The 52732-nt window shown below is 60.4% G+C and carries 42 protein-coding genes and 6 pseudogenes; 23 read left to right on the forward strand and 25 right to left on the reverse strand.

Annotated features, from left to right (window positions below; all coding sequences use genetic code 11):
- From ATB1_RS16625 to ATB1_RS16655, 7 genes and pseudogenes are all read left to right on the forward strand, one after another.
- Positions 1–837 (forward strand): Tm-1-like ATP-binding domain-containing protein (locus ATB1_RS16625; RefSeq protein ID WP_042665770.1); only part of this gene is annotated, 837 nt, incomplete at its 5' end.
- A 177-nt stretch (positions 838–1014) separates the two neighbouring features.
- Positions 1015–2437 (forward strand): annotated as a pseudogene (locus ATB1_RS24445) (substrate-binding protein).
- 280 nt (positions 2438–2717) lie between these two features.
- Positions 2718–3659 carry a branched-chain amino acid ABC transporter permease gene (locus ATB1_RS16635; protein ID WP_042664448.1) on the forward strand — a complete coding sequence of 314 codons (942 nt, stop codon included), beginning with the start codon at positions 2718–2720 and terminating at the stop codon, positions 3657–3659.
- Positions 3656–4798: a branched-chain amino acid ABC transporter permease gene (locus ATB1_RS16640; RefSeq protein ID WP_042665772.1), complete on the forward strand. Its 1143-nt coding sequence runs from the start codon at positions 3656–3658 to the stop codon at positions 4796–4798. Before ATB1_RS16635 ends, ATB1_RS16640 begins: the two co-directional genes overlap by 4 nt.
- Positions 4798–5556 carry an ABC transporter ATP-binding protein gene (locus ATB1_RS16645; protein ID WP_042665773.1) on the forward strand — a complete coding sequence of 253 codons (759 nt, stop codon included), beginning with the start codon at positions 4798–4800 and terminating at the stop codon, positions 5554–5556. Before ATB1_RS16640 ends, ATB1_RS16645 begins: the two co-directional genes overlap by 1 nt.
- Positions 5553–6296, forward strand: coding sequence for an ABC transporter ATP-binding protein (locus ATB1_RS16650; RefSeq protein WP_042665774.1), 744 nt, complete (start codon positions 5553–5555; stop codon positions 6294–6296). The genes ATB1_RS16645 and ATB1_RS16650 overlap by 4 nt, the downstream gene beginning before the upstream one ends.
- 236 nt (positions 6297–6532) lie before the next feature.
- Positions 6533–7792, forward strand: coding sequence for a PQQ-binding-like beta-propeller repeat protein (locus tag ATB1_RS16655; protein ID WP_042665775.1), 1260 nt, complete (start codon positions 6533–6535; stop codon positions 7790–7792).
- Positions 7793–7853: 61 nt separating this feature from the next.
- On the opposite strand, the gene ATB1_RS16660 is transcribed toward ATB1_RS16655, so the two are convergent.
- From ATB1_RS16660 to ATB1_RS16675, 5 genes and pseudogenes are all read right to left on the reverse strand, one after another.
- Entirely contained in the window at positions 7854–8687 is an 834-nt protein-coding gene (locus ATB1_RS16660) for a phosphoenolpyruvate hydrolase family protein (protein WP_042665776.1), read from the reverse strand.
- Positions 8688–8806: 119 nt separating this feature from the next.
- Positions 8807–9217: a cupin domain-containing protein gene (locus ATB1_RS16665; protein ID WP_042665777.1), complete on the reverse strand. Its 411-nt coding sequence runs from the start codon at positions 9215–9217 to the stop codon at positions 8807–8809.
- 918 nt (positions 9218–10135) lie between these two features.
- Entirely contained in the window at positions 10136–11089 is a 954-nt protein-coding gene (locus ATB1_RS16670; RefSeq protein ID WP_042665778.1) for an AEC family transporter, read from the reverse strand.
- Between the two features lie 618 nt (positions 11090–11707).
- A pseudogene (locus ATB1_RS21785) lies at positions 11708–11785 on the reverse strand (IS6 family transposase); the annotation flags it as partial.
- Positions 11786–11905: 120 nt separating this feature from the next.
- Complete coding sequence (locus ATB1_RS16675; RefSeq protein ID WP_042665779.1) at positions 11906–12844, reverse strand: NAD-dependent epimerase/dehydratase family protein; 939 nt, start codon at positions 12842–12844, stop codon at positions 11906–11908.
- A gap of 830 nt (positions 12845–13674) precedes the next feature.
- Between ATB1_RS16675 and ATB1_RS16680 the strand changes: the two genes are divergently transcribed.
- Together ATB1_RS16680 and ATB1_RS16685 are read left to right on the forward strand one after the other, a co-directional pair.
- The gene (locus ATB1_RS16680; RefSeq protein ID WP_157837760.1) at positions 13675–15729 is read left to right on the forward strand and encodes a DUF2206 domain-containing protein; all 2055 of its coding nucleotides are present in this window, start codon (positions 13675–13677) and stop codon (positions 15727–15729) included.
- Between the two features lie 79 nt (positions 15730–15808).
- Entirely contained in the window at positions 15809–16813 is a 1005-nt protein-coding gene (locus ATB1_RS16685; RefSeq protein WP_042665780.1) for a glycosyltransferase family 2 protein, read from the forward strand.
- Between the two features lie 12 nt (positions 16814–16825).
- Here the strand turns inward: ATB1_RS16685 and ATB1_RS22545 are convergent, their stop codons facing one another.
- The 3 genes from ATB1_RS22545 to ATB1_RS16695 form a co-directional block, all read right to left on the reverse strand.
- The gene (locus ATB1_RS22545; protein WP_198526133.1) at positions 16826–17638 is read right to left on the reverse strand and encodes a polysaccharide biosynthesis C-terminal domain-containing protein; all 813 of its coding nucleotides are present in this window, start codon (positions 17636–17638) and stop codon (positions 16826–16828) included.
- 139 nt (positions 17639–17777) lie between these two features.
- Positions 17778–18293: a lipopolysaccharide biosynthesis protein gene (locus ATB1_RS22550; RefSeq protein ID WP_198526134.1), complete on the reverse strand. Its 516-nt coding sequence runs from the start codon at positions 18291–18293 to the stop codon at positions 17778–17780.
- Between the two features lie 115 nt (positions 18294–18408).
- Positions 18409–19590 (reverse strand): ATP-grasp domain-containing protein, encoded by a 1182-nt coding sequence (locus tag ATB1_RS16695; RefSeq protein WP_042665781.1) that lies wholly within the window; start codon positions 19588–19590, stop codon positions 18409–18411.
- 194 nt (positions 19591–19784) lie between these two features.
- On the opposite strand from ATB1_RS16695, the gene ATB1_RS19975 reads away from it, so the two are divergent.
- Positions 19785–20585, forward strand: coding sequence for an FkbM family methyltransferase (locus tag ATB1_RS19975; RefSeq protein ID WP_052368075.1), 801 nt, complete (start codon positions 19785–19787; stop codon positions 20583–20585).
- Between the two features lie 298 nt (positions 20586–20883).
- Positions 20884–22311, forward strand: coding sequence for a glycosyltransferase family 2 protein (locus tag ATB1_RS16705; protein WP_082256466.1), 1428 nt, complete (start codon positions 20884–20886; stop codon positions 22309–22311).
- A gap of 88 nt (positions 22312–22399) precedes the next feature.
- Here the strand turns inward: ATB1_RS16705 and ATB1_RS16710 are convergent, their stop codons facing one another.
- Positions 22400–23665 carry a sulfatase-like hydrolase/transferase gene (locus tag ATB1_RS16710; RefSeq protein ID WP_082256467.1) on the reverse strand — a complete coding sequence of 422 codons (1266 nt, stop codon included), beginning with the start codon at positions 23663–23665 and terminating at the stop codon, positions 22400–22402.
- Positions 23666–23932: 267 nt separating this feature from the next.
- Between ATB1_RS16710 and ATB1_RS16715 the strand changes: the two genes are divergently transcribed.
- From ATB1_RS16715 to ATB1_RS16725, 3 genes are read left to right on the forward strand one after another with little or no spacing between them, the layout of a single operon-like run.
- Positions 23933–24874, forward strand: a complete 942-nt coding sequence (locus ATB1_RS16715) for a polysaccharide deacetylase family protein (protein WP_052368079.1) — start codon at positions 23933–23935, stop codon at positions 24872–24874.
- Between the two features lie 2 nt (positions 24875–24876).
- Positions 24877–25947 (forward strand): GNAT family N-acetyltransferase, encoded by a 1071-nt coding sequence (locus tag ATB1_RS16720; protein ID WP_052368081.1) that lies wholly within the window; start codon positions 24877–24879, stop codon positions 25945–25947.
- Positions 25948–25949: 2 nt separating this feature from the next.
- Positions 25950–27146 carry a glycosyltransferase family 4 protein gene (locus tag ATB1_RS16725; protein ID WP_052368083.1) on the forward strand — a complete coding sequence of 399 codons (1197 nt, stop codon included), beginning with the start codon at positions 25950–25952 and terminating at the stop codon, positions 27144–27146.
- A 10-nt stretch (positions 27147–27156) separates the two neighbouring features.
- Here ATB1_RS16725 and ATB1_RS16730 read toward each other — a convergent pair whose 3' ends face one another.
- The 9 genes from ATB1_RS16730 to ATB1_RS16770 all read right to left on the reverse strand — a co-directional run bounded on the left by ATB1_RS16730 (position 27157) and on the right by ATB1_RS16770 (position 37748).
- Complete coding sequence (locus tag ATB1_RS16730) at positions 27157–27912, reverse strand: hypothetical protein (protein ID WP_128081495.1); 756 nt, start codon at positions 27910–27912, stop codon at positions 27157–27159.
- A 290-nt stretch (positions 27913–28202) separates the two neighbouring features.
- Complete coding sequence (locus tag ATB1_RS16735) at positions 28203–29063, reverse strand: family 16 glycosylhydrolase (RefSeq protein ID WP_042665783.1); 861 nt, start codon at positions 29061–29063, stop codon at positions 28203–28205.
- 15 nt (positions 29064–29078) lie between these two features.
- Positions 29079–29249: a hypothetical protein gene (locus tag ATB1_RS22110; protein WP_157837761.1), complete on the reverse strand. Its 171-nt coding sequence runs from the start codon at positions 29247–29249 to the stop codon at positions 29079–29081.
- 100 nt (positions 29250–29349) lie between these two features.
- A complete protein-coding gene (locus tag ATB1_RS16740; RefSeq protein WP_042665784.1) occupies positions 29350–31116 on the reverse strand; it encodes a family 16 glycosylhydrolase in 1767 nt (588 codons plus the stop codon).
- A gap of 478 nt (positions 31117–31594) precedes the next feature.
- Positions 31595–32107 carry a metal-dependent hydrolase gene (locus tag ATB1_RS16745; protein ID WP_052368087.1) on the reverse strand — a complete coding sequence of 171 codons (513 nt, stop codon included), beginning with the start codon at positions 32105–32107 and terminating at the stop codon, positions 31595–31597.
- A 101-nt stretch (positions 32108–32208) separates the two neighbouring features.
- Positions 32209–33495, reverse strand: coding sequence for a PQQ-binding-like beta-propeller repeat protein (locus ATB1_RS16750; RefSeq protein WP_042665785.1), 1287 nt, complete (start codon positions 33493–33495; stop codon positions 32209–32211).
- Positions 33496–33621: 126 nt separating this feature from the next.
- Positions 33622–34995, reverse strand: coding sequence for an ATP-binding protein (locus ATB1_RS16755; protein WP_042665786.1), 1374 nt, complete (start codon positions 34993–34995; stop codon positions 33622–33624).
- Positions 34996–35260: 265 nt separating this feature from the next.
- The gene (locus ATB1_RS16760) at positions 35261–35911 is read right to left on the reverse strand and encodes a hypothetical protein (RefSeq protein ID WP_052368089.1); all 651 of its coding nucleotides are present in this window, start codon (positions 35909–35911) and stop codon (positions 35261–35263) included.
- 664 nt (positions 35912–36575) lie between these two features.
- Complete coding sequence (locus ATB1_RS16770; RefSeq protein WP_241768317.1) at positions 36576–37748, reverse strand: PQQ-binding-like beta-propeller repeat protein; 1173 nt, start codon at positions 37746–37748, stop codon at positions 36576–36578.
- Between the two features lie 894 nt (positions 37749–38642).
- On the opposite strand from ATB1_RS16770, the gene ATB1_RS22115 reads away from it, so the two are divergent.
- The 7 genes from ATB1_RS22115 (at position 38643) to ATB1_RS16800 (ending at position 45388) form a co-directional block, all read left to right on the forward strand.
- The gene (locus ATB1_RS22115) at positions 38643–38810 is read left to right on the forward strand and encodes a hypothetical protein (protein ID WP_157837762.1); all 168 of its coding nucleotides are present in this window, start codon (positions 38643–38645) and stop codon (positions 38808–38810) included.
- A 590-nt stretch (positions 38811–39400) separates the two neighbouring features.
- The gene (locus tag ATB1_RS16775; protein WP_042665789.1) at positions 39401–40174 is read left to right on the forward strand and encodes an IclR family transcriptional regulator; all 774 of its coding nucleotides are present in this window, start codon (positions 39401–39403) and stop codon (positions 40172–40174) included.
- Between the two features lie 198 nt (positions 40175–40372).
- A complete protein-coding gene (locus ATB1_RS16780; RefSeq protein WP_241768318.1) occupies positions 40373–41326 on the forward strand; it encodes a mannonate dehydratase in 954 nt (317 codons plus the stop codon).
- A gap of 173 nt (positions 41327–41499) precedes the next feature.
- The gene (locus tag ATB1_RS16785; RefSeq protein ID WP_226908779.1) at positions 41500–42570 is read left to right on the forward strand and encodes a TRAP transporter substrate-binding protein; all 1071 of its coding nucleotides are present in this window, start codon (positions 41500–41502) and stop codon (positions 42568–42570) included.
- 25 nt (positions 42571–42595) lie between these two features.
- Entirely contained in the window at positions 42596–43147 is a 552-nt protein-coding gene (locus tag ATB1_RS16790; RefSeq protein ID WP_042665791.1) for a TRAP transporter small permease, read from the forward strand.
- Between the two features lie 48 nt (positions 43148–43195).
- Entirely contained in the window at positions 43196–44494 is a 1299-nt protein-coding gene (locus ATB1_RS16795) for a TRAP transporter large permease (RefSeq protein WP_042665792.1), read from the forward strand.
- A gap of 126 nt (positions 44495–44620) precedes the next feature.
- Positions 44621–45388 (forward strand): SDR family NAD(P)-dependent oxidoreductase, encoded by a 768-nt coding sequence (locus tag ATB1_RS16800; RefSeq protein ID WP_042665793.1) that lies wholly within the window; start codon positions 44621–44623, stop codon positions 45386–45388.
- Here the strand turns inward: ATB1_RS16800 and ATB1_RS16805 are convergent.
- Positions 45383–46423, reverse strand: coding sequence for an NAD(P)-dependent alcohol dehydrogenase (locus tag ATB1_RS16805; RefSeq protein ID WP_042665794.1), 1041 nt, complete (start codon positions 46421–46423; stop codon positions 45383–45385). The genes ATB1_RS16800 and ATB1_RS16805 overlap by 6 nt on opposite strands.
- A 220-nt stretch (positions 46424–46643) precedes the next feature.
- On the opposite strand from ATB1_RS16805, the pseudogene ATB1_RS16810 reads away from it, so the two are divergent.
- Positions 46644–47332 (forward strand): annotated as a pseudogene (locus ATB1_RS16810) (IS6 family transposase).
- Between the two features lie 50 nt (positions 47333–47382).
- Here ATB1_RS16810 and ATB1_RS21790 read toward each other — a convergent pair.
- Positions 47383–48033: a hypothetical protein gene (locus ATB1_RS21790; RefSeq protein WP_128081496.1), complete on the reverse strand. Its 651-nt coding sequence runs from the start codon at positions 48031–48033 to the stop codon at positions 47383–47385.
- A 2-nt stretch (positions 48034–48035) separates the two neighbouring features.
- Here ATB1_RS21790 and ATB1_RS21795 point away from each other — a divergent pair.
- Positions 48036–48119 (forward strand): annotated as a pseudogene (locus ATB1_RS21795) (integrase core domain-containing protein); the annotation flags it as partial.
- Between the two features lie 504 nt (positions 48120–48623).
- On the opposite strand, the pseudogene ATB1_RS23540 reads toward ATB1_RS21795, so the two are convergent.
- The 5 genes and pseudogenes from ATB1_RS23540 to ATB1_RS16830 all read right to left on the reverse strand — a co-directional run.
- Positions 48624–49139 (reverse strand): annotated as a pseudogene (locus ATB1_RS23540) (glycoside hydrolase); the annotation flags it as partial.
- Positions 49140–49381: 242 nt separating this feature from the next.
- Positions 49382–50176, reverse strand: a pseudogene (locus ATB1_RS23545) (glycoside hydrolase 43 family protein); the annotation flags it as partial.
- Between the two features lie 303 nt (positions 50177–50479).
- Positions 50480–51115: a molybdenum cofactor guanylyltransferase gene (locus ATB1_RS16820; protein WP_042665795.1), complete on the reverse strand. Its 636-nt coding sequence runs from the start codon at positions 51113–51115 to the stop codon at positions 50480–50482.
- Between the two features lie 10 nt (positions 51116–51125).
- Complete coding sequence (locus tag ATB1_RS16825) at positions 51126–52424, reverse strand: P-loop NTPase (protein WP_042665796.1); 1299 nt, start codon at positions 52422–52424, stop codon at positions 51126–51128.
- 2 nt (positions 52425–52426) lie between these two features.
- A partial coding sequence (locus ATB1_RS16830) for a HEAT repeat domain-containing protein (RefSeq protein WP_042665797.1) occupies positions 52427–52732 on the reverse strand: 306 nt, incomplete at its 5' end.

Raw genomic sequence — 52732 nt, forward strand, 5'->3', positions numbered from 1 at the left:
ACGATGGCCTCGGGCGACACGGAGCCGTACATCGGCTACCACGACATCGCGATGATGTACTCCGTCGCCGACATCGAGGGACTCAATCAGCTCTCTCGGACCGTCATCTCCAACGCGGCGCTCGCGATGGTCGGCATGGTGTCGAACGAACCGGACGTCGAGACCGAGGACAAACCGACCATCGGAATCACGATGTTCGGCGTCACCACGCCGTGCGTCCAGACGGCCCGCGACTGGCTCGAAGCGCGCGGCTACGAGACCATCGTCTTCCATGCGACCGGGACCGGGGGTCGGGCGATGGAGTCGCTTATCGAGGAAGGCGTCATCGACGGCGTGCTCGACGTCACGACGACCGAGTGGGCCGACGAACTGGTCGGCGGCGTCTTGGCGGCGGGCCCCGACCGACTCGACGCCGCGGCCGAGCGCGGCATCCCGCAGGTGGTCTCGACCGGCGCGCTCGACATGGTCAACTTCGGGCCGAGAGACTCCGTCTCCGACGAGTTCGACGGCCGGCAGTTCCACGTCCACAACCCGCAGGTGACGCTGATGCGGACGACGCCCGAGGAGAACGCCGAACTCGGCCGCATCATCGCGGAGAAGCTCAACGCCGCGACCGGCCCCACCGCGCTCGCGCTCCCGCTCGGCGGCGTCTCGATGCTCGACGCGGAGGGCGAGGAGTTCTACGACCCCGAGGCCGACGACGCGCTGTTCGGCGCGCTTCGCGAACATCTCGACGACCACGTGGAGGTCATCGAATCGCCGGCGAACATCAACGACGACGAGTTCGCGCGAACGCTCGCGAAGGCCATCGACAGCCGGATGCGAGCCTCGGCGTAAGACGCCCGACGCCGACTCCGGCGACGAGCGAGCGCTTCGCTCCGCGCACCGACGCCCGGAGCGCCAGCGCACGGGATTTCGCGCACGACATCGCCCGTACGACCTGTTTTCTACCCGGATAATCACAAAGTTTAACTATACCATGACACCATGTGACTACCAGCGTTCCGAAGAAACATGACTGATCAACCAGCGCTAACTGACGAATCCAGGCGACGCTATCTGAAAGCAATCGGGACGGCCGGACTCACGGCCGGACTCGCGGGCTGTTCCGGTGGGGGTGGTTCCGAAGGCGAGAACAACAGCGGCGGCGGGGGCGGCGACGACTCCTCTGGCGGGGACACGTCCGGTGGCGACGACAGCGGCGAAGACTACGAAGCCATCGGGAACTTCCCGCCCGAGGGGAACTCCGTGAGCATCGGATTCAACGGGCCGACCTCCGGCGCGTTGGGTCCCGACGGTCAAGACCAGGAGAAGGGCTTCGACCTCGCGGTCAAGCACCTGAACGAGGGCGGCGGCCTCGTCGACTACTGGGACCGACTGAGCGGCGACGGCATCATGGGCTACCAGGTCGAGCCGACGAAGGCCGACACCGCCGGGAGCGCCGACACGGCACAGGACAACATCGACCGGATGATTCAGCGGGACAACATCCAGTTCTGGACGGGCGGCATGTCCAGTACGGTGACGATGGCGATGCAGAACGTCGCCCAGCGGGAGAAGGTCCCGTTCATGGGCGGCAACTCCACGTCCGCCGGCATCTCCGGCGAGAACTGCTCGCGGTACTACTTCCACCCGACGTTCCACGCGGAGATTATCGGGATGGCGATGGGCGAGGCCGCGCCCTCGGTCCTCGGCGAGGACCGCTCGCTGTTCCACATCTACATGGACTACTCCTACGGGCAGTCGAACCGCGACGCCGCCCGCAAGTACCTCACCGAGCAGGGTCCGTGGGAGGACGCCGGCGGTGCCGCCATCGCGGAAGGCGAGACCGACCACAGCTCCCAGATTCAGGCGCTCGAAGACTCCGGGGCCGACACGCTGTACTTCTCCAGCTTCGGTAACTTCGCGGCCAGCGGCCTCGCGCAGCTTGCGAGACGCCGGCCTGACCGACGACATCGAGGTCATCATCCCGCACGTCAGCGCGTTCACCCTCGACCCGCTCGGCGCGGACGCCGAAGGCGTCCTCGGCATGGAGCCGTGGAACCCGAACGCCGACAACGAACCGAGTCAGGTGTTCGTCGAGTCCTACCAGGAGGAGTACGGCGAGACGCCCAACCAGAGTTCGCTGCACACCTACGAGTCGATGATGGTGTACGCGGCCGCCGTCGAGGACGCGGGGACCTTCCACCCGCCGACCGTGGTCCGAACGCTCGAAGAGTTCGAGTGGAGCCTCGCGTGGGGCGACTCCGCGTTCCGGACGTGCGACCACCAGGTCGAACGGCCGTGGTACATGGTGCAGGGCGTCGGCGACGACCGCGCCGAGGAACTCGGCATCCGGACGGAGATCGTCGAGACGACCGACCCGCTCGTCTACGAGTGCAGCGAGTTCCCGGCGTCCAACTGCGCCATGGGCGACAACGAGTACGGAGACGAGTGACGACCTGACCGCGCCTCGATACGACGTACCAACTCCCTTTTCGGCAGTCGGGACTCCCTACGCGGTCACCCCACCCGCGTTCGACTGCTCGAACGCCGCTTTTTCTCGGTCGCACGGGCCTCGCGTCGACGCCCGGAGACGACCGCCGCCGCCGCATCCGGAGAGCGGGACCGCTGGCGCGTCAGAAGTCAGCGAAGCACAAGATTAACATACTGAAGAATGCATGAATAATCGTGCACACCATGAAGTGGTTACTCACATCTGTACCGAGGTGGAAGCGATGAACATCGACGGGGTCGTCGGATTCCTCTTCATCGCACTGAGCGTCGCGTCGCTGTATCTGCTCGTCGCGGTCGGGCTTTCCATCGTGTTCGGGTCGCTCAAATACGTGAATATGGCCCACGGCGTCCTCTACTTGAGCGGCGCGTACATCGGGCTCCTCATCGCGTCGAGCGAACAGTACGGTGGGCTCTTAGGCGACTTCGGGCAGGTCGGACTCGATTGGGGGTTCGTCCCCGCGCTCGTGTTGACGCCGGTGGTCATCTTCGTCCTCGGCGTCGCCATGGAGCGTTGGATCGCGAAACCGTTCTACGAGCGAGAACTGCTCGACCAGCTGTTGGTGACATTCGGAATCCTCATCGCCGCTCAAGAGCTGGTCGCCATCCTCTTCGGCCGGACGGGGACCATCTACCCCCGACCTGAGTGGCTCACGGGCGCGATTTCGCTTCCCGTCATCGGTACGCCGCCGGGGATGAGCGCGGCCTCGACGATACGCGTCCTCGTCGTCGCGCTCACGCTGTTGCTCGTCGCCGGCATCTTCGCGTTCTTCAAATACACCGACTACGGGCTGGCCGTGCGGGCGGGCACCGAAGACTCCGAGATGACGCAGATGCTCGGTATCCGCGTCGGGCGGCCGTTCCTCCTGATATTCGCCGTCGGTGCCGCGTACGCCGGGCTCGCCGGCGTCCTCGGGGGGTCGCTGTTCAACGTGACCTCCGAAATCGGCATGGAGATAATCATCCCGTCGCTGGTCATCGTCATCATGGGCGGCGTCGGCAGTTTGCGCGGGACCGTCGTCGGCGCGCTGCTCGCCGGACTCACCTTCGCGGTGGCGACGGAACTCGAACCGAGCATGACGCAGGCCAGCATCTACCTGCTGGCCATCGTGGTGCTGACGATTAGGCCGAGCGGCATCTTCCCCTCGGCGGAGGTCGGACAATGAGCACGGACAATATCCACAAGACCGTAGACGAAGAATCGTCGTTGATTAGCTGGGACACCTGGGACGGAATCAAGCACACCGAGTCGTTCGTCTTCCTGGCGTCGGTGCTGTTCGTCCTGACGTTCTCGTACGCGTTCGGCCGCGCACCGGTCGTCTCGGACATCTTCCAGGGGTATCACGGGCTCGCGGTTACCATCCTCATCTGGTCGATATTCGCGCTCGGGTTCAACCTCCTGTTGGGCCAGACCGGCCTCCTCTCGTTCGGGCACGCCATGTTCTTCGGGACCGCGAGCTACGCCTCGGCGCTGTTCGCGATTCACGTGTACAACGACCCGCTTGCGGTCATCGTCGTCGGGACGTTGGCGGCGGTCGCCCTCGGGGCAATCGCGGCGCTGATTCTCCTGCGCCTCCACACGGTGTACTTCTCCATCGTGGCGCTGGCTATCGGCCAGTTCCTCTACTTCCTCGCCCGAGAACCGCTCGTGGAAATCACGAAGGGGATAAACGGCCTCGAAGTGCCGCGGTCGCCCGTCCTCGGGTTCTTCGAACTGGAACACCAGTACGGCGGGTTCCTCGGCGAACTCATCGTGAACAACCTCTACCTCTTCGTCGGCGTCTTCTTCGTCGCCGTCGTCGTCTCCATCACGCGCATCCGCAAGTCGCCCTACGGGCTCATCTTCAAGGCGATTCGCGAGAACGAGACGCGGACGGCGTTCGTCGGTCTCGACGTCTGGCGCTACAAGTTCGCGGCGTTCCTCCTGTCCGCGTCCATCGTCGGCCTCGCCGGCGGCCTGATGGCCGTCAACACCCAGTTCGCGGGCGTCGAGCGACTCTACTGGTCCGTCAGCGGCGACGTCGTCGTCATGACCGTCCTCGGCGGACTCGGCACGCTCGCCGGGCCGGTCATCGGGACGTTCGTGTTCTTCTACTTCAAGGGCATCGTCAACGGCTTCCCGACGCTCGGCAACTACTGGCTGCTCCTGCTCTCACTTTCGTTTACCACGGTCGTGTGGGTCTACCGCGACGGCATCTGGGGGATGACGACCGCCCTCACCGGCGCGCTCCGCGAGCCCAGAGAACTGCTGGACTCTATCACGGGTGGCGACTCGACCGGCGACTCCTCGGGAGGTGAGAACTGATGGCGCTGCTCGAAACCCACGGACTCACCAAGGAGTTCGGCGGGCTCACGGCGCTCGACGGCGTCGACATCGAAGTCGAAGAGGGCGAACTCGTCTCGCTCATCGGCCCCAACGGCGCCGGCAAGTCCACGCTCATCAACACGATAACCGGTCGGCTGCGTCCGACCGAGGGCGAGGTGTTCTACGCCGGGAACGAACTCGTCGGCATGAAGCCGTTCGAAATCGCACAGCTCGGCGTCGGTCGGTCGTTCCAGACCGCGTCGATTCTCCCCGAACTCACGGTGCGGGAGAACGTGCAGGTCGCGTCGTTCGCGGCCGAACACGGCTCGTTCCGGGTCAATTTCTTCCGCCGACGGGACTCGTTCGACGAGGTCCAAGCGCGGACGAACGACATCCTTGAGACCATCGGCCTCGACTCGAAGGCCCGGATGGAAGCCGGCTCGCTCCCATACGGCGACAAGCGGCGCTTAGAGGTCGCCATCGGACTCGCGACCGACCCGGACCTGCTGTTCATGGACGAGCCGACCGCCGGCATGTCGCCGACGGAGACCGAGATAACGGTCGACCTCATCCACGACCTGCTGGCCGACTGGGGGATGACCATCTTCCTCGTCGAACACGACATGGACATCGTCTTCGACGTCTCCGACCGCATCTTCACGCTCCATCAGGGTCGGCTCATCGCGCGGGGGACCCCCGAGGAGATTCGGGAGAATCCGGCCGTCCGCGAGGCCTACCTCGGAGGTGGGGAACAATGAGCCTGCTCGAACTCGACGACGTACACGCCTACTACGGCCCGAGCCACATCCTCCGCGGCGTCTCCCTCGACATCGACGAGGGCGAGGTCGTCACGCTCCTCGGCCGCAACGGCGCGGGGAAGACGACGACGGTCCGCAGTATCGCCGGGACCGAACCGCCCGCCGTCCGGTCGGGGTCGATTCGGTTCGACGGCGACGACATCACGGACTGGCCGGCCGACAACATCGCCATGGGCGGCATCGGCGTCGTCCCCGAGGGGCGGCGGCTGTTCACCGAACTGACGGTCGAAGAGAACCTCGAAATGTCGAAAATCACCCGCGGTTGGTGGAACACCATCCGCCGGGGCGGCCTCGGCGGCGGCGAGAGCACGATGTCGATAGACGAGCTGTACGACCTGTTCCCGCGGCTCGACGAGCGGCGGGCCCAGCAGGCCGGGACGCTCTCGGGCGGCGAACAGCAGATGCTCTCCATCGCGCGGACCCTCAGGCTCCCGAACCTCAAACTGCTGTTGCTGGACGAACCGACCGAGGGACTGGCCCCGCAAATCGTCAAGGCGGTGGGCGACTCCGTCGCGGAAATCGCCGACCAGGGGCTGACGGTACTCCTCATCGAGCAGAACGTCCGCGAGGCGCTCCGCATCGCGGACCGCGGCTACGTGCTCGACCAGGGTGACATCGTCTACAGAGGCACCGTGGACGAACTCGAATCCGAAGACCTCGACGAATACCTCGTCGTCTGACCGCACCGACCTCGCACCCCGCGGCGCGACCGATTGCGCTCCATTCAACCCCTCCTCGCTTCCGGTTCGGTTCGTTCTCGTTTCGACTCTCTCCTCGGCTCTCGTTCGACTCTCGTTCGACTCTCGTTCCGGTTCCTGTCCCGGCGCTCAGTCTCGCATTTCGAGGTGGATTCTTCGTCCCCGGTCGCCGTCAGTCAGTCGACAATATTATTTCGTGACACTCGAACACACGGGACATGAAACGGACCAACCGACGACGGTTTCTCGCCGCGTTCTCCTCGTCCGCGCTCACGTTCGCCGCGGGGTGTCAGCGACCGGTCGCGTCAGCGTCACAGAACCACCCCGTGTCCGAGCCGGTCACCTCGTGGCCGACGTTCCGCGGGGGACGGTACAACACCGGCTACATCGGCGACGTGTCCCCGCTCGACTCGGAGCCAACCGTCGAGTGGACGTTCGAGGCGGGCGACGCGTTCTGGGGGAGCCCAATCGTCGCCGACGGCGTCGTCTACATCGGCAGCGCGGATAGCTCGCTGTACGCGCTCGACGCCGAGACCGGCGAGAAACGCTGGTCCTTCGAGGCGGGACACCGAATCGAGGGGACGCCGGCGTACGCAGACGGCGTCGTCTACATCGGGTCGTACGACAAACACCTGTACGCCATCGACGCCGAGACCGGCGAGGAACGCTGGTCCCGGGCGTTCGGCGGGTTGATTCGAGGGAGCCCGACCGTCTACGAGGGGACGGTCTACACCGGCGTCGGCTGTCACAACCTCGCGTGCGCGTGGTACGCCGAGGAAGCCAACGTCTCGGAGACCGGCTGGGTGTACGCCCTCGACGCCGAGACCGGCGAGACGGAGTGGCAGTACGAGGTCGGCGACGAGGTCGTCAGCAGTCCGGCGGTCACGGACGACCGCGTGTACGTCGGCTCCTCCGACGAGGCGCTGTACGCGCTGTCGCGGTCGACCGGCGAAGTCGAGTGGCGGTACGAGACGCGCGACATGATATGGTCGAGTCCGGCGGTCGCCTACGGCTCCGTCTACTTCACCGACTGGAACGGGAACGTTCACGCCGCCGACGCGGCGACGGGCGAACGGGAGTGGCTGGCCGACACAGCGGGCCGGTACATCTCGGGGTCAGTCGCCGTCGGCGAGGAGGCCGTCTACGTCGGCCACACGCCGTACAACACCCTCGACGACCCGACGACGAACCACGCGAAGGTGTTCCGCTTCGACCGCGAGAGCGGCGCTGAGAACTGGAGTTTCGAGACGCCGGCGCTGGAGGTCGGGAGCAGCCCCGTTCTGACGGAGGACGTGCTCTACGTCGGAACGCACCGGCAGTCGGACGGCGACGGCGTCGGCGTCCACGCCATCACGACGGACGGACAGGAAGAGTGGTTCATGGAAATCGACGGGCGGGGCGTCGGGTCGAGTCCGGCGCTCGTCGACGGGCGACTGTACTTCGGCGGAACCGACGCGAAGGTGTACGCGGTCGAGTAATTCGACTGTGCGCGAGGCGGCTTTCGCGACGGTCCGCGTTCGGTAGCTCCTTTCGGCGCTCTCAGAAGTCGATGTCCTTGAACTTGCGCGCTTGGTCCTCGATGGCCTCCTCGGTGGCGAGGCGCTCGATGCTCGACGCGCCGAAGAAGCCGACGACGCCCTCGGTGTTGTTGAGGACGTACTCCGCGTCGTCGGGCCACGCGATGGGACCGCCGTGGCAGATGACGTGCACGTCGTCGCGGACTTCCTTTGCGGCGTCGTGGTGCGCCTGCACGCGCTCGGCCGCGTCGTCGAGGTCGAGCGCCGTCTCCGCGCCGATGTCGCCGGAGGTCGTCAGGCCCATGTGGGAGACGATGACGTCGGCACCGGCTTCGGTCATCGCTTTGGCCTGCTCTTCGGTGAAGACGTACGGGCACGTCAGCATACCCTGCTCGCTCGCCTCGCGAATCATCTCGACTTCCTTGTCGTAGCCCATGCCGGTCTCTTCGAGGTTCTTCCGGTAGCTGCTGTCCTCGTCGATGAGTCCGACCGTCGGGAAGTTCTGGACGCCCGAGAAGCCGCGACGGCGCAAGTCTTCGATGAACACGCTCATCTCGCGGAAGGGGTCGGTCCCGTTGACGCCGGCGAGTACCGGCGTGTCCTCGACGACCGGAATGACCTCGTGGCCCATCTCGACGACGATTTCGTTGGCGTCGCCGTACGGCAGGAGACCGGCGAGGGAGCCACGACCGTTCATCCGGTAGCGCCCCGAGTTGTAGATGATGAGCAGGTCGACGCCGCCGCGTTCGGCGAACTTCGCGGAGATGCCGGTTCCGGCACCGGCACCGATGACCGGGTCACCGGATTCGATCGTGGATTCGATACGGTCGAGTGATTCGGCACGAGTATACTTCATCCGAGTTGACAGGCCATCGCATACGACTTTAATATTTCGGAAGAAACGACCGGCGACCGGGCGCCGGGAGAGCGACGCGGTCGGGACGGCGTCGGGGAGAAACCGCTCGCCCGCGCGGGTCAGTTACCCGGGAACTCGCCGGGCGGGAAAATCGTCGCGTCGTCGTCGTCGCGAATCTCGGCTTCCGGGCCGGGCGGGCAGTAGACCGCGAGGAACCGAAGCGGCTCCCACGACGTGTTGATGGTGCTGTGTTCGACGCCGCTGGGGATGTGAACCATGTCGCCCGCGCCGACCGTGCGCGTCTCGTCCTCGATGGTCTGTTCGCCCTCGCCGCCGAGGAAGTACAGTATCTCCTCGCTGTCGGGGTGGGTGTGTCGCTCGTGGCCCTTTCCGGGTTCGAGCAACACGACGCCGGCGCTGAACCCCTCAGAGCCGGTGACTTCGGGGGTGTTCATCCACTTGAGCGTGCCCCAGTCCAATCCAATCGTCTCTACGTCGTCCGCCTGGACGAACCGCTTTTCGGATACCATGACGTATTGAGTCAAACAGTATCAATTATTAAATATTTTGGTGGCCGGAATGCGGTCAGAAGTTCGTCGAGCGCTCGCGAGCGACTCGAACGATTTTCGAGAGGAAAACGACGGTGCAGAGTTGAGGTCGACGGCCAACGCGACTGGACTAGCAGTAGGAGGCCTCACACGGTGATTCGACGCTATGCGAGTCGGCGACGGTCACGCGGACGCCCCGGCCCGTTCGCGTGTTGTAAATTATTAATAGACAACTATGATTGCGAGCGAACCGTGACGGAATCTGTCGGCGACTGAACGACGTACTCCGCGGGGGCGAGCGGAATCGGAGCCACGTACGGGAGATTGTCCGCTCGTCGAACCCGGGCGACCGTCCTACTCACGCGAGCTGTGCGGGGTTCGACCGGCAACGACGGCCGCCGTTCGCGCGTCGAACGAGTGTGGCGTGGTGACGAGTCGGACGGCTCTCGAACATCCGTTTTCATATCGAAAATACGGCGTGGAGTCGCGAGGGCGGAAGGTATCTGCGCCGGTACTCGACCCGTATTTTCGACCGCCATTACAGACGTACATGCGTAATATATCTATTACAAGCGTACGTCTGTAATATATTCTGTCAGCACTCGCAGTTTACGAGACGAGGAGGAACGGCCGTGGGGCCAACAGACAGATTCTGTCCGATACCTCCCGCGTAGACGGTGCGAATCTTCGCGGCGCTTGCACCCCAAACTCCGCGTGAGAAGCGGCCGTCGCGAGGACGCAAAGCGTTTGCGAGACCGCAATCGAACGGCTCCGCAACTGGCGGGGGAACCGTCTACCGGGCGCTCAGACGAGGCGCGAGTTGCGCGACCGAAACGATATTTCGAAATGTGAATCGGGAGGCATCACCGGTGAACGCCTCGAATACCGCCGTCGTCGCGCTCAGTACAGAGCGCCCGCCTGTAAGACAGCCACGAGAACGGTCAGGACGGCGACGCTGGCAACGGTGGTCGTGAAGATGGTCGTGCTGAGATACTCGGGCGCGGTGATGCCGTCGACCGTCGTGTCGTCGGCGTACTCGATGGTGAGCGCCAGCGGGATGACCGCGGCGGGGGTCGCACATTCGAGGACGAACACTTTCGCGACGGTCGGGTCGCCGAACCCCAACGCGAGCGCGAGGCCGAACCCGACGAGCGGCGCGACGACGAGCTTCAGCGCCGACGGCGCGAGCGACCGCGATATCACGGACACGTTGGTCTCGGCCAACTGGATGCCGAGGATGAGCAGCATGACCGGAATCGACGCGTCGCCGACGAGTCCGACGGTCTCCATGAGCGCCGAGTCGGTCGGCGGGACGAGCCCGAGCGCACGGGCGAGAACGCCGGCAACGATGGCGTACAGGAGGGGGAGCCGAAATATCTCGGTGGCGGCGTCCAGCACCCCGCTATCGGAGCCGTTCGACGCGATGTAGACGCCGAGGGTGTACACGACGAGGTTCTGGATAGTGAGGTAGATGACGGCGGTCGTCCGTCCGACTTCGCCGAAGGCGAACCCGGACAGCGGGATTCCGACGAATCCCGAATTCGGGAACGCCGCCGCCAACATGAGCGCGCCGAGGAGCGGTCCCGATTCACCGGCGAGTCGGCCGACGCCCCACGCGATGGCAATCATGAGAAGCGCGTAGCCGACGACGCCGACGCCGAGTTTGAGGACTTCCCCGCCCCCGAGGGTCGTCGTGGCGATGCTGTGGAACGCCAACGCCGGGATGAGTACGTACAGTCCGAGCGTGTTTATCGGCCCGACGTCGATGTCCGTCGTTCGCGCGAGGAGATACCCGACGACGGCGACGCCGAGAATCGGGAGAATCGCGTTCGTGAACGCCCCCGTCAACGACATGGCTCGTACCTCGAAGTAGGTCGATTCGGCGGTCGGGCGCGCTCAACTAACACTCTGCGCTGTCGCTGTCGGCTCATGTCAGTCCCATTGCGCTTCCCGTATAAATAGTATCGGTGATCGCCGCGTGAGGGTCGGCGCTACTCACCGCCGGAGGTCGTGTGAGCGAGCAGATGTGCGAGCAAGTAGTTCCGGAGAAAGCGTTTAACATAACACAGAATCGGGTCGGTAGAATGGACATGGGAATGCAAGTATCGTGAACTACTCACGGACGCTCGAACGAGGGCTGTCCCACGGATAATAAATGCGGTCGATTCGAACGTTGAGAATCTAAAAGATATATTTCATTAAATTTCGCTCAGAATGGCCAAGCCGACCACTCAACTCTAATCAACAGAGTAGGGCAGACATTCGAGTCACTTAACGAGGAACACGGTCTCTCAGGGATTGCGTATTATCCGAGAAGTGATAGAGAACGCAGTCGCCGGACCGATACCAGACCGGCTCAATGATTCGACGTCAAGGGCGGGCTTTGCACAGTTTATATTGTAAAAATAGAACAATATACCGGCATTAATCCCGATAGCGATCGGCAGGACTAATGTCGGCGAGACGACGTGTTGTCTCTCCAAGTGAACACCCGGTCGCGTGGAGTTGTACAGCGACGCCGATCAGGGCGTTCGCTGTTCGCTCACGCTCCCGTGTTCTCTCGAAACCCGTCGGCTGAGCGGTCTACGAGACCCATCCCACGGCACGTCGATTTTTCGACTTACCAAGCCCTTCGCAATGTACTGTCGACTCTCTCAGTGTGCAGTGGGTTCACACTGTGGATGGGCTTGCTCCATAGGAGGTGAGTAACCGCTTGACACCGTCATCGAGTGCGACCTGTGGGGCATATCCGATACGACTCTCCGCACGGGAGATGTCCGCACACGAGCGCTGGATATCTCCTCGTCGTGGGTCGCCGTGGACGATTGGGGAATTGCTGGCCGTCGCGTTCTTGATGATTTCCGCGAGTTCGTGAATCGCCGTCTCAGACCCCGTACCGATATTGTATGCAACACCGAACTCGTCTGTTTTCGCAGCGAGGAGGTTCGCACGTACGACGTCGTCGACGTAGACGAAATCGCGTGTTTGTTTGCCGTCTCCGTCGACGGTGATCGGTTCGCCCGCCCGCGCTTGTTCGAGAAAAGTACCGATGACACCACTGTAGTCTCCGTTCGATTGTCGTGGCCCATAGACGTTGAAATATCGAAGCGCCACCGTCTCCAGACCGTAGAGTTCGTGGTACAGTCGGGCGTATCTGTCTATCGAGAGCTTCTGTAAGCCGTACGGCGATTTCGGCTCTTTGGGTTCGTCTTCGCGAACCGGGACGGTTCTGGGGCGTCCATAGATTGCCGCGCTCGACGCGAGAACGACTCGCGCGTCTTCTCGCCGGGCCGACTCAAGAAGTCTGAGCGTCGCAGTCGTGTTCACAGAATGGCATCTGAACGGGTCGTCGACGGACTTGCTCACGCTCACTTTCGCCGCTTGGTGGAAGATGAGGTCGACGTCGAACGTCGCTTCGGCGATCGCGCGAGAATCCCGAATATCGGCCTGTACCAGCTCTACCGAGTCGGGAAGTCGAGAAGCAGAACCCGAAGAGAGGTCGTCGACGACTCTGACCTCGTTGTCCTCGGCCAGTACGTCTACGATGTGGCTCCCGATGAATCCGGCACCGCCTGTGACGAGAACTGTCTGCCCACTAATGTCTGCCATGACACTACCCACATCGCAATGTCGACTCAAGGTTACTTTGTGTCTTAGTCAGTGGCCTGAACGTCTCCGTCGTCAAAATTAACATCTAAAATTTTTTATTTTTCGGATTATAGACATGGATTATATGTCCCAGGTTCAACTTCGAATGCGATATTTTCCCGCCGCCGCCCGGTTTGGCGACTTACTGTTGGGAATATGTCATCACTAACTGTCAAGGCTCCCGGCTTAATTCGCACTTTCATTACAAGACTAAATTTGTAATTACTTTGACCGCCAACGAAGCGGCCGATTTCGAGGCTCTCAGCCGCGTCCCCGCCGGGCACCGGTGGTCGAGGCCCGCGTATACTCCCGGTATACTCTACCTAATCAAACAGCGATGAGGACAGTACCACCGACAACACTTCTCCACCGGCTATAGTTACAAACGTGTGTGATTTTCAACCTATTTTGATGTTCGTCGTGAGGCCGAGTGTCACATCCACTCGTCCGTCTTCTTGACTATCGCCGAGGGTTCGGTTCTCAGTCAGCGTCGGCGGTGACTCGTCCAGACGAGCGCCGGGACAAGCCATCATTCATCGTCTGAGGAAAGTATCGAATAACGGTCCTATTACTTACATTGGTTGGGTGATATCTCGAATCATAGCCTTCGAATCACGACCATGTTTCCGAAATTGAACAGGGTAGCGCACCCATCTCTCTCACAGACAGTATCGATTCAGCTTACTATCGTGACGCTACTCGCGCTGTTTTGGTTGACTCTTGGACTAGGTTCGGCTGGGATATTCGTCTCCGGTCTCAGGGTTGGAAGCACGCTCCTCCTGTTATTTTTCTTGCCCGGCCTCTTACTCACGCAGTTCGCTCGGCTCCGGATTACTCGGGGTGGAGAAGCCGTACTCTACGCAGTCGGGTTGAGCCTCGTCTTCCTTTCGTTGTTCGTCACCTCGGTCGGCGTACTCACACCGCTACTGAACGTCCAAGACACGTTTTCGTTGCAACCGCTGGCTATCTCCTTGACCGTCGTGTTGCTGCTGATAACCGCGCTTTTGCACGTTGTTGAAACACCAGAGGCGCGATTTGACTGGGTCGCGCCGACTCGTTTGACTGCGGGGCTGATAGCTGTTCCAGTCGTTGCGGTACTGGCCGCGGGGTTCATGAACGACGGTGGGGACGCCTCGCTGATGTTCCTCTTCGTCGTTCTCGTCGCCGCTGCCGTCGTGGTCAGCCCGACTCGGTTCCTCCCGCCGACGCAGTACCCATTGGCCATCTTCCTCATCGGACTTGCGACGTTCCTCCATCGAAACCTCCTCACCGGTGGTGTCATCGGTGCAGACGTCCAGTTCCAGTACTTCCTCGCCCAGCATATACAGGAGACCCACGTCTGGTCGCCCGGCGTCGGGAGTCGAATCACGGCGCTCCCGATGGTGACCGCGGTCCCGGCTGCTATCTCGACACTCGCCGACGTCTCAGTCGCGGCGGTGTTCAAGGTCGCGTACGTGTTCGTCTTTTCACTCGTCCCCGTCGGGATCTACTACGTCGGACGGCGTATCTTTGGGAACCGGGAGGCGCTGCTCGGCAGTTTCTTTTTCATCTTCTATCACATCTCGTTCTCTCTCACTCCGGGGAAGCAGTTACTCTCGGAGTTGTTCGTCGTACTGCTTTTGCTGCTCCTGTTCGAGCACGGCCTATCGACAGTCGGCAATAAAGCCGTCGCCGTCTTACTGAGTATCGGCGTTATTCACACCCATTACGGGACGGCATTCGTGCTTGGCGGGTCGCTGCTCGCCGGACATCTCATGCTTGGTGTGGTTCGTCGCGTCGTCGACGAGTTCGAACACGATAGCTCGGTCGTATACCCCGTCACATTTCTCGGATTGGCCATCGCTTGGTACGCGACGTTTTCGCCGCAGTTGCTGAACCAGATTCTGCGGATGCCGTTGGTCATCGGACAGCAGGTCGCCAATCTCGTCGTTGGCACGGCGGTCGGAACCGGTGCGAACTACATCGGTGGCCAGGTGACCGTACTCGACCAACTCAACGTCCTCGTCTACTTGGTCCTGACCGCACTGCTGGGGATTGGATTGCTGTCACGGGTCGTCACTCACGGAGTTCGATTACGTCGCGGCGAACGCACGGAGTACGTCGAGTACACTGCGCTCTCGATACCGATGTTCGTCTTCCTCGCGTCGACGTTCTTCGTCATCGCGAACCTCTGGGCCGACAGGACGTACCAGATGGTGTTGGTCGTCCTCGCACCGTTCGTTGCCCTCGGCTTTCGGACTCTGTTCGCGGCGACGGTCACGGCGCTCGAACGCCTCGGGAAACCCAGAGACCTCCGTCCCAGGTGGTCGCTCCTCGCAGTTCTTCTCAGCGCGTTGTTCGTCCTCAACTCGGGTGCCGCGTATGCCGCGGTCGGGAACGCGGACACAGCCACGTTCGACTCGAACGCCAACGATTACGTATTCACTGACGACGAACGCGCTGGTGCCGCGTGGCTCAAGGAACACGCCGGGCTCACTGGTTCCGGTTCGTACCGCTCTCCGAGTGCCGCCTCACCTTCGGACGACACAGTCACGATATACACTGACTCGGTGAGCTACCAACTGCTCCGTTCGACGACTCCGGAGACGTACTACGACGTCCGAATCGAGCGACTGCGGAGCCCTTGGCACCCAGAGTTCGACCAGAGCCGACTGCAACGCGGGTACGTGTTCATTCGGGAACGGAGCGTCAGGGACGTTTCCGGGTCCGAGCGTCTCCCGATTACGTCTCTCTCGCGTGAGCATGCCGAGGACGTGACCGAAGCTGGAACGGTCGTCTTCCGGAACGACGAGGTGACTATCGTGAGAATCGAGGGGCGATCAGACGGATACTCCGACGACCTGTGAGGGTTCGATTCGCCTTGGAGAAACCGGAGCGAACGTACCACCCCCGAAACGCTTTTACTGAGATACGATGTTGTATCGGATGATTGTGGCATCGACAGATCCGTCCACTGACCCGCTCGTGTCGTACGTTCTGGCGACGTACAACAGGCCGGACGACCTGAGAGAGGCTATCGAGTCCATCCTCGACCAGACCTACGACCCTATCGAGGTAATCGTAGTCAGTAACTCGACGGACGAGACCTCGACCATGTTTGAAGACGGCGGTCGCTTCGACGAACCGACCGTCCACTATCACGAGTTCCCCGGCCGGATGGGCGTCCCACAGGCGCGGAATATCGGATACGACCTCGCGTCGGGCGACATTCTCGTGACCATCGACGACGATGCGGTATTGACCAGTACCGATGCGACGGAGACCGTCGTCCGTCTGTTCGAGTCGAATCCCGAAATCGGAGTATTGGCCTTCCAGTGCCGCGACTACCGGACCGACGAGGTGAACCCCCACGAGACGCCCGACCCACCGCGATTCGACATGACGCCGACTGTCCCGTATCGCGCGACGAACTTCGTCGGCGTCGGAAACGCGATTCGAAGCGCGGTCATCGACCGAGTCGGTGATTTCCCGGAGGATTTCGTGTACGGGTTCGAGGAGATGGACCTCTCGTTCCGCGTCCACGAAAGTGGCTACGATATCCTCTTTACGCCCGAAGTCGCCGTCTGGCACAAGAAGTCGCCCGAAGCACGACGTACCGACCTCGAAACGCAGGAGCGGCTGGTCGGGAACCGAATCAAACTCGCACTCCGTAACCTCCCGATGCGCTATGTAGTGGTCTCGACGGTTCTGTGGTCAGTGTATGGGTTGCTACTCACTCGGCGGCCGTCTTCGCTCTGGAACATCTATCGCCGTCTCTACGACGAACGAGAGACGACCCTTGAGGCGAGACGCGTCGTCTCCCCGCGGACGATTCGGCGAATCAAATCGCGGAAGACGATGCTGTTCTTCTGGTGGTACGGCCCGCACCCCGGTCGGCTCTTCGGGAGAGACGGCACTCCGCAGCGGGTGTTCTGGGAGACGAGCAATTGAATTGAATCGCGGCTACTTATCGCTCGTCTGTCCACGCCCTGAACGCCGTTCGTCCGAAACGTAACGGGATGCGAGCAATCGAACCACGGGCAGCACGATACGGTGTCTGACGTCCGGAATCGACACGGAGAACGCGAGGTAGAGCAGTCCCCCGAGCAGTACCTGTAACACTAACGAGAACACGGTATCGACCGGGAACTGCGTCTTGACGCCGTAGACGACAACGCCCATCGCCACTGACGAGAGCGTAAACCATCCGATGAGGGGGTACGGAATCGAGAAATCGACGTATCGGCCGAGATAGCGTGTTTGAAGGAGTGCGTTTACGACCCACGAGACGGTCGTCGCCACCGCGGCACCGACGAATCCGATAGTGACGATGAGAATCGGGCTCAGGACTAAATTGACACCGACGGCGGCGACGGTCGCTTTCGCGGCGAGGTTCGGCCTGTTGATTGCCCTGACCGAAACCCCGACGATATCGTTGATGGATTGGAAGAACTTCTCTATCATCAAGACGACGAGGACCAGCGATGCGATGACGTATTCAGGACCGAAAAGGAATTCGAGAACGTCGGAGCCGTATATCACCGCCCCGACCACAGCGGGAATAGAAAAGAACACCGCGAACCCGATGGCAGTCGAGATGGTCGACTCTATCTGCTTCGCCGACGAATCCGCATTCCACTGGCTGATCTGGGGGAACAGCGTCAACGAGATCGACTTGCTGAACATGAGGACGAGCAGCGTCACCTGCCAGGCGACCTCGTACGCGCTGACGTAACTCTGGACGAGGAAAAACCCGATGAGGCAGAGTCCATCCACTGGTAGATGCTCCCCCCGACGGAGTTCACGACGTCGTACTTCGAGAAATCGACCAGCGACCGCATCTGTGGGAGTGTCGGCCGACCAAGGCCGATGTCGCAGGCGAGAACCGCCCAAACCAACGCGACGGCTGAGCCTGCTAAGAGTCCGTAGACGATGCCCTCGGTCCATATCCACGCGAGACGAAAAACGAACCGAGCCCGACCCAAGTGAGCCGGCGGGCGAACTCGATTGATGCGGTACGGCCGACCCGAAGTCGGCCCCGCACCGCATGAATGTACAGCAGCGAGAGCTCCCGGAGGAAGACGGCGAGGACCAACAACACTGCGAGGTCTCCACAGAGATAGTCGTTGATTCGGCCCCGAAACGCGAGGACGCCGAGTGAGACCACCGTGAGCAACACCAGTTTGAGAGCGAGTGCGGAACTCAATGTCCGGACGGGGTCTTCCCCCTCACTCAGCCGTTTTTCGAGTGCGGAACGGAGGCCGAAATCGGCGGGAATCGAGAGCAATCCTTGGACGGCAAAGAACAGGAAGAAGATACCCAATTGCGTCTGCCCGAGGTTTCGGGAGAAGTAGATGATGCCACCGAACATCAGTAGAGCACGTCCCGTCTTTGAGAGGAACAGCTTGAACGTCGAGAGTCCTATATCCATGATGGCACAGTGTCGCTAGCGAGCGGGCAACGAATAGTTACCCTGCCGCTACGGGGTACGACGTTCTCCGACCGACACGGTTCGAGTGCTGACCCGCGGCCGGGGCGTGACTGCGTCACGATGCACTGAACAGGGTGTTGAGTACACCTCGTGCGAACGGTTTGGGGTCGTCGAACGAGATGTAATCGAAGTGGGGGTGCTGGTAGACGGACGAAGCGACGTCGACGAACGCCTCCCTCATCGACGGTTTGTCGACGTTTGGGAAGTCGTCGACGAGGACGCTCCTGAGATACTGGAGTTCGCCGACGAGTAGATGCGTCGCGACGCCTTCCTCGTACCCCGGTCTGATCTCGTCTTTCCGACCCTGATTCGTGAGCCAGTAGTCGTACGGGTAGGTAGCGCCGGCGCGGATATCGAGATTCACGGAAGCCCACACTCGCGGATTGATTTCGAGGAGGTAGAACTCGCCGGTCTCTCGTTCCTTGATGAACTGAACTGACGCGAGCCCGTTCCATTCCAGATGAGTAAGCAACGATTCGGCCAACTCCTCGACCGCTGGGTCGTGTGTCATCTCCCGGAACACGCTCATCCCGCCAGCGTACGTTTTTCCGCGAAGTTGCCGTCGGAGACTCGTCTTCACCGGCTCGCCGTGGTCGTAGAGTGCCCGGAACGAGTACTCCTCCCCCCAGTGACACTCCTGCACCACGGGAACGTGGCCAAGCATGTCTTCGATGAGCCGGTCGACGTCGGGCGAGACTCCCCTCGGGATGTACTCGGGGCGTTGCCTGCCTTCACACTCCGTCGCCTCTAGATGGTCCACGTAATCGTGAGTGAGGATTCCGTACCGAGGTTTCACGATGAGCTCTCGATCCCAGTCTGTCACGTCCGTGAGGAGTTCCGTCTTCGGAACGCGGAGTCCGATGTCTTCCGCAACAGTAGCCAATCGATACCCATCCTGCGCGACCCTGACGGCATCGAACGACGGCCAGCCGATCTCGACATGCGGTTTGAAATCCTCGACGTACCGTGAGAGGACGTAGGCGTCTTCCTCCCTGATGGGGAGTATTGCCTCCACGTCGGGGCGCATCGAGAGCGAGACGAGCGCATCTTTGTACGCGATGACGTCCTCGTGCGGTGATGGAACGACGACGGTCTCGTCCGCGTACTTCGATGCGAACGCCGGGACAGTTTCGTCTTCCGAAACGACGACTGTATGAACCCCTTCGGGCGAGAGTGACCGAAGCGACGCGACGACGCTCACAGATTGATTCGCTGGAACGATGATCGACTTCCACATGATTGTCTTCTCCTCCGCTACTTTTCACCTCATCATGATTGATTATCAAGATGATTCACGTTGTGCTTGAGAGTCTGTGTTTGCTGAACGAAGAGGCTCTCAAGAACGTAAATTGACTTGCGATTGGGGTGACTTCCTCGTCGGGTGCGTGCTACCCGCAACTATTTGCGCGTTCCCGGCGATAGTCTTCCCCGATGACCTTCGTCTCCAAAATCGGAGACCTCCTGTGGGGGACCCCGGCGTACAGCGTCGGCAACAGACTCTTCGAGACGACAGTCGAGGTGTATCTACGCACCCACCCGGCCTACGAGTTCTCCTGCGGAGAGGCGACAGCCACGTTCCGCCCTCGTACGTTCGTCGAGTGGAACAACCTTCGGCACAGAATCCGGGACGAAGCCGAAGTATTGGAACACGTGCTCTCGAACGTACGGGCTGGCGACGTCTTTTACGATGTCGGCGCAAACATGGGAATCTATGCCTGCCTCGTCGGGTCCAGCGTCCCCGACGTGGCTGTCGTCGGTTTCGAACCGTATCCACCGAACACCGAGTCGCTTCGACGGAACCTCACCGAAAACTCGATTGACGCGACCGTCGTCGAACGGCCGCTCTCCGACGGGAGTTCGGAAGAGAGGTTTCACCTCTACGACACCCTCGATGCGGGTGCACAACACGGATCGCTCGACACGAGGTATCCCACCGGAGAGGCGCTCACATCCATACCGACGACAACGATTGCCGGAGACAGTCTCGTCGAAGCCGGTCGAATCCCCGAGCCGAACGTCGTCAAAATCGACGTTCAGGGGACTGCGCCGTCCGTACTCATGGGGCTGGAATCGTCGCTCACCGGACAACGGTGCCGGCTCGTCTACGTGGAGGCGCACGACAACGCAAGCGAGATTACAACCATATTATCGAGGTTCGGATACCGGATATCGACACTCCGCGTCGACCGACCGAACAAAGACCCCACGGTAGTGGGACGGAAAGGCGAATGACCGCGAACCGGCCGCCTGACCTTCGGTTTCGAAGCACAAATCGAACATCGTGACCTTACCACCAGACATAATTTCTCACCTCTAGTATTAAATTCCATGAGGTAGAGTAATCAATAGATTAAATACGTCGTGAGTTGACGTGTTAACCGGAGATACCGGTCCGAAGCTTGATGAGCGACGCTGTACCCATAGGCAGCGGTCGGGTAGACGACTCGGTGAGTGATTGGAATGCGGATGGAACACGGGAAAACATGAGCCGCTACTGGCAGTCGATACGAGGACGGGGGGTGGTCGGGAGATGAAGCGAGAACACGAGTCACACGAACGAGATGCTGAGCAACCCGCTATCGGATTTGTCGCGACCGACGAGAACATCCTCACGTTGCCACGAGACGTCGTCCACACTCGAAACAACGGGTTCGACGTCTTCGTCACGTATCAGCGGTCTATCGACGAAGACGAATTAGATGTCGTCTCCGAGCTGGGCGCAACCGTCGTCGACCCGGTTATCGAGGCAGGGCGGGTCAATCCGTACAAGACGTTCGCGAGCGCGCTCGACGGTCAGACCCTCGTCATCGTCTCCCACCTGAACGACTCCGTCGAACAAGTGTTCGTCGACGCCGATGCAACGACAGGCGCGCTGGACGAATCGAACAAGCGTGACACAGACGTCCTTTCTCGGCCCATTCGGAGAGACTCGGACGGCTCCGTCGAACTGACGGAGCGTTCCTCAGCGAGACCGCGAGAGCGGACGAACGGCGACCAGTTACAATCGGCGAGTGAATCGCCGGCTATCGTCGCAATTCCGGCATACAACGAGGCGACGACGATAGCGTCCGTCGTACAAAGCGTCGCACCGTATGTCGACGAGGTCCTCGTCGTCGATGACGGGAGCGGTGACGAAACGGCCATCGCTGCACGCGATGCGGGTGCGACCGTCATCGAACACGAAACGAACCGCGGGTACGGAGCCGCGTTGAACACGGCGTTCAGAGAAGCGGACAGGCGGAACGCGAACAGGCTCGTAACCATCGATGGAGACGGACAGCACGACCCGAACGACGTCCCGAAGTTACTCCGTAAGCTGGACGAGACCGCCGCCGACATCGTGATCGGGAGCCGGTTCGTGGCGGGGGCGTCGACGAACGCACCGTTCTATCGACGGTTCGGTCTCAAAGTCATCAACCTCATGACCAACTTGAGTATGGGCGTCGTGAGGCGAGAGTCTCGTGTCGCCGACACACAGAGCGGGTTTCGCGCATACAACGACCAGGCGATACGCTCGATCAACTTAGATTCGGGTATCGGCGACCAGATGAACGCGAGTATCGACATCTTGTATCACGCCCATCACAACGATTACCGACTCGAAGAGGTAGGGGTCACGATAGACTACGACGTCGAAAACGCTAGTAGCCACCATCCTATCGCACACGGGTTGTCTCTCGTGTCGAATATCCTGAAGACCGTCGAACTCGAACGCCCGTTGACTGCACTCGGCGTTCCCGGGTTCTTCGGTTCGACCGTCGGAATCTTCATCGCCTATTTCACGATTTCTAACTATCTGACGACAGGTGAGTTCCAACTCGGTATGGCCGTCACTTCGACGCTGTTCGTGCTCGCTGGGTTGCTCGCTTGCTTCACCGCGATCATTCTCCACTCGATGAGTCGGCTGTTCGAATCCAGTCGGTCGTCGTCGACCGAGTATCCTCCGTTCGACCGCTGACGAGGGGACCGTTTGACCCGGTTGGAGGGCGGGAAGCGAGTTTGCAGATAGACGAATCGGGTGAATCAGGACTCGACGCCGAGGGGGCTCACTGTAGATAGCCGAGGTCGCGCAGTTGGGTCTTCTGCTCGTCGCTGAGTCCGGCGTCTGACGCCTCGTGTGTCGCCTGTTCGAGACGCGAGGGGACGACGCGTTGCGCTTCGTCTCTTGAGAAATCCGGGGCACCGTAGGTCATGCTGCTCGTCAAGGCGATAGAGAGCATGTTCAGCGCCTTCGTCGGAGACAGATTTCCGAGCCACGCCGGGGAGTACCCCCGGAATACATTGTCGTATCCGATCGCACCGAGTCGTTGGACCGAGGACTTCCGGTGGAAGACGTATCCGCCCGACCGATTCCACGCGGATGTCGCGGCGTAGACGGAGAGTTCGACCGCTCTCCCCGCGACGTCGACGTCGAGGTGCTGCCAGACGTCCGAACGGACTTTTCGGGTCGGTCGTGGAGTGGACCGCCAGAGGTCGACACCGTCCACGTCTGCGGGAGGTTCTCCGCGCTGCGCAGAGATGACCGTGGGGGCGACGTCGACACCGCTCAGAAGTGGGTCGTACGTCTCGCCTTCGGGCAGTCCCGCCCCCGCGAAGACGACCGGAACTTCCACGTTCTCCGGGGCCATCGGGTGGCCGTGCCCAAAGCGCCCACCGTTGGTCCATTCGCCGAGACACTGACCGTGGTCGCTCGTGAACACGACTAACGTTTCGTCGAGGAGTCCGTCCTCGGATAGTCGTTCGTACAGCCGAAGGAATCGCTGCGCGGAGTTGTGACAGTCTTGGCGGTAGAGGTTCACCAACTGCGGACGACGCCTCTCGTGCGTTCGGAAGAACTCTTTCGTTGATTCGAATACCCCGTTTTCGAACCCGTACGGAGCGTGCGGTCCGACGTCGTGGACGAAGTTGACGAACGGCGGTTCGAGGTCTTCGATTGTCCGCTCGGTATCCACGTGGTTAATCTGGAGTGGTGGTTTATCGGGCGCGTCGAGTTCGATCCACACCGTCTCCGTGTCAAATCCGACGTCATATGCATCGTCGTCGAGTAACGGCGGCCGTTCCGGGAGTCGGTCGTCGAACATCCAGACGCCATGTGTCGCCGGGTACAGGCCCGTGGTCAACGACGGTATCGAAGACGCCGTGAACGTACTCGCGGAGATCGCCTTCGCCGTCACCCCCAACTGTCGCACTTCGTCCGGGAGGAAGTCGTACCGCATCGCGTCGGACACGAATACCAAGACGTTATTCACGTTGGGACGGTCGGCCAGTTTCGAGAGAGGCGTGCCACTAGTGGACGCAGTCGTATCTGTCATGCTAGCAACAGCGTATTCAACGGGAGACCACCTAATGGTTAGTGTCAGTCAGTTATCTGATTATCGGCGGGAGTAGAGCCACCCTCCGTCCGGCGTCAGGTATCGTCCGGAACGTTCACACGCAGACTGTTACGCCGAAACCGTGTCTGACGGGTGTCTAGGGGCGAATAGAAGATGTAAGGACGAGTGATATTACGCGCTAACTTAACAATAATCTGATTATCAAATATATAACAATAGTCGCTACCGTCAACCCGTGTCTTACGCGTGAGCGAGAAGCGTAACGACTGTGTACGGAATTCGATATCCTTCGACCTGGAGCACTGGCACACTGCGACACTCCTCGTCGACGAGGTGAGAGACCCGATAGACCGTATCGTAGAATCCACGGAAATCGTCCTCGATTTACTCGACAGACACGACGTCGCGGCGACCTTCTTTGTCGTGGGAGACGTCGCCGACGAGTATCCGTGGCTCATCAACCGAATCCACGAGTTAGGACACGAGATCGGCTCTCACGGACAGACGCACAGACCGCTGTTCGATCTCTCGCCGAGCGAGTTCGAGCGGGAACTGGCTGAGTCGGGTGCTGCAATCGAATCAGTGACGGGCGAGTTCCCGATGGGGGTTCGACTTCCGAACTTCTCGCTGACGAGACGAACACAATGGGGGTTCGAAGTCCTCGCACGGAGCAAGTACCGATACGATTCGAGCGTGTTCCCGGTGAAGACGCCGATGTACGGCGTCCCCGGAGGGCCGTTGAGACCGTACCGGGTGCATCCCGGACGGCCGTTCGATTCGAGTGCGGCGGTCGGCAGCCAAAGAGAGTTGCTCGTAGAATCGCCCCTCGCCGTGACCAATACGATGTTACGACTCCCCATCGGTGGGGGGTTTTACGCGCGGGTCACACCGATTCGTTTGTTCGAGTGGGCGGTCAGTCGGCTGAACGAGTCGAGTATTCCGGCAAACCTGTACTTCCACCCGTGGGAGTTCAACCCGTCGGTCCCCGTGTCGGAACCGAAGTTCCACAAACGAGCGGTGAGTTTCGCGGGAATCGAGCGGTTAGCAGACAAAGTTGAACGGCTCCTCACGACCTTCGAGTTCGGACCAGTGAGCGAATTGATCCGTGCGGAACTTGGGCAGGACGTGTTCGACGAACCGCGGCCCCGAACCAATCACGAGGTCTCGAAGGGAACCTCCCACCACTGAAGATGAGTACGAGCAAGACAAAGACGCGGTTGACGGTGACGGACTGTACAGACAGGCGCGAGTGGAACGACTTCGTCGAATCGAACGACGGTCCCCCGTTTGGACTGTGGGGATGGCGCGAAGCCAGTCGGAATTACGGACACGACACGCACTGGCTCGCCGCCCGAGATGGGGGTGACATCGTCGGCGCACTCCCCCTCGTCGAGATTCGAAGCCGTCTCTTTGGTTCGAAGCTCGTCTCACCCCCGTACGGTGAACGCGGGTCGGTCATCTTGGCCGACGACGCACCGGAGTCGACGACCACGCATCTCGTCCGGCAGGCGAAACGTATCGCGGACGACGCGGGAGTTGATTTCGTCAGTCTCCGTGGGACGACCGTCGACCACGCGCAATTCGAGGGATTCGAACACGAAAATCGGTTCGTCACCTTCGACGTTCCGGTGGGCGTCAGCCACGATGAGATGTGGGACGGTCTCAAGGAGAGTCGACAACGGCAAATCGATCAGGCCCGGGAAAACGACCTAGAGTACGTCGTCGGAGAGTCACTCGACGAATTACGCGAGTACTACGAGCTGTATCTCCAGTCGGTGAGAGGCCACGGGTCTCCACCCCACTCCTTCGAATTCTTCAAAAGGGTCTGGGAAACCTTCGCAGACCACGGAACACTCCATCTGGGACTGGTACGACACGACGGACGAGCGATTAACGGCATCGTGAATCTCGGCTGCGGGTCAACGGTCTCACAGTGGGGGGTCATCACTGATTACGAGTACCGTGACCTTCAGGGCGGGAGTTTCCTACTGTGGAAATCGATGGAGCACGCACACGAAAACGGGTACCAATCCTACGAACTCGGACGGACGAGAGAGGGGACGGGCGTGTACATGTTCAAAAAGAGCTTCGGCGGAAAGAAGACTCAGTACGACGATTTTCACTACTTCCCGAACGGACCGGTCGAACTTCCACATCCGGACAAATCGGCCTACAAGCCAATAAAAGAAGCCTGGAAGCGACTCCCGATTCCGGTGACGAAACTCATCGGTCCCACGCTTCGGAAGGACATCAGCCTCTGACCATGCACGTACTCTATATCGTTGGACAGAGCACGGGTGGGCTCCCCCACTACGCCGCCGAACTCGCAAACAGCGTTGCGAATTCCGCCGAAGTGACGGTGTTCAAACCGACCGAAACGTCGGCGGACGACCTGTTCCGCGACGATATCGAACTCGTGAACGCGTTCGATCCGATCGGCATCTCGATGCCCGGGCTGTACAAGTTAGATATCAATCCACTGAACATCTTCAGAGGCCTGTACTCATACAGCGCGGTGAAAAAAATCGAGCAGTACGACCCGGACGTCATTCACGACAGTACCGGAATCTTCCCACAGGTGAAGTTTTTCACCAAACTCCACGATGTGGACGACTATCCGTTCGTGACGACCCGACACGAAGTGCCGGTGAGCCGCTTCAGCCTCGCACGCCCTCCCGTCCTCATCGAAGAGATACTCAACCTCACGATTCCAGCTCTCGCGATGAAGACCGGACACTGTTCGATCCACACGAAGCGACAAAAAGAGGTCCTCGTAAGCCGTGGATTCGACGCGGACGGCGTCGTCGTCATCCCACACGGGGCGTACTCAGTTTTCGGCGGCGTCGAGGATATCGACCGTGAACCCGAGGAGAACACGCTTCTCTTCTTCGGGAACATCGTTCCCCCGAAAGGACTTGACATACTCGTCGATGCAGTCGAGATACTCCGCGAAACGATTCCGGATGTCAATCTGATTATCGCCGGGGACGGACAGCTTCCGAGCGGAGTGCGCAAGACCATTGAACGGTATCCCGATAACTTCGAGGTTCACCGTCGGTTCATCCCCAATGACGAAGTCAAGGAGTTCTTCGCGCGGACCACAGTCGTCGTGATGCCGTACCGAGATCAGAGCGGGACGAAGGGACACAGCGGTGTTCTCTCGACCGCGTTCTCGTTCGGGAAACCCGTCGTAGCATCGACAGCGAGTGAGTTCCCCGAACAGGTCGAAGACGAGGGCTGTGGGCTCGTCGTCCCCCCGGAGAACCCCACGCGGCTGGCTTCGGCTCTTGAGACGGTGCTTCGAGACGAGTCCGCCCGGTCCGAGATGTCGCAAAACTGCGTCCGGATGAGCGAGCAACTCTCGTGGGACAGCGTGGCGCAACAGTATCTCGACGTGTACAGCGCCCTCGTCGGAGCGCACGAGTCGGGAGGCAAACAGGCCGTTCTTCGGACTCCGTGACCGGTTCCCGTCACTCGGTGTACCCCAGTGCGCGGAGTTGTGCGTCGCGGGAGACGTCGCTCGGTTGCGTGTCGTACGATGCGGGCGTGTGTGTCCCCTCGTCTGTTCCCGTCGTCGTCACCCACGGGACCTGCGTCAAACACGGGAGGTCGATCTGATTCGGATGCCCGTAGATGCCCCACTCTCCGAACGCCTCGCCGTGGTCGGCAGTAATCACGACCCGCTCCGCGTCTACGTTCCGTAAGAGGAGGTCTACGTCGGTGAGGACGAACCGGAGTGTCTCTCTGTACCGGTCGATAGCGACCCGCTGCGACAACTCTCCGCTCGTCACGCGGTCCCATGCGTCGGGATTACTCTCCCTCCCGAAACTGAAATTCGCGCGGTCGAGCGCTTCGGCGCCTTCGGTGAGGAACGGGACGTGCGGCTGAAGATAATGAACCAAGAGCCGTTCTGTCTCGGCGTTCCTCCCGTGGTGTATCGCTCTGTCAGTGACGGGCCTCGGCCGGACGGTTCCCCACTGCTCGTCCCACGCGTACCGCCACACTTCGTCTAACTCACCGAAGGTGTCTTGGTCGCAGAATTCGTCAGTGAAGGGGTTAGCTGACACGTACGCCGTCTCCTGAAGAACGTCTTCCGGCGTTCGTTCGAGGGTTCTGGGGAGCCAGTTCCACGTGCACGACGCTACGGAGGGAAAGTCGTCGACTCGCTGTATCCAATCGTAGCCGTCCGATTGACGTCTGAGTTCGTCCGCCCTGCACGCGTCCAAGAGTATACAGACGTCCCAGTCCTCCTCGAAGACGCTACGACCTGTGATATTCCCTGTCGAACGGTGGTACACGATTCCGAACCACCGACGCAAACCGCCTGAGAGACCATATCTGTCCACGAACCCCGGAAGGCTTCCGAGACCTTTCCGTAACTCTTGGGAAGTGACCATACACCACTCCATTGATCGTTAATATATATCAAATTATCCCAAGACATTCCGGAGAAAAATACAGTATCTGTTGAAATTGTGGCGTCGCTGTGTTTCATTCACGATATTAGCGACCGTGTCTACAGAGACGTATCCTCCCAGAGTCGGACCCAATCGACCACCATCTCTTCCCCCCACCTCTCTGTTTGGTCGGCGGTGCCGATGTTGTTGATATTGAGCGAGAACATGAAATAAAACGGGGCTCCGTTGGACAGTGCGGTCAGTAGCGTTTCGCCGAGCCACTTTCGGACGACCTTCCCGTCGACGTAGTGAACTAGCTCGTCGGCCTGCCACTCGACACCGTACGTGTGAAACTCCCGCGTGAGGTCCCCACCTGGCGTATACGACGCACCGAGGTTCCTATGTGTCGAGCGGTCGCCCACCTCCCTCGAACTCGAATAGTGGACGGTGTGTCTCGAAATGTGCCTATCGTCCCACCCCGAATCGTCCTGCCAAATCTCCACAACGTCGACCTCTGGCGGCCACGCCTCGGTGTTCGGTTTCGCCCAGAACGCGTTTTGAAAGCCGGTTCGCCCCGCGAACGAGATTCTGGCTTCGAGATAACTTCCCGGTCCGAACGTCACCTTGTTCTTCGTGTTCACGGCACCGGATCGTATCTCGCCCCGTTCGTGTGTCCCTCGGAGCCGGAGTGACCCGCCTTCCGTTCGGACGTTCTCTGAAACGATTCGAGTCGGACTCGTGGACGTTTCGACCCCCCAGCCCCAACCGATTGACCACGACGAGGCGTCTAACGAGTCACCCGAGAAGGTATCTTCGAAAGCGAGTTCCCAGTGTGCTTCCCCCGGTGAGCGTGCGCGAAGCCTGTCTCCGTACCGATCAGCGAGCGACTCTCGATTCAGTACGACGCCGCCGACGACGAGACCAGCGCCGGCAGCGCCGGCTGTCGCCCCTGACACTCGGAGGAACTCTCGTCGGTTCATATCTCCGAATACCTCTCACCCGTTCGCACGAAGGTCCGAACGCGGAGTGACTGCGACGAGCTCTCCGAGGAGCGTGACAACCCCCTTCACCGACAGCGCCGTCGTGCCACCACCGGCGAGAGAGTCTCCGAGGGATATCGACGGGTGCCGCTCACCGGTCACACGGCTGTAGGTCTCCGAGCGCATGCTACTACTGTGGGGGTAGAGACACAAAGCCGCTTCGTCAAAAAGTCAGTTCCGTGCTTCCAACAGCCCCGAATCCGGATGTAGCCTGCGCTACTACGGATTAGAGCTCTTGGCCGTTGAGCGTCGCGACGACGTCGCCGCCGTACGTCGATACGTCGAGGACACTCCCATCGAACAGCCAATACGCGTCCGAATCGTCCTTCACGGACCCGTGAATCTTCGAGTTGCCGACGTCGTCGCCGCTGTCCGCGACACCCGACGACGTCTCTGCCTTCTGGACGGCCCCATCGGTTTCAACGAGGTACCAAACGGTCCCGTTGCTGTTCGACCCACGGCGGATGACGAGGAGGTCGACGCGCGACTCATTTACGTAGACGTCTGCGGGTCCATCGAGCGCGATATCCGTCACATCGCCTTCGAATCGGTACGTGTCTGACCCGGCACCGACCGCCCCGCTTGCGGTCGTCCCAGAGACCGAGTCTTCGCTCGTAATCGAGTCGGTCTCGGCGAGCGCATCGCTCACAGAGACGGTATAGGAGGTCGAACTACTGTACCCACTCCCGTCGATGGTGATGGTGTTGGGAAGTGTCGTCGTCTGCGTCGAGTCCGACGTTTGGCTCTGGTCAGACGGCTTGTAGGGGCCGGGTTCAGAATCGTCGACTAAGTCGGCCGTGTTGACCGGTGAGTTGTCGATATAGATGTCGAGGTCGCCGTCGAACCTGAGGTCCGTGATGTCACCGGTAAACCGGAATCCGGGGAGTGACGACGTCTTACTGGTCGTCCCACCCGCGACGGTACCGTCTTCAGCGACCCAGTAATCCTCGGTCGTGTCCTGCGGTTCGATTCCGATGTTCCCGCCACTCGCCTCGAACGCGAACGTGACCGGGTTGCCGTCACCCGACCGGGCCCAGAGATAATGCTCTGTGTCGGTCTGACTGGTCGTGTCAGTGGTCGAGTCGGTCGTGGAGCTGTCCGAACTAGTCCCCGAGTGGTCCCAGAGGCGGACCCAGTCGATCGCGACTTCTTCGCCCCACGGCACCGAGTAGTCGGGCGTGCCGACGTTGTCGATGTTCAGAGAGAACATCATGTAGTGAACACCACCGTTCTGCATCGCCTGCATGGCGGTGCTATCCGTGGACTCCCAGACCGCTTCTCCGTCGACGTAGTGAGTGATTCGGTCTTCTTGCCACTCGACTCCGTAGATGTGGTAGTTCTCAGTCAGGTCGTCACCCGGCGTGTATCCGCCGCCGGGGCCGACGTGAGTCGAATTGTCTCCCGGCTCCGTCGAGGTCGAGTAATGAATGTGGTGTCGTGACCGATGGGTATCGTCCGTCCCACTTCCGTCTTGCATCAGTTCGACGACGTCGATCTCAGGCGGCCACGCCTCGGTGTTCGGCTTCGACCAGAACGCGTTCTGGAACCCCTCGCGTCGCGCGAACTTGATCTTCGCTTCGTAGTAACTGCCTGGGCCGAAGGTGACTTTGTTCTTCGTGTTCACTCCGCCCGCGTACGGTTGGTCTCCGTCGTGCGTTCCCTTCAGATAGAGGTTGCTGTCGCGGACATCGACGTTACGTTCGACCACTTCGGTCGGACTCATGGTCGTTCCGGTTCCCCAGCCCCAACCGATAGACCACTGCTCTGTGTCCAGAGAATCACCGTCGAAGTCGTCTTCGAAGGTCAGGGTCCATTCGTCTTGGTTTGCGGGGCCTCCCTCAGTCACTGCTGCAGAGCCCACGCCGACGCTAGAGACGCCCAGTGCTGTCAAGGCACCGGCGCCGGACAGTTTCATGAGATTCCGGCGAGTGCAGTGGAGGGACTTCGCATTCGTTTCTTCGTCCGGTGTATCCGGACATTCGTCGTCTCTCATAGGTACAGTTTCGTGAAAGGCAGTGGAGTATAAATGTCTTTTTTGAATGAATTTGTAAATATTGGCACGTTAATTGAACATATGAGTTATGTCTAGGATAATACCACGTTATAATTTTGCGAATTTAAGCTAGCGATTAAGATAAATTCAATTTTCTAATTGTAGACGGATTCAATCAATATATCGTCTATATATAATTGAGATAGTCATATAACTAATTTATTAAAATAATCTATGTAATCGACATACAGGACTCGGATACTGGTCAATCAAGATAGTTACAGGATATTATAGTTATCAAGTTGGAAATTCTTTTTTCACCGAGGGAAAACGGTCTCTTAATACATATTTTCTGACGATAATTTCGCAGAAACCGTTTGTTAACCCCGCGTTAAGCTATTCTGCATATCTGATACATCAGCGGTTCACACTGTGTGTTAATTGTCACCGCCACACGTAGTGACGGCGTTCGAGCAGGTCAGCTGTGGGCAGTGCGCGCTCGGAGATACCAGCCTATCGCGACGAGTGTGAGGAGACCGAGTTGGACGAAGAGCGCTGGCGAGGGGTCTAACGCCTGAAGTCGGGGGAGCAACGTGAGCTCCGTACCGTAGTCCACTGCCGGGAGTGCAGGCCAGAGGAAAAACGTCGCGTAGTACAGGTCGCCGTCGAGCAATGGCGGGACAACGTCACCGACGATGTGCGTGAAGTATCCAAAGAGAAAGGCGAACACCGCTTCATCTCGGTCCACCCTCCGCCCGATCCGAGTGAGGACGATCGCCACGAGAAAGAAGGTGAAGATGGAGTGAGCAAGCGACCGACCATTCGGTAACACGCCGACGTACCACGCGAGCGGTTTGTCAACCAAGTCCGGAAACTGCGTGCCGAGCGTGAGCGACAGTCCGACGCCGACCCGTGAGATGCCCAACTGTCGCATTCGACGATAGCCGAAGTACGCGAGAGCGCCGAATAACAGGTGTCCCCAGGGCCACATCAACGTAGATTGGTCGAGCGTCGAACTATGTAATGCGCTCGCTACCCAGTTCCGCCGTTGACGAATGCCTTCTCAGCGGACACCGGACTTGTGACCGGAGACTACTGCAGCGAATAGACCGTACCCTTTGCAGACCCGACGTAGACATGATTGCTATCAGCCGACAGATCGGTAAGCTGGGAACCATCCTCGAACGCCCACTGCTCCTCACCTGCCGATACATCAAGCGCGAACTTGAATCGGTTCCGCGGGTCGTCTCTCCCCCACGAGTCGACGTACAACGAGTCACCTATCGTCACAGACGGTACCACACCCTCAACGCCCTCGTTGGGGGTCCACGTCCAACTGAGAGTACCGCCCTCAGTATCGAACGCTCGCACCGTTCCGCCACCGGCAAAGAGAACATCGTCCTGAACTGGTACCCGTGGGACGAACCCTGACTCGGCTGCTTGCCACTGTTTTTCACCGCTTTCCGGGTCGAATGCGGCGATGTGTTGGCCGCCGACATAGAGAGTGTCACCGTGGAGCGTCGTCGACGTCGCGACCCAGTCGTCGCGACTCCACGTCTCCTCACCCGTCTCGCTATCCAGCGCAATGAGCTTTCCACGGGTATCGCCCTCGTCGGCAACGAAACAGACTGTTTCGTCGGTCGCTGCAATCGTCTGGTACGAATAATCTTCGACCGCTGCAGTCCACCGCTGCTCACCGGTTGCTGTATCGTACGCATAGAGGCGACCGTATGTGGGAACGTAGATCGTCTCAGCGGTCAAGAGTCCGCCAGACGGGTCGCCGATCTCGCCGGACCACCGCTCTGCTCCGTCAGCGACGGAGAGCGCGTAGAGCGTCTGACCGGCCTCCTCAATCGCGTCGTCTTCGGTCCCGACGTACAGCACATCCTCGGTAACGCCGAGAATTTCCAGCCACCATGCTTCGGGGCTGAACGTCCACTCCACGGTTCCGGTTTCGGCGTTGAGGGCGACTACGCCGTGGTTCTCGAACAAATCGTTCTTTCCAACAATGACGAACACCGTCTCGCCGACGTGGGCCGGCGAACCACGGAGTTCGGTGTCCGCGTCATACGACCACTGTTTGCTTCCATCAGTAGTGTTCAGCGATTCGAGAGACCCGGACTTCGTTCCCACGTAGAGACGATCTCCGGTACTCGTCGGGGGAGTCGTGATTTCTGACCCGACCGTTTGCCGCCAGACGACTGGGGGGTCTGGCTGCGTGGGTTGGGTACGTGCGGGCGTCTCCGTTCCCGTTTCTGTCCGGGGCTCGGTCCCTGTCGTCGTCTCCGCAGGCACCTCGGAACCAAGACAGCCAGCAGTTCCGAGCCCAACGGCGGCGGCACAAGCACGAAGGAATCGGCGACGGTGAGGGGAGGGCATCTACTATCAGTTTCGTGTTGGCTGTTAGATATTTTGTGGTCGGCTGATGGAATGCAGCGGCGTACGGCATCGCGTATTTTGGACAGAGGACCGGCCGTCCCGTACGGAGGACAAAAACGCGGGTGCCTACTCGAACAGCGCCAACACATCTGACGGGGTGAATAGATGGACGTCCTCACGCTGCGCTGCGCGCTCCACGAGTTCGTCCGTGAAACCGGACCGCGAAAAGAGCCCGTACGCAACGTCTCGATCGGAACCTTGCCAACGCACGTCCGGTTCAGTCGCTTCGAGGTCGTCTAGGAGTGACCGGCCAACGGGGCTAGTGGTCCATTTGCATTCTCCGAGAAACAGCGACTTCGCTTGCGGATTCAATCCGACCACGTCGATTTCTTGCTCGCTGTACCACCAGCGACCGACTCGGGAACTGGAAACTGGGAACGACGGCGCTCGGGCGGCTTGTCGGCAGACCTCTTCAAACGCGAAGCTCGTGTGCGTCGGTACTGTTTCAGCAATCGATTCTCGGACGGGTTCCGTTCGCCCTTGTTCGAGTGTTCCCCGGTTCGGCGAGACGTAGCGGAACCAAAACCGGACGAACTGGTCAGTCAGTTTGTAGACACCGCGTCCGTCGGGATCTGTGACCGGCGTTTCGCGCTCGACGAGCGCTAACTGAGTCAGGTTTTGGAGATACCGTGAGATGCCGCTTGCCTTCTTATCGATGCTATTCGCGATGTCGGTCACACGAGTTGCACCGTTGGCAATCGCCTCAAGAATCGCCATGTAAGTGGTCGGTTCCCGGAGTTCCTGTCGGAGGAGGAATTCGGGTTCCTCGTAGAGGAACGCACCCTTGGAGAGGATGTGCTGTTCGATGTTCGAAAAGAGGTCTTGAGTCCCGTCAAATTGCTCTAAGTACGCCGGCACCCCACCGAGAACGCTGTACGTCTGGATTGTCGCATCAGCATCATACCGAGGGAAGAATTTCGAGACGTCACCGATGGTGAGCGGTTCGAGTCGCCACTGTCCAGTTCGGCGTCCATAGAGCGGACTCTCGTAACTCAACACGCCTTCTTCCATCATCGATATCGACGAGCCGAGGAGGACGATCGAGATGTCTGTGTCAGCGAGCACCTCGTCGACGATAGTCTGGAATACCGACGGGATGGTCTCGTCCTCCCCTACGAGATAGGAAAACTCGTCTAACGCGACGACAAACGGGCCGTCAGCCCGTCCCTTGAGATATCGAAACGCATCCAGAAACGTGTCCACGTCGGGTGGAACATCGTCGAAGTGATCCGCGCACTGTCGTGCAAACTGCGTTGCATTGTGTTGCGGTCCTCGCTGGTCGCAAAGGTAATATTGGGTCTCCTGTTCGAGCGAATCGAGTGCTGTCGTCACGAGCGTCGTTTTCCCAACTCTACGGCGGCCGTACACAACGAGGAACTGCCGGTCATCTCGTTTGAGATGTGAGGTCAGCCATTCTAATTCCCGCTCTCGGTTAATCATTATGCAGTAGATTATATTATCCCGTGCATAAAGATTGTGGTGAGGCGTGACGCAGCCTGGTGCGCCCCGCAGCCATCGGGAGCGGAAAAACACCGTCGTCGTCGATGTGGACCTCGACGAGCGGCCGGACACGGATGTGAGTTCGGAGACCGCATAGAACGTAACTTGGCTCGGCTGTAGCCAAGGCAGGGTTCGCACGTACCGTATCATCGTGGTTCCGACGTCGAACCGTGGAGCCGAAGTTCAAGTAGAAACGAGCTACGGGCTACGCTTTCGAGGGCGTACCGTTGCGACGGCGGCCGAACAGACCGCTAATTTTCCGACTGATCGTTCCGAGCGTGAACCCGACCGTCCCGAGGGGAATACCGAACAAGCAGGCGAGGAATACGGCAGTTCCGAGGGTCTCCAGCGGACCGACTGTCTCGAAGTGCATCCCCGTCGCACCGAAGAGTCGGTGGAGTTTACTCGGCGAGAAGTGTTCGACCATCATCCCATAGCGTGCGAGACCGATCCCAAATATCGGCCCCATGGTGAGACCGATTGTGGGCACTAACCCGGAATTTCTGGCGGCGAAAGCTGCAGCGACCGCGACCAGCACGACGATGCCAATGACCGCAATCGCGTTCGGGTCCGTCGCGTTTAACGTCCCCAGAACCCACTGTTCAACGCGACTGTAGCCGTACGTTGCGGCCACCAACGGTCCGGTCACGATCGCCGCTATCGGGGCCGAGAGGACCGCCGCAACTGAGGTCCTCCGTCGTCGGCCGACTACCCCGTGCCAGATTCGCTTGAGCAGAGGTCGACTCGTAACGGTTCCTCGTAACCACGTGTATAATACCGAGGTGGCGGCGACGAGTTTCCCGAGGGCGACTCTACCGCCGGAGAGTACTGAAAGGCCGTCTCTCTTGGGGGCCATGTCAGTACGTATGTGTAATCGATATGAAATAGTTTTGGCTTCTGCGAATCATCCCACAACCCTCTTTGGAGACGAACAACCCACTCGTGGGATCGGTTCGGAGGAACTGGGGCCTGTGGAGAGGACTTCGCCATTGCGAACGACGTACCGCTTCGCCAGCAGCAGGACGCGATGGTTCGTTAGTTCCGGATCGGTCGAGACGGCTCTGTTGGAACCCCCAGCAGGAGTCACACTTTGGCTTGCCGTGGACGGTACAGAGGATGAGTCTATCAAAAAAGAATATGAACTGACGGTTTCAATCGAGAGACATGAGTGACCGCTCAATCGGGGAATCTGAGTGATAGTGCGTTTGACTTCGGTCTTCTTCTCGTTTTATTCGGGGGGTTTCTTATCTCGGGTCGAGACCTATTCGCGGCGGATTCAAACGCGTTTGGTCAAATTGGACTCCTGATTATGGTCCTGGGAGTGAGTGTCGGGTTCGTTGGCCTCGCCGGTGATCTGTCTTCATGAACGAGACGGTGTGATATGTAGGGCGGCTGCGAGATACGCAATACTCAGCGAGCGGTTGTTTCAGGCAATACGTCTCTGAAGAGGAGGGTTTCAAGAGGGCCGTCGAGGCGCATCTCTAATGGAAGACGCCGAAGCACGACTACGGGGGCGATTCCTAGCTCTCTCCGAGTGCAACCACGCTTCCGTCTGACTCGGGTGAGAAAATCGCCTCCGGAGTCACGATTACACGACCCGCGCCACCGGGGGTCGTGCTCCACCGCTCGTCCCCGGTTGCCCGAGATACCGCGACAAGCCGTTTTTCGCTTCGGATGAGTACCGTCTCGCCGGCGACAGTCGGAGTTCCCACCCGCTCTCCGGGAGATTCGTACGTCCACGCGTCCTCCCCATTCCAATCGATCGCTTGGACCGTGTCCCCGGCGGACACGTACAGGTGTTGACTGTCGACCGCGATCTGTTGCACCCCAGCATCGGGGATGTTGAACGACCATTGGCGTGTTCCATCGGTGTCGAACGCAGTCACGAGTTGATGACTCTGCACGACGACACCCTCGGGATGGGCTACCGGCCCACCAGTCACCGCGCGTGTAGATTCGACCCATTCTTTTTCGCCCGTTGTGGCGTCCAGCGCAACGAGGCCGGTCTTTCCTGACCGCGAGCCGAGGTAGAGCGTCCCATCGAGAACGGCGACTGGTTCGGTGAATGTTCGCCCACCAGCCTCCGCATCGACGTGGTGTGACCACCGCACAGACCCGTCCCCGACTGAGAGAGCGTGGACGCGACCGCTCCAGTCGGGGACGTAGACGACTCCGTCGGCAATCGTGGGTGGGGCGGTGAGTCTGGCGTCGATGTCGACGAGCCAGTCCTCGTCACCGTACCGCGTCTGGAAGCCGATGATACGACCTTTTTCGAGCGCCCGCTTGGCCGTCACGACGATGTGATCACCACGTACTGCGGGTGGTCCGTTCGGCTCCGACCGAAGTGGCACCTGCCATCGTTCCTCTCCTGTCGCCGCGCGCAACGCGTGAATCCGATACCGATGGCGTGCCGTATCGGAGATCGCGTCGACGGGAAGGTAGAGGTGCCCAGCGCTGATAGCTGGTGTGCCAGTGGCCCGTACCTGACTGAGGTCGGTTTGCCAGACCGTCTTCGGGTCCGTCGGACCAGACGCCACCCGTCGAGTGTGACCGGGATTTCGACCGCTCATCGGCCACGTTCCGGTGACGTCTCCGAAATCTCCCGAGGGGCGAGACGGCGAGAGACAGCCAGCAAGCGCAATACTTGTGGAGCCGAGGGCTGTGAGGAGTTGGCGGCGCGTGTGGGAGGGCATGAGGGCGGGTTCTTTCCGAAAATACGTTAATTCGGGGGTGATATGCTGCTCGAAAGTCGAAATCGCGTATCTGTGTAGCGGCTGCCGCACTGGCCTAATCCGATTTGACGTCGTCCAGATAGGGTTTCAACAGAGCCAGATATTTCATTGGCAAATCTGAATCGTATCTCGGGGAGGAAGACAGACATAAAGCACTCAGTGACAAGTTCCCCACTGTGGAGGGACAAGTAACAGAAGTATGATGATTGATATTTTCCACGTATCGAGGCCTTTCACTTAGAGAGACAGAAGTGAGTCTTCGGCTTCTCGGCATAGTTCGTTTCAGGCGACCCGACAGTGATACACTGAGTGGCTAACAGCGTTTCTGACCCGCCGAAGACGCAGCTAAGCGGGTCGCGGTCGACGAAACCGGCGTCAAGATCAATAATGCGAATTCTTGGACACAAACTACAATATATCGGTTCGAAAGTGGTCCTTGACGTTGCGCTGTTCGAGCGTCAAGAGACTGGTTCGATGGCTACGTTTCTCCATGGAGTCCGTGAGAAACACGACTGTTCAGAGTCGGCGTTCCCGGATGACACCATCGAATATCGGACTACATTCTTTCGATTAGGGGGAAACTGTCCGGGAGACTACACAGACCGAAATCTGATTAAAAATCGATTCACACGTTCAAAATGGGAGTTGACCGTTTTCACAGTTCATGGGAGAGCAGCCGGCTGAGCGTCCGCTAGGCTCTTGCAGTATTCACTCATTACTAACTCTTCAACGACCACATCAGTCGTTCGACGGAAGAACGCCGTTTCAGGGGGCTAACTAGACGGTGAAATCGACAAAATGTATGATTCACTAGTATTCATCCAGAATTGGCACATATATGATATTTCAGAGTCATTGCGGTCGCGACACCGCGCTTGGCTGCACCGACGTTCGGCCGCTGTCGGACGGGAGGTCATCGACGTCGAACTCGTTCGCAGGCTCCTCACCTACACCGGTCGGTATACCGACCACGTCGTCGCCGGCCTGTCCGGCGAGAACGCACAGGATATCCCGGATACGTAGACGACTTCGGGCGCAGTGACCCCGAATTGAGGCGCAAATCGATTACCCGTGACAGTCTTAGCTCTGTAATTACAACTCGCTGAAAACGAATTACTCAAGCGGATGCCCGGGGCCACCCATGAGTTACACGGGTAGGCCTGCTATGCACGGCCGGCCCCATCCGAAGCGACGTCGCAGGGACCGGTGTGTCATCGGGACGCGAGCGGCGGAGTTCGCGTGCACCGTCGGTCCGTTTCGTGCTGGTGAACCCGCCAGGAACGGAAGTCGGCGGCTGAGTCGGGCTGTCCGCGGTGGACCGCAGTTCTACTAATAGTAGAGTCAAGCGATGCGAGCGAGCGGCTCCGTACCCGGTGCGCCGCGCGAGCACAGGTGTCTAATTGAGCGGGAATCGAAGTTATCCCGTCGAATCACCCACCGATTCGGATTAATTATGAATATTCGTAAATCATCGGAGAGACGCCACACGGTACCGGTACGACGGCAGTGAGGGGAAACCCCACGTTCGACGGCGTTGGTCGCGGTAGCTACCGGCTTCGCGGGGCGCTTCCACCATCAGTAGAATTTATCTGTCCCGCTCCGAAAGGCGAACTATGGCACCCAACGAAAGCGAAGACGGTGGTAAGCGCGTGAAGGCAGTCATGCGCTCGTACCGGGTAATCGGTGTTCTGCGAGAGCAAGGGACGGTGCGGATTAACGACGTCGCGGACGCGCTCGGGGTGCCGACCAGTACCGCGCACGTGCATCTGAAAACCCTCGAAGCGGCGGGGTACGTCGTCAAGGACGAACACGGGTACCGGCTCGGCCTTCGGTTCCTCCGCGACGGAAGCGTCACCCGGGGGCGCTTAGACGTGTACGACGCGTCGCGGTCCGAAATCAAGGACCTCGCGGAGTCGACCGGCGAGGTGGCGAATCTCGGCGTCGAAGAGAACGGACAGCGGGTCATCGTCTACCAGGCCGAGGGCGACAAGGCGGTGTACGACAACGCGCCGATCGGCGAGTTCACGCATATGCATTGGACCGCGCTCGGAAAGGCGATTCTCGCGGAACTCCCCGGCGAGCGGGTGACCGAAATCGTCGACGAGTACGGGCTTCCGGCGAAGACCGACCACACGATCAGCGACCGAGACGCGCTCCTCGAAGAACTTGAGGCGATACGGGAGCGGGGTTACGCGCTCGAAGACGAAGAGCGCCGAGACGGGATTCGGTCCATCGCGGTTCCGCTAGTCAGCGACGGGTCGGTCATCGGCGCGGTGTCGCTTTCCGGACCGAAAGAGCGGTTCAACGACGACCGAATCGTGGACGAACTGTTCCCGGCGCTCAGAGACCGGAAGAACGTCATCGAGGTCAAGTACGCGTACGACTGAGCGCAGTCCACCCGGTCGTTTCACCGAGTCCAACGAACTCGTTCCACTATGAGTGGACCACAACTCTCACGAAGATACGTTATAGACCTAGAACTGGTGAGAGAGGCGCTATCGACGTCGATCCGTGGACTCGGCGGACGACACCACCGTCATCTGTGCGAAACGCTTTTAGTCGGAGTGAGTCTGGAATGTGAGTGTATGAATCCAGCAGTGATGCTGCCCCCCTCCCCGGACAGACGGTGGACCCTCGCCAAGCAACTCGGCGTCGAAAGCGCCGTCGTACGGTTCTGGGGCGTCGACGAGTGGTGGGAGTACGAGACGTTACTCGAAACCCGAAATCGGTTCGCAGACCACGGATTCTCGCTGGACGTCGTCGAGGACCGCCCGCCCATGGAGCGAACGGTCCTCGGTCAGGAGGGTCGAGACGAGGAGATCGAGACGGTGAAACGACTGCTTCGGAACATGGGACGCCTCGGCATCGACGTGTACTGCTGGGTGTGGACGGAAAACCCCGTCGGCGTCATCAGAACCTCCGATTCGATTCCGGACCGCGGTGACTCGCTCGTCACCGGGTACGACCACGAGTGGCTGGAGCGCGCCGAGGACCACCCCGCGGCGGGTATCACCGAGGAAGAACTGTGGGACAACCTCCAGTACTTCCTGGACGAAGTCGTGCCGGTCGCCGAGGAGGCGGGCGTCAAGATGGCGCTGCACCCCGACGACCCGCCGGTCGAGGAGCTTCGGGGAGTCCCCCGCATCGTCACGTCGCTCGAACGGTACGAGCGCGTCTTGGAACTTCACGAGAGCCCCAACCACGGCGTCACGTTCTGTCAGGGGAACTTCGCCGCGATGGGCGAAGACGTACCGTCGGCGATTCGACGCCTCGGAGAGAAAATTCACTTCGTCCACTTCCGCGATGTCGAAGGGACACCCGAGTCGTTCGTCGAGACGTGGCACGACGACGGGCCCACGGACATGGCGGCGGCGATGGAAGCGTACCAAGACATCGGTTTCGACGGAGCGATTCGCCCCGACCACGTCCCCAAGATGCTCGGCGAGGAGGACCGAGCAGAAGCGCATGCGGGGTACACTGACATGGGCCGACTGTTCGCAATCGGCTACATGAAGGGCCTCATCGAACGCGGACGGTAACACCGTATCCGACCGGTCAGCCTCATCTTGCCTCCCCCGACCGGTGACTACCGGCGACTGCGACGAGTGACGAGTCGAACTACCCGGAGCAGATGAGATCTATCCTATGATATATTATTAAAATGAATTATTGCGATAGATATAAGTACCAGTGTAGAATCGTTGTGAATGGTATGCGTAGACAAAGCCGACGGAGCTTCATGGAACAGCTCGGGCTACTTACTGGCACCGGGGCAATCGCATCGATGGCTGGCTGCATGGGCGGCGGTTCCGACTCCGGAAACGACGGTACGACCGAGTCAGGCGGCTCAGACACCGACACGACGGAGAGCGGTGGCGGCGGTCAGAGCCAATCGCTCATCATCGGGAGCGTCTTCCCCAGCGGGCACGTCATCAACGAGATGGCCAAGGAGTGGGCGTCCTCCGTCGAAGCGGAGACGGACGGGCGGGTCGCAATCACCATCGAGGAGTCCTTCGGTGGCGAAAAGGAGGTCATGGAGCAGACGCAGATCGGCTCCATCGACGGGACTATCATCGGGACGCGCTGGGTCATCGACTACGACCCCAAGAACTTCTGGGTCGAGTCGCCGTTCGTCTTCGAAGGCTGGGAACAGCAGCGACGCGCCTTCCAGACGGAGTTCTTCGACGACGGCCGACAGCGCCTCCGCGAGCAGGGCAAGCAGATGCTCGTGAACGAGCCGGTGTACCGCGGCTACCGACACACGAGCGGGAACAAGGCCTTCGAGACGCCCGAGGACATTCAGGGAGTCAACCTGCGGGTGCCCGACCTCACCCCGTGGGTGAACATCTGGAGCGGTATCGGCGCGAGTCCGACGACCGTCGCGTTCGACGAGCTCTACAGCGCGCTGCAACAGGGCGTCGTCGACGCCCAAGAGAACCCCGCTGAAACCGTCCGGTCGTCCTCGCTGTACGAGGTACAGGAGTACTACACGCTGACCAAGCACCTCGCGTCGACGGGCTGGTTCACGCTCGGCACTCAGGCGCTGTCGAACATCTCCGACGAGGACCAGACGACGATGGTCGACTCGCTGACATCGAGCATCCAAGATCTCAGCAGCAGCATCTCTGAATCGGAATCTCAGGCCATCGAAGCGCTGAAAGAACAGGGGATGAACGTGGTCGAACCCGACCGCGACGCGTGGTTAGAGGCGGCGAAGGAGCCGCTCCAGACGCAGTTCGAGAATAACTGGGAACCGTCGCTCGAAGAAGTGCGAAACATTTGAGCGGACGCTTACTCGTAGAGCACCCATGGAAGAAGTAAACCTCGCAACGAAACTCGGCCGGCTTTTCGACGGGCTGGTCACGTCCATCGCGTTGGCACTCTACGTGCTGATGATACTCGTCGTCGGGTTGCAGATTCTGACCCGCTGGGTCTTGGGTTCGATACTCGGGTCGAGCCTCCCGTGGACGGTCAACCTCTCGCAGATGCTGCTCGTGTACATCACGTTCTTCGGTGCGGCGGTCGCCAGTCGAAAGCGACAGCACATCTCGCTCGACCTCCTCGTCTCGCGGCTCTCCGACGGCGTCATCCGGGTGCTGACCGGTCTCCGGACGCTCCTCATCCTCGCGTTCGTCGGCGTCATGGTCTCGGGAGCGTACCCGCTGTACCTGCAAAACCGGGGATTCGGCATGGGAGCGCTCCCGTCGCACCCGCCGTTCACCGAAGCGTGGCTGTACGTCCCCGCCGTCGTCGGCGGTGTCTGTATCGGTATCTACGCGCTTCGCGACCTGTGGCTCGTCGCCGTCGAGCCCGAAACGATCATCGAGGACATCAAAGGAGAAGACGAAAATGCAGACTGAACGCCGACCCGCCACCGAGATGCGCCCGCTCCAAGAGGGGTGCCGCTGATGGCCGACGTCGTCCTGCTCGGCCTGTTCATCGGCGTCCTGCTCGTACTGTACCTGTTCGAGGTACCCGTCGTGTACGCGCTGGGGCTGACCAGTCTCATCCTCATGTGGACCACGTCGATTCCGTTCGAGCCGCTTCTGGTCGCCCAGACGATGGTCTCCGGAACCAACTCGTTCGTGCTGTTGGCGATTCCGCTGTTCCTCCAGACGGGGCTGTTGATGAACAAACTCGGCCTGACCGACGTCATCTTCGACTTCGCGAAGGCCATCGTCGGCCCGATTCGCGGTGGGCTCGCCCACGTCAACATCGTCGCCAGTATCATCTTCTCCGGGATGACGGGGACCGCCGCGGCGGACGCCGCGGGACTGGGGGCCATCGAGTACCGCGCGATGCGCGAGGAGGGATACGACGAGGGGTTCAGCGTCGCCGTCACCGGGTCGTCGTCTATCATCGGCCCGATTATCCCGCCGAGCGTCCCGCTCATCATCTACGGGATTCTCGCGCAGGTCTCGATTGGCACGCTGTTCATCGCCGGACTCGTCCCGGGGCTGGTGATGGGCGTCGGGTTGATGATACTGTGTAGTTTCTACGCCCATCGGAACGGCTACGAGAAAGGCGACTGGTGGTCCCTCGGCGAAGTCGGCCGGACGTGTTACCGGGCGCTTCCCGCGCTCGGCACCCCGGCGCTCATCATCGGCGGGATTCTCGGCGGCTGGTTCACCGCGACCGAGGCGGGCGCAGTCGCGCTGTTCTACACGCTCATTATCGGGACCGTCTTCTACGACGGTCTCTCGCGCGAGGAACTCGTCTCATCGTTCGACGAGGGGATGACCCACACCGCGACGCTGACGTTCATCGTCGCGGCGGCGTCCCTGTACGGCTTCCTCATCCGGCGTGCACAACTTCCTGAGATTCTCGCACAGGCGATTACGGGCGTGTCGACGGACCCGCTCGTGCTCATGTTGCTCATCGCCGGCGTCCTGTTCATCGTCGGGCTGATGCTGGAGACGATTGCGGCGATCACCATCCTCACACCGGTGTTCCTCCCCATCGTCGAGCAGACCGCAATCAGCCCGATTCACTTCGGCGTCGTGATGATCGTCACGCTGATGATCGGCCTGCTCACGCCGCCGTTCGGCGTCATCCTGTTCGTGCTCAACGCCGTCACCGGCGTCTCGCTCGAACGGATTACCCGGCACATGGTCCCGTTCTACCTGCCGCTTTTGTTCACCCTCCTGCTGATTATCGTCTTCCCGGAGCTCGTCCTCTGGCTGCCCCGCGCGATGGGGCTCGCCTGAGCGACGCTCCACGTCCTTTGTAGAACGGTCGCTAGCGGCGCGTAGATGCGGGTACGAGAGCGATTCGCCCCGCAGGGTCGTCTGTCGACCGCAAGAGTTAGCATGCCGTAGTCGGTGGATTCGAGTATGGTGGAGACATCACCCACGGTTACCGTATCGGATAGCGCTGCGGTCGTCATCGGCGGCACGAGCGGCATCGGTCGGGCCATCGCGCTCGCCTTCGCCGACGACGGTGCCGACGTTGTGGCGACGAGTCGCAGCGCGGACGCCGTCGAGGAGACCGCCGAAGAGCTCCGCGCTCGCGGTGCGAAGACGGCCGAGGTGACGTGCAACGTCCGAGACAACGAGTCGATAGAGAACCTCTACGAGGTCGCCAGCGACGCCATCGGCGACATCGACATCCTCGTGAACTCGGCGGGGTCGGTCGCGAGAGCGTCCGTCTCCGAGATGAGCGACGACCAGTGGAACCAGGACATCGACGTGAACCTGACGGGCGTCTTCCGGGCGTGCCGCGTCTTCGGTCGCGAGATGGAGTCTGGAAGCATCGTGAACATCTCCTCGATGTCCGCACAGCAGGCCCGCGAGGAGCGCCCGGCCTACTGCGCCGCGAAAAGCGGCGTGAACGGGCTCACGCGCGCCGCGGCGGCCGACCTCGCACCCGACGTGCGCGTCAACGCCATCGAGCCGGGATTCGTCAAGACCCCGCTCGCCGGCGACGGCTTCAACGAGGGAACCGAACTGCGAGAGAAAATAGACGAGGGAACACCGATGGAACGCGTCGCGACGCCGGACGAAATCGCGGGCGCGGCCGTCTACCTCGCCAGCGACGCGGCGTCGTTCACGACGGGTGCGGTCATCACGGTCGACGGCGGCTACAACGACAACGCGTTATAGGTCGTCGCTGACGCGGATTACGCCTTTTACTTCTTCGGGCTCGGCCGCGCGGTCGAACGCGGCCTGCGTGTCCTCGAACGACGATTCGAAGGTCACGATGCTGTCCACGTCGAACCGGCCCGTTTCGATTCCCTCGATGGCCTCCGGGTACGTATTACTGAACCTGAACGACCCCTTCAAGTCGTACTCCTGGCCGATGGTCTCGACGATATCGGTGGGGAACTCGGGTTCGAGCGGGATGCCGACGAAGACGACGGTGCCGCCGCGTTTGACGGCCTCGGTCGTCGTCTCGATAGCGCCGCCGAAGCCGGAACTTTCGAGAACCACGTCGACGCCGCGTTCGTCGACGTGTTCGCGAATCGTCTCGACGGGGTCGGACTCCGTCACGTCGACCGCGTGGTCGACGCCGCGGGACTCGGCGAGTTCGAGCTTTTCGGGGACTACGTCGGTCAGGACGACCGTCTCGGCCCCGCGGGCCATCGCGACTTCCGAGACGAGCTGACCGATGGGACCGCCGCCGGTAACTAACACCGAGTCGCCCTCGGAGACGCCGCCGCGCTGACACGCGTGCATCGCGACGCTCAGCGGCTCCGCGAGCGCCCCCTCGCGGAGCGACACCGAGTCCGGAAGCGCGTACAGGTACTCGGCGGGCCACGCGACGTACTCGGTCAGCGCGCCCTCGACGGGCGGCGAAGACATGTACTCCATGTCCTCACAGAGGTGGTAGGTGCCGTCGCCGACGCAGTACTCGCACTCTCCGCACGGGAGACCGGGTTCGATGGCGACGCGGTCGTCGGGACCGACGCGGGAGACCCCGTCTCCCACCTCGACGACGGTACCGGCAGCCTCGTGACCGAGGACGTGGGGGAACTCGACGACGTTGCCTCCGTTTTCGCCGTGTTGGTAGTAGTGTAAGTCGGACCCGCAGATGCCGACGCGGTCGATTCGAACCAGCACTTCGTCGGGACCGATTGTCGGGAGGTCTCGATCGACAAGTGTAAATTCACTAACAGCTGTGAGCTCGCAGGTTCGCATGCTTGTACCGAAGAGAATTACCGTTATATTCCTTTTGCCGTGTGGTGACGCAGTAAGCGATAGCGTGGGTGAAGTGAGTCTGACCCCGGAGAGTCGGAGTTTGCTCGCGAGGCTCCCGATGGCACTTCTCGTCTTAGTGACGGTGGTCGGAATTCTGACAAGATTGCGGACAGGGCACTGTCTAGTTAAGCCAGTTTGAGGAACGAGCAGGTCGTTGAGTGTGTTTGGGACGAAGCTCGCAGACCTGCTCAGCGAGTGCTTTGCGACCGATTTAGAAGAAACGTGGGAGCGTGAGCGGACGGCGACACCCGTCAGGGTGTTCGCCGTCCAGCTCCACGCGACCGGGTGTTCGCTTAGAGAGACAAAAGAAATTCTTCGATTACTCGGCGTTGAACGCTCCCACCAAGCGGTTTGGCAATGGGTACATCGACTGGCTGACAGCGGTCACAACCCGCCTGAGGCAACGCCGAAGCGGGTTGCGGTCGACGAGACCGCTGTCAAAATCAATGGCGAGTGGTCTTGGTTGTACGCTGCAATAAACGTCGAGACGAAGCTGATTCTTGATGTCGAATTGTTTGGACGACATGGTACCGATCCGGCTGCTGCGTTTCTCCATCGACTTTCCGAGAAACACGATCTCTCAGATACTGTGTTTCTCGTTGATGGCTACGGCTATCAGACTGCCCTCTTTCGATTAGGATTGAGCGGCCAGCTTGACTATGTAGAGCGAAACCTCATCGAAAATGGTTTCACACCCTCAAAATGCGAGTCGACCGGTTCCATAATTCGTGGGTGGGCAGTCACGGAAGCGTCCGCGAGTGATTCATAGAATTTGTGCAATACTACAATTTTCAGAGACCGCATCAAGCGCTCGATGGGCGAACACCGGTTGGGGAGGTCACTAACTAGACAGTGCTACTTATTCAAAAAGGCTGTTTAGATGGTACTATCTACAGCGCTTATGACGTTGTCTCAAATTCGGGATGGAAGACACCAATACGTCGGATTACTACATGAAATAGACCAAATAATAGTGCACCGGTATTAAGGATGGGAGAAAAGATAACCAATTGAGCAGAAAGTAAATTCACACTATAAGTTAAAGCGACAAGAGCTACAATAAGCATAAGACCACTATCAGCTCTTCTATTCCATTCATTAATGCGAAGCAGAGGCGGTATTGCAGTGTCTCCTATATTCACTTTGTATATAACCCAAGTAGCAAGTATGAGTGGTAAAAAAACATAAAAACAGGCGATCACAATAGCAAACCATTCCGGAGGGGTATCACTAAGAACCCCGAAAACAAACTTCATTATATATTGTACCCCGATTCCAGAACCAAGAATAACAGAGAGGTATATTAGCAGATTCTGCCAAAGCATATTCTCTTCAATCAGTCTATTGTTAGAAATACGCCTTTTAGAAAGATATACTGAGGTAGTTGCAATCACAACTCCGATCATTAAAATATACTCGACTGATAAGCCAATCGAGGTTAATACCGGTGAAAATAGGATCGTTGCCCAAGTACTGATTAGAAAAAAGGCGGTTACTGTTTTAATGATATGTCTCATTGTATCTTCTTGAAATATGGTCGCACGTGACATCTATAAAATTTGTGCAATACTACAATTTTCAGAGACCGCATCAAGCGCTCGATGGGCGAACACCGGTTGAGGAGGTTACTAACTAGACAGTGCCAGATCACTCAATTGGTTCCTTTTCGAATCGCGTATAGTATAGATGTTATAATTGTGGTATATTCGATAGTGTCTACGATGAGTAATTTGTAATATCGTGGTGCTGGCAGAGATATTTGGGTAATGAACTGTCCCAGTAACAAGCCGAAAAACAGAATTCCTGCAATAGCAACCGCTTGCCGTAGTAACCAAAATTTATCCATTTGTTATCTTAACGACATTTTCCCAACATAATGTGTCTTTTGGCTTAGTATTAGATCATCTATAGTGCGACCACTCCAACCTGAGATCTCGGTGTGAAATCACCACTGTGTGAATATTCTAAAGATGGGAAATCCCGTCTCAAAGCACTCGCTGGGCAGGTCTGCGAGCTTCGTCCCAAATTAACTCAAACGGCCTGCTCATTCCAAACTGGCTTAACTAGACAATGCCTCTCGGCATTATTGATAAAATTCCTGTTATATTAGGCGCAGAACGTGCGCCCCTCTGGAGACAGTTCAGTCGCTGACCTCGAAGTACTCGAAGTCGCAGTAGCCATCAACGACCCCAGAGTCGGTCGACCGCGCGACGAACAGACCGATTTTGGCACCGATCCAGCGCCCCTGCTGGGCTTGGAACGGCTCTCCAATCGACTCGAAGCCGGCATCGTCCGTCGCGTACGCGAACTGGACGCGGCCCCCGTCCTCGACGGTCGCCCGCAGTCGTGCGGACGGGCCTCGGAGGGGGACTCGTTCGACGACCGTATCGGGGTCGCCCTCCGATGGGTTGGTGTTACGTCCCTGTATCAGGCGGACTCCGTCCGTGCTCTCGCGGATACTGAGGTAGGCGTACTCGGAGCCCATGACGAGAAGCCCCCCGTGTCCGGTTTCTTCTTGGAGGCCGCATCGGACTTCTGTCGTCGCCGTGAACGCCGGGGCGGGGAACTTCTGGAGGAGGAGATTCGGGGCGGTCCACAGGTTCTCAGACTCATCGGCACGCTGTCGGAACAGGCGGAGCGCGCCGGGACGGTGAGTGAGCGAGTGCCAACCGAACTTCGGGTTCCCGTGCCATTGCCACTGGAGCCTAAGCGGGCCGCTTCGAAGTCGTCGGAGGTCTGCGGGACCATCGTCGGAAGCGTCTCAGCAGCGACGTCGGGCTTTTCGTGCGTTCGAACCGGCTCGCCGGTCCCATCGCCGTCCTCGTCGCGACCGATGACGGGCCACCCGTCGGTCCAAGCGACCGGCTGAAGGTGGACGATGCGGCCGTACGGGTCGGCCTCTTGGAAGTGGACGAACCAGTCTTCGCCGCCGTCTAAGCCTACGAGCGCTCCCTGATGCGGCCCGTTAATCGGCGTCTCCCCCTGGGCGAGGACGACTCGGTCGTCGTACGGGCCGTAGATGTCGTCCGAGCGGAGGACCGTCTGCCACCCGTCGCTAACGCCGCCGGCGGGCGCGAAGATGTAGTAACTCCCGTCCCGCTCGTACAGCTTCGGCCCCTCGATTGTCGGGTGGTCGTCGTGGCCGTCGAACACCTGCCTGCTCTCGCCGGTGATGTGCGTCCCGTCCGGTGCCATCGGGGCGATGTTGAGCACGCTGTTGAATCCGGCACGGCTCTTCGCGAACGCGTGGGCGAGATACGCGTTCCCGTCGTCGTCCCACAGCGGTGCCGTGTCGATCCACCCCTCGGCCTCGTGCACGAGCGTCAGGTCGGACCACCGACCACGGGGGTCGTCGGTCTCGGTCATGTAGACGCCGCGGTCGGGGTCGCCGTAGAAGATGTAGAACGTCCCCTCGTGGTAGTTGATCGAGGGCGCCCAGACACCGTTTCCGTGCTGTGGACGGTCGAAATCCGGTGGTAACTCGTCGATGGCGTGATTGATGAGTCGCCAGTTCACGAGGTCGCGCGAGTGGAGTATCGGGAGTCCCGGGACGGCGTTGAAGCTCGAAGCGGTCATGAAGAAGTCATCACCCGCGCGAACGACGTCGGGGTCGGAGTAGTCCGCGTAGATGACCGGGTTCCGATACCGGCCGTCGTCGAGGTTCGGGTCCCAGACCGCCGAGGCGTGTTTCATGATAGCTGACAACAAGTAACGCACGAATAAACGTTGTGTTCAGGGGCTTCGAGTGCGCGGCGTTGGACGTCCTCATTAAGCGGTCTGTCGCTAATATACGTTTGATAGATATTTGTCACAGCTCACCCGAGAAACGCCGAATTAGGATGCGGCCGAAGAGGCCGTTGTCGGAATCGATCGCGAGCGGTCTTCGTTGTATAATGCGATCTATTCTTGTTCAGTTTCGAGTAGCCGTGGATGATGTTCACGGCAGATATATTGAGTTAATAGCACAACACAGTTGACTCAGAAATAGCCGCAAGCTCACTCAGCAAACCGTTGACGGAGCCCGCCGAGCTCCTCTCGCGTGTTCACGTTCGCCATCGACGCTTCGAGCGAGAGGGAGTCGGGTACCGACGACGAGTCGACGCGGTCGACCGAGAGTTCGGAGACGAGGGCGCGGAGGCTGTTCGAACCGAGCCGCCGGTCGCATCGCGCCGCCAACGCCGACGTTCGGTAAACTCCGTGGAGGGGCTGTCGGCGACCCGCCGAATCGACCGGTAACGTCGCGTCAGCGCCCGAATCGGCGTGACGGTCGATGAGCCACGACACGGCCGCGACCGACAACAGCGGCATATCGCAACCGCAGACGAAGACGTGGTCGGTCGAAACCGCGTCGAGCGCGGCACAGAGGCCGGCGACGGGGCCGTTACACCAGTTCGCGTCCGCGACGTACCGCACGGGGTCGGCGTCGCTCAGTACGCGGTCCACAGCCGCGCGTTTGTCGCGCGGTCCCGCGGCGACGATCGGTCGACGCCTCGTCGCCGCCCGGACGCGCCGGACGACGCGTTCGACGAGCGGGCGTCCATCGAAACTGGCCGCCGCCTTGCACTCCTCACCGAACCGCTCGCTCCGGCCGCCGGCGAGCACGACGCCGGTCACCGGTGGCTGTCGTTCCATCGGACCTCGCTTACGGTTTCGTCGCAGTCAACAGCCAGTCGTTCGGCGTTCGGCGTTCGACGCTGAACCCGTCGATTTCCGCGGGGTCGCGGTCGGTCAGTCCGCCGAGGAACCGCCGGACTGGCGTCGGGTCGCGGTCGCTGACGAGCGCGAACGCTTCGCCGCTCGCGAGCGCGGTGAACCGTTCTGCGACCCGCTCCTTCCGTCGCTCCGGCGGGTCCCCGCGGATGTCGAGTGCGTCGTCGGGAGCGTCGACATCCCACGCGGTCGCCGCCGCCTCGGAGACCGACTCCGCGAGCGTCTCGAACGCGGGTGCGGCGTCTCCGGGGACGGGCGTCTCCTGAAACCGCGGGGAGAACGGGAGTTCGGCGAGCACCGTCGCGTCGAGCCGTTCGCCGGCGGTCTCACCGGGGAAGAGCTGGTGAGTGTCGCCGCAGGAGGGGCAGGCGAACTCGCCCATATTGACGACCGCCCCGAGAACCGGAACCCCGTTGTCGCGGAAGAGTTCGATGCTCCGCGCCGTATCGTCCAGGCTCGACTCGAAGGGCGTCGTCACAACGACGACGCCGTCGACGGAAATCTCTTGGAGCGTGGTCAGGACCACGTCGCCGGTCCCCGGCGGAAGGTCCAACACGAGCGTGTCGTCGGCGCTCCAGGCGGTGTCCGCGAACAGTTCGGTCAGCGCGTCGTGCGCCATCGCACCGCGCCACGCCAGCGGCGCGCCGGTTTCCATCAGTCCGACGCTCATCACGTCGAGCGAGGCGTCGGAGCCCCCCACCGAAACGGGGAGCGGGTGACCTTCGTCGTCCGAGTGGACGGGGCCTTCGACGTCGAGCAACGAGGGAACGTTCGGGCCGTGGATGTCCGCGTCGAACAGCCCGGCTGGACGCTCGCCGGCGAGTGCGCACGCCAGGCCGGTCGAAACGGTCGATTTCCCGACGCCGCCCTTGGCACTGGCGACGGCGATGACGGTGTCGAACGCGTCCACGCCGGTCGCACCGTCGCCGGACGACGGCGAGACGGGCTCGACGTGCGCACCCTCGACCGCGGGTACGTCGCGGACCGCCTGCGCCATCGCGCGCATGACCCGCGTCGCGTTCGCGTCGTCGAACTCCGACACGGCCGCGCGGACGGTCACGCTCGCCCCGTCGACGGCTATCGATTCGACCAGCCCGGCCTCGAAGACGTCGACGTCGGCATCGGGGTCTCGGACGGCTCGGAGCGCGGATTCGACGCGGTCTCGAAGCTCGGACTCGGTGTCTGGCTCGCTATTCGCCGGGTCGTGGTTCGTCGGGTCGTGTTCGCTCATGGTCAGAGGTTCGGCGTTCGGTTGAGGTCGTCTTCGCCGGGCAGGGTGCGGTCGGTCTCGTCGAGGACGCCCGTGAACTGGCGACGGAAGCTTCCGGAATCCACTTCGCGGGCCCGGACCGCCGTCTCTCGGACGACGCTTCGCTCGTCGTCGGTCAGTCTATCGAGCGTCTCGTCCGCCCGGTCGTTGTCGATTCCGCCGAGCAGATGCGCCGCCCACTCTCGCACCCGCTCGCTCGGGTCGTCAGCGGCGGCAACGAGCGCGTCGCACGCGCCCTCGCCGCGGAGTTTGAAAAGCGAGACGAGCGC

This window comes from Haloferax sp. ATB1, from assembly GCF_000730175.1.

Bases quoted from the DNA above. Each gene is read 5' to 3' on its own strand.
- ATB1_RS16675 (WP_042665779.1), bottom strand. From the start codon at position 12,844: ATGGCAGACATTAGTGGGCAGACAGTTCTCGTCACAGGCGGTGCCGGA.
- ATB1_RS16755 (WP_042665786.1), bottom strand. From the start codon at position 34,995: ATGATTAACCGAGAGCGGGAATTAGAATGGCTGACCTCACATCTCAAA.
- ATB1_RS16725 (WP_052368083.1), top strand. From the start codon at position 25,950: ATGCACGTACTCTATATCGTTGGACAGAGCACGGGTGGGCTCCCCCAC.
- ATB1_RS16705 (WP_082256466.1), top strand. From the start codon at position 20,884: ATGAAGCGAGAACACGAGTCACACGAACGAGATGCTGAGCAACCCGCT.
- ATB1_RS16760 (WP_052368089.1), bottom strand. From the start codon at position 35,911: ATGGCCCCCAAGAGAGACGGCCTTTCAGTACTCTCCGGCGGTAGAGTC.
- ATB1_RS21790 (WP_128081496.1), bottom strand. From the start codon at position 48,033: ATGTCACGTGCGACCATATTTCAAGAAGATACAATGAGACATATCATT.
- ATB1_RS16640 (WP_042665772.1), top strand. From the start codon at position 3,656: ATGAGCACGGACAATATCCACAAGACCGTAGACGAAGAATCGTCGTTG.
- ATB1_RS16735 (WP_042665783.1), bottom strand. From the start codon at position 29,063: ATGAACCGACGAGAGTTCCTCCGAGTGTCAGGGGCGACAGCCGGCGCT.
- ATB1_RS16740 (WP_042665784.1), bottom strand. From the start codon at position 31,116: ATGAGAGACGACGAATGTCCGGATACACCGGACGAAGAAACGAATGCG.
- ATB1_RS16825 (WP_042665796.1), bottom strand. From the start codon at position 52,424: ATGAGCGAACACGACCCGACGAACCACGACCCGGCGAATAGCGAGCCA.
- ATB1_RS16650 (WP_042665774.1), top strand. From the start codon at position 5,553: ATGAGCCTGCTCGAACTCGACGACGTACACGCCTACTACGGCCCGAGC.
- ATB1_RS16685 (WP_042665780.1), top strand. From the start codon at position 15,809: ATGATTGTGGCATCGACAGATCCGTCCACTGACCCGCTCGTGTCGTAC.
- ATB1_RS16695 (WP_042665781.1), bottom strand. From the start codon at position 19,590: ATGTGGAAGTCGATCATCGTTCCAGCGAATCAATCTGTGAGCGTCGTC.
- ATB1_RS16750 (WP_042665785.1), bottom strand. From the start codon at position 33,495: ATGCCCTCCCCTCACCGTCGCCGATTCCTTCGTGCTTGTGCCGCCGCC.
- ATB1_RS16720 (WP_052368081.1), top strand. From the start codon at position 24,877: ATGAGTACGAGCAAGACAAAGACGCGGTTGACGGTGACGGACTGTACA.
- ATB1_RS16635 (WP_042664448.1), top strand. From the start codon at position 2,718: ATGAACATCGACGGGGTCGTCGGATTCCTCTTCATCGCACTGAGCGTC.
- ATB1_RS16785 (WP_226908779.1), top strand. From the start codon at position 41,500: ATGCGTAGACAAAGCCGACGGAGCTTCATGGAACAGCTCGGGCTACTT.
- ATB1_RS16770 (WP_241768317.1), bottom strand. From the start codon at position 37,748: ATGCCCTCCCACACGCGCCGCCAACTCCTCACAGCCCTCGGCTCCACA.
- ATB1_RS16655 (WP_042665775.1), top strand. From the start codon at position 6,533: ATGAAACGGACCAACCGACGACGGTTTCTCGCCGCGTTCTCCTCGTCC.
- ATB1_RS16775 (WP_042665789.1), top strand. From the start codon at position 39,401: ATGGCACCCAACGAAAGCGAAGACGGTGGTAAGCGCGTGAAGGCAGTC.
- ATB1_RS16780 (WP_241768318.1), top strand. From the start codon at position 40,373: ATGAATCCAGCAGTGATGCTGCCCCCCTCCCCGGACAGACGGTGGACC.
- ATB1_RS16670 (WP_042665778.1), bottom strand. From the start codon at position 11,089: ATGTCGTTGACGGGGGCGTTCACGAACGCGATTCTCCCGATTCTCGGC.
- ATB1_RS22550 (WP_198526134.1), bottom strand. From the start codon at position 18,293: ATGGATATAGGACTCTCGACGTTCAAGCTGTTCCTCTCAAAGACGGGA.
- ATB1_RS16645 (WP_042665773.1), top strand. From the start codon at position 4,798: ATGGCGCTGCTCGAAACCCACGGACTCACCAAGGAGTTCGGCGGGCTC.
- ATB1_RS16710 (WP_082256467.1), bottom strand. From the start codon at position 23,665: ATGACAGATACGACTGCGTCCACTAGTGGCACGCCTCTCTCGAAACTG.
- ATB1_RS22110 (WP_157837761.1), bottom strand. From the start codon at position 29,249: ATGCGCTCGGAGACCTACAGCCGTGTGACCGGTGAGCGGCACCCGTCG.
- ATB1_RS16745 (WP_052368087.1), bottom strand. From the start codon at position 32,107: ATGTGGCCCTGGGGACACCTGTTATTCGGCGCTCTCGCGTACTTCGGC.
- ATB1_RS16795 (WP_042665792.1), top strand. From the start codon at position 43,196: ATGGCCGACGTCGTCCTGCTCGGCCTGTTCATCGGCGTCCTGCTCGTA.
- ATB1_RS16665 (WP_042665777.1), bottom strand. From the start codon at position 9,217: ATGGTATCCGAAAAGCGGTTCGTCCAGGCGGACGACGTAGAGACGATT.
- ATB1_RS16790 (WP_042665791.1), top strand. From the start codon at position 42,596: ATGGAAGAAGTAAACCTCGCAACGAAACTCGGCCGGCTTTTCGACGGG.
- ATB1_RS16805 (WP_042665794.1), bottom strand. From the start codon at position 46,423: ATGCGAACCTGCGAGCTCACAGCTGTTAGTGAATTTACACTTGTCGAT.
- ATB1_RS19975 (WP_052368075.1), top strand. From the start codon at position 19,785: ATGACCTTCGTCTCCAAAATCGGAGACCTCCTGTGGGGGACCCCGGCG.
- ATB1_RS16820 (WP_042665795.1), bottom strand. From the start codon at position 51,115: ATGGAACGACAGCCACCGGTGACCGGCGTCGTGCTCGCCGGCGGCCGG.
- ATB1_RS16800 (WP_042665793.1), top strand. From the start codon at position 44,621: ATGGTGGAGACATCACCCACGGTTACCGTATCGGATAGCGCTGCGGTC.
- ATB1_RS16660 (WP_042665776.1), bottom strand. From the start codon at position 8,687: ATGAAGTATACTCGTGCCGAATCACTCGACCGTATCGAATCCACGATC.